The following is a 57,671-nucleotide window of genomic DNA, read 5'->3' on the forward strand; positions in this document are numbered from 1 at the left end:
ATGCCTTTGCGCAGTTGTTGATTTTGTCCGGATTGAGGAAGGCCAGACATCTGGTTGAGAAGGAGTACGAAAGAATGGGCCTCGTCATCAACGTCGAAGACAGCAAGATTCTTCGAGAACCCATCGACCGCGCGCATCGGGAGGGCTACGAGGCTGGCGAAGCGCACGGTGAATCGAAGGGCATGGCGTTCGTCTTGGCAACGCTCYTCAAGCGTCGGTTCAAGGGGGGCATGCCGGGCGGCCTTGTCGAGCATTTGTCGGACCTTCAACCCGCGGTCCTTGCCGAGATGGTTGATCGGCTGCCTGGAGCCAAGAGCGTCGAAGAAGTCCTTGGAAGCCACATGCCTTCTCGGACGCACGGCTACGGCAACTAAGAGTTAGACCGGAGCCTTCTCCCAGATCAAATCCGGCGGYCTGTTGCCCTGCCAGTAGCCGCAGAGGAACCGCGAGGTCGGCCGAGACAGCGCGGTGCGCAGGACGCTGAACGTCTGGATTCGGTTGCCRTGGCGCCGCGTGTCCTCGCGCCATGCGATCTCGGCGACGTACCAGTCGAAATATCGCAGCGAGAAGCGGTGGTGGATGCCGACATAGGCGCGCTGCACGCGAGAGAAGAACGATTCCACCTGGTTGGTGTTCGTGCCGTTCTCGGTCTGATAGCCCTTGGAGTGGTTCACTCGCTTCAGCTTGTTGAGGCCTGCCAGGTCGTTGTAGCTGCCATGCTCGTCGGCGATCACGGTAGCGTCGCGGGAGACGTGGTCTCGGACCGCTGCCCACGCCGCATCGCCGTCTTCGTCGCGGATGACGCGCGTGAAGGTCCGGCCTCCGAGGCCGCGTTCCCTGAGCGCCAAGGCGCACAGCCGCTTCATGTTCTGGAACTTCTTCAGGCGGCGGTCGACGCGGTCCTCAGCTCTGTTCTCTGGCCGGATATGGCCGCCGGCGTATTTGCCGTCGATCTCTACCTCGCCCTCGAGCACCATGTCGTCCCTGCGCGCGGCGATGGCCTCGCGCAGCTTCATGAGCATCACCCAGGCGGTCTTGTACTGCACGCCGATCTCGCGCGAGAGCTGGAGGGCGGCCTTGCCCTTGACCGAGTTCACCGAGAACCAGATTGCGACGACCATCTTCTTGAAGCTGAGTTTGCGGGCATGGAACACCGTGCCTGACGTAACGGTGAATACGGCCTTGCAGGCTTTGTCGGAACATTTGAAACGCCCGCGGTTCATCGTATGGCAGCGCAGCGTGCCGCACTTCGGACAGTACGGTTCTCCGTCGGTCTCGGGCCAGCGCATCTTCCTGAACCAGCCAAGGGCGGTCTCCTCGCGAACCTTCGCGAGGTCCATGACGGTGAGCGTCCGGCATTCCGGCGACAGCAGGAAATGCTGCCCTTTGGGTTGTTGTCTGGACTTCGCCACCGCTCAGTCCCTCCTTGGCTTGGACGGCGACTGAGCCGCGTATTTCCAAGCCTCCGGACGGGATCCGGACGCGCACGACCGCGGCAGCGGGCTGCGCGGATAAGAAAGCGATAGTGGGCGGATTGCTCATGTTCAGGCTCCAGATCGGCGGGCATGCAACGGTCGCGGCGGCCGATTGGCCACCGTCGTCACAGCCGTATGAGTGCCGTCCTKAACATGGGCGGGCTCGTACCTGGAATGCACGGCGGAGTCGATCGGAAGGAGGCCGGATGGTTAATCCGAAGTATGAGCCAATTTGTGCAAGGCTCCCTTGCACAAATTGGTCAGCGATAATTTGGCAGCGAAAACAGCGTTTAAGGTATCGTTGGTGGTCTTTGCTACCTAATRCCGGGTTTTCGTTTCCCTCAGCGAGGTTAGATCCACTTCGGGAATTCGTCRCAAACTGGAACGCGCCGGAGCGCGAGTTCAGTTCGTCGCAGATTGACGCAGTGCGGTTGGAATTATGGACTAAGGCCCGGGACTACTTGGTCGAGATCAATCGGAGCACATTTCCTGCCAACGGACCAGGTTGGATCGCGGTGCCGTCGGAGTGGGAGGACAAGTTCCCGGATAGGTTCAAGCGCGTTGTCAAAGAGCTGCACGGCATGGCCGGCGAAATCGTCGAGATTCATGGTCGTTTGGTCCGAACCGCAAAGGCAGTTCTTTTGACGACGAACTGATGTCTATGCCGTTCCGAGCGCTGGCGTGGCGGCCCTAAACTTGCCATTGGTTCGGTTCTGCCAACCGCGAGAGGCTGGGCAGGACGGATACGCGTTGTCAGCGGCTGCGCTTTATCTCATTACCGACCTGATCGCTCCAGTAATGTCCGGAGGGARCATCGTTTACAATACAACGCTTGAAGGTCACCCAGAAAGGCCCGTCAAGTAAGCGATATTAAGCGGGGGAAATAGATGCCATCGTTGAAGACAAATTTCGTCAAAAGGATTGATCGGCTTCCCAAGCCGACCAACGCAGCTGACGCTATGCAACCACTCTTYGAAGCGGTCAGCAACTCGATCCACAGCACCCAGGATCGATTCAAGGACAACGTCGCAACCCAAGGGAAAATCATTGTCACGCTCACCATGGCGAGCAGACAGGCTCCCTCAAAGATCGTGGTCGAAGACAATGGTGTGGGGCTCGACGGCAGGAACTATGACGCGTTCACCACCACCGACACCGACAACAAGATTGCGCGTCGTGCAATAGCGCGTATCGCGAGACCCGCCGCGATCCCGCGAGAGATCTCTTCGCGCTCCRCCAGCCCGAGCGCCGAGGCTGCTCTACGCCTTGCTGAGGGAGCAATGCCGCCGTGTAAGGATACGATCCGCTGAACGCCGGTCTTGTTCCGGCGGTCCAGTGCCCGCGAGATCGACGAAATGCTCTGACCTTGCTTCCATCGCTCCCGAAGCTCGGCCTTCTGCGCTGACGTAAACCAGATCCGTGACGTCACCATGCAACACCTCCTCATCCTCTCAGATTAAGAGTGTTGCAGTGACCGGTTGAACCCACCGGCGCAAAGCTGCCGCCGAGTCGGATCCGCGTGCGCCTCGATCCATTGTCTGGCGGGTTGTCCAGACTAGACATTGTGGCTGATCAAACGGGTCGACGATCGCAGCACGCTAGCATCCTCAGGGATGCTCACTCCGCTTCCGTAGCCCAAACGAGACGCAAAACACCTGTTGGCAGGCCATGGCGATCTTGAAGGCCTTCTCGATTCCTACGGGCTTCTCACTGTCAACGGAGGGCACACCCATGGCACATGAGTTCGAAATCTATAAGGACAAAGGTGGCGAGTTTCGCGTTCGCTTCAAGTACAACAGCGAGGTGATATTCTCGACCGAGGGCTACGCAAGCAAATCCAGCGCTCAGAACGCCATCGACTCGATCAAGAAAAATGGCCCCAGTGCGCCGGTCGAAGACAATAGCTGATCGCCTTCGAGGCCATACGACGCTGCGACAATTCCGAAGCTGAGCATATTGGCTTCGAAACGAGCTTCGGATCGGGACTAGCAGTTGTTGCGCTAGGGTAAGTGCGGCCTCAACTCCTAAGGGAATCCTCGGCAAAATAGACCTCACTAGACCTCTGCTACATTTAGGAGCATTCTCTCCGCTGGGGAGTGGGGTGTGGATAGGTCTCGTTACGACAATCGTTCTGATGGYTGGCGCAAGCGCACTGGCGCAAAACACTCCCGTGCACTGCGGTGGGCGAGTGTGCCCCGACGGTTGATCTTCGTGACCGCCGCTGCAGTAGGCGCCTTCGCCGCTGAGATGGTCATGGTGCATAGTGACCGGTTGCTCGACCTGACCCCTTCGAACTGGATCGAGCCAAGGCCCGCCCCCATGATCGGCGTGGCGTCCGTCATTGACGGTGACACAATCGAGATCCACGGCCAGCGCATTCGGTTCAACGGGATCGACGCGCCAGAGAGCAAGCAATATTGCGACGACGCCAAGGGCTTCGAGTACCCATGCGGTCAGCGATCCGCCGAAGCGCTGGATAGTTTCCTGGCCGCCTCGCGGCCGGTGCAGTGCACTTTCGTGACTTGGGATCGCTATCACCGCTTCGTCGGCGACTGCTGGCGCGCCGACGGCGCGAGCGTGGCTACGTGGATGGTAGAGCATGGCCAGGCGCTCGATTGGCCGCACTACAGCAACGGCGCCTACGCGCCGCAGCAGGCCAACGCCAAGGCGGCGAGGCTTGGTCTATGGGTTGGCAAGTTCGAAGCGCCTTGGGACTGGCGCGCATCGCATGGCGACGGGGCTGCGCCGTCGAGCCAGCCGTTCGGCATCATCAGTCGCAAGCTGGTCGCGCAAAGCGGCGGCCTTTCGTGCGAGCCCCGGCGGTACTGCTCGCAAATCAGTTCCTGCGCAGACGCCCAATGGTACCTGCACAACTGTGYGTGGGGCCGCAAGCTGGATAGGGATGGTGACGGGGTAGCGTGCGAGACGCTTTGCTAGGGAGGGGTTCATGGATGACAAGTTTTACAACCGCGTCGGCGGCGATCGTATTTCTTCGCGGCAGATCGATGAGTTGATTGGGTTAGCGCGCGGCCTCGCTGCAGACGGAAGTATCAACAAGGCGGAAGTCGAGTTCCTTCAAAAATGGCTGGCCGCGAACGTCGAGATTAGCGATCAGCCGATCGTCCGGACCTTGTACCGACGGGTCAATGAAATCCTTGCGGACGGCGTGCTCGATGCCGATGAGCACACCGAACTTCTCGATACGTTGAACAGCTTCTCGAACCGAGATTTCGAACTCGGGGAAGTGTTGAAGCCGACCACCCTGCCCCTTTGCTATCCGCCTCCGCATTTGACCTTTGAAGGTCGGTCGTACTGTTTCACCGGGACGTTCAATTATGGCCAGCGAAAATACTGCGAGCAGGCCATAGCGGATCGTGGCGGCCGCGCCGGCAGTTTGACGCAAAAGACCGACGTGCTCGTGATCGGTGCGTACGCCACGGAGTCTTGGAAGCACTCATCGTTTGGCGACAAGATTTTCAAAGCGACCGCCTGGCGCGACGAGGGGTTGCCAATCTCGATTGTCGCCGAGAGCCATTGGGTCGGTTTTCTCTGACTTCGTCCGTTCGTTTGGCAGCGTCTCATACCATCAGCACCCTGTTCGACCGAGGTGGAACGATGCGGCACAATGCGTTTAGCGATCAGATCCGCCTGTCTCGGCGATTTGCAGGTCGCTTCCTTACGAGCGTGATCGCGCTCGCAGTTGCAACGGCAGCAGGATGCAGCTCCATAGACTACCAGAAGCTTACCACCGGTGAGATATCCGGCAGCTTGTTCGTGATGTGGGTCGGTGAKGGCAACAATTCCGGTGACGGGAGTTTCCTGTTCGTGCCCGACCCTCATGATCCCTTGATCTTCCATCGGGCAGATCCGGCAGCACCAGGAAGCACGATCAAGCCAGGCCTCATGTACACGGACGGYGGCTCAATCCCGAAGATCGCGCAGGTCTTCAAAGGGCTGTCACCTTGGGGCTATGCCCCAGCCTACATGATCCACGACTGGATCTTCATTGCGCATCACTGCATCATTGACGGGAGCACGGAGAAGAGGTTCGATCAAGTTCGCGGGATTGGCTTCGACGACTCCGCTGCGATCCTCGGTGAGGCAATCAAGGCGTTGATCGCGACGCGTCAAGTCGCGCCGAACGATGTCGCACCCACTGCCATCACGGCGGCGGTGGGAAGCGCGGTTGCCAAGAATCTTTGGGACGAGAAGGGAGCCTGCAAGTCGCTGCAGGTGAGTGCAAAAGACATTGCTTCCGCAGAGGCAGCGATACCGGGCTCCACATCCAAAGCTCAGAACCTGAGGACCTTCCAAATACCAGAAGCCGTCACACCTTCGATCCGAGCAGTGAAGCCAGCGAAGATCATCGCTCGTCTGACCCTCTGACCTGAGCGTCGAGCCAACGCATGGCGGCCGGCGTGCGGCGACTGACCGCCAAAACAGCCGTCATGGGCGATCGTCGCGGACCTAGCGCGAATGGTGGCCCGTATCGGACGAATCCGATTTCAGCAGACGTCATAAACCAATTGAACGTCCCAAAGGAGGCGCGAAGCGGTTATTGGCGATGCCACTTGTTTCGAGCACACGCCGGCAACGACCCCGTTTGAATTACCCGAGCTCGTGGATGGCCACGTTGGGGACAACCGACTTCGCTATCTCGCAAAGGTGTTGATGATGCGTCAGGTAAATGACCTGACCCACCTTGGCCATCTCGCCGAACAATCGGAAAACTTCCTCCGACCGGAGATGGTCGAAGGTCTCCATGATGTCGTCGGCGATGAAGGGAACAGATGGCCTGAGCTTGGCAAACTCGAAATATCCGGCGAGCCGTAGAGCCAGGTAGAGCTGGAATCGCGCGCCTTTCGACAAAGCGTCAGCGACCTTTGACTGGCCATCATTCTGGGTCGCGATGAGGACCTCGCCGCCCTTTATCGGCTGGGTCGTTAAGCCTGTGTACCGGCCGCGCGTTATCAGTGCGAAAGCCTCGGAGGCCTCGCTCATCATTCCGGAGCGGTGACGTTCGCGGTAGACCCGGAGCGCGCTTGCCGCCGACATCACCCCAAGTTTCAATTCGATGTAACGAGCAGCCTTCTCCTCGATTTCGAGAAGAACTGTGYGGCGCTCCGCATCGATCCGGGCAACTTGGCTGTCGCCGCCAATCRCGTCGAGCTTGTCGGTCGCTCGAGTACGCYGGACGAGTTGCTGTTGTATGGCTTCATCGAGGTCAGCGAGGCGTCGCTCGATTTCGGCCTTTTCAATTGCCAGCCCATCGAGATCGACGCTCTCCAGCAATGAGCGCGCCTGGGCGAAGTCCTCGAGGGCGAGCTCGCTCGTCAGTCGTTCTTCAAGCTCGGCCACAGCGCTCTGCAGACCATCTCGCTCGCGAAGCCGTTCATCCCGCTCTGCGACTTCGGGAAGAGTTTCCACCCTGAAAGCGTCGAGCACTTGCTGCTTGGTCGTCTCGTGTGCCGCGATCTCGGCGTTCAACGCCTCCTGAGCGTCTTGTAACTTCTGAATATCAACCAGGAGATTCGCCCTCGCCTCACGGGCGCGCTCGGCTTGCTCCAGACGCTTGGTCAGCCTGACGCTCGCCTGTTCCGGCGCGTCCTCGCTTGAGGGATCCCCGGCCTGCGCACCAAGCCGGGCCACCTCTTCAGCAAATCCAGTCCTGTCCGCTTCCATCTTGCCTATGCGCATACGCATTCCCTCGCGATCCTGCAGGGCCTTTGAGAGCTCCGACAACTGATCGAGCACGCTTCCAAGCCCGGTTCCGGCRACGCCGTCTTCGAGCCAGGTGCCCTTCAGCGTTTCATTGACGTCAGCCTGCCATGCAGTGTCTCGCCGTTCGGCAATTTCAACAGCGAGTCGCCTGGCAGCCAGCTCCTCTTCCTTCGCGGCGACGCTCCTCAGTGCTTCCGCGCGTTCCGCGTCGACCTTCGCCTGCCTGTCGAGAAAGCGCTCGGCCGCGACCACCATGGTCTCCATGGCCTCACCGGCTTCCGGCTGAATTCCAACGCTTCGAAGAGCCGAGGCCAATCCGAGGTGGATCCGCTCTCCTTCGGCCGTCGCGCGTCCAATCCTTGCGCGCGCGAGCAGGATGTCGTCCAAAGCGCCAAGCGCGTCAGCGTGTGCGGACAGCCGCTCCTCCAGAAGTCCGATCAAGAGGTCGAGCGACTGCTCCTGGCAGTCCTCAAGCAAGGTGCCGGCCATTCGCTTGATTTCAATTGACGCAATTTCCGCGCGCTTGGCCACACCCGCGAGTTGGCAGCTTACGCGCTCTATTGTCGCTTCGGTCTCGGCCGCCTTCTGCCTGATTGCGCGCAAATCCGCGAGCTCGCCCGCATGGGCCAATCGAGCCGCTCCGACATGATCGTCCCTGGCCAGTGCTGCTGCAAACACGTCTGCGGTTTCGACCTTGAGGTCCGCCCGGTGATTTCGCCAGGCCTCGTCCCTCTCGCGTCGTATGGCTGCGGCTGTGTCATCGTCGGCGATCTCGGCCGAGGCGCGGACAGCAGCCAGCCGCAACGAAGTAGATGTTCGACTTTGTTCATGCTCAACCAGACGCTCGGAAAAGACTGCCTTGTCCCTTTGAAGATCCGCGGCCAGTGTTTTCCAGGCAGCCATCTGCATCGGCGGCGGAACTGGCATTTTCGAAAGTGCCTCCGCATCCCCCGACCAAGGCCGAAGGCGCCGCATTGCATCGGCCAGCCCTGTTTGCCGCTCGTCCTCGAACGCCACCGCCTCTGCGATTTCGCGTTTATGACCGCTGGCCTTGGCTTCCGACACGGCTGCCATCAGTCTGGCTCTTGCGGGCTCGGGCACCGCCCTCTCCTCGCCAACGCGGCCTCGGGCCGCATTGAGCCCGTCGAGCGCGGCAGCGGCCTCATCGCGGGCCATCCGCAGGCTCGTCGTGATGCCGGAGCGTTGTTCGGCCATGGTGYGAAGCGTGCCGACCACAACGGCCGGCAGGATGAGCCGGGACGGATCCTGTTCGGCTGACCTGCCAAGCGCGCCGAGACAGCTAGCCACGGTCTGGTCGAGCAGCTGGACCTCCATCTTACGGGTCGGCAAGTCCATGCCCGCGGATAGATAGCGCGCCTTGCGGTCGGYAAGTGCTCGCACCTGCTCCGAGATCGTCAGCACGGCCTCGTCGATAGCGATTGCTTCGATCTTTGCCTTTGTACGATCGATCTCATCGGCATTGGCGTGCAGACGGGTTCTTAAGCGTGCGTCCTGGCCGATCAAGTCCGGTACGCTACCACTCCAGGTCTTGGCAGGAGACAGCATGTCCGGCAGTTCAGCCAGCCTGCTTGCCTTGCGTTTTATTTCGGCCAGAAGTGGCGCGGCGCGTGCATATCGCTCGATCGTGGCGAGCCGCGCCGACAACGCCGCGCGTTCAGCCAGGCTGCGGTCATACTTTTCGTGGGCCTCCGCCCGTTCCGCCTCAAGCGCTTCGAATGTCGAGGCCAGCGTGTCGATCGCCTCCTTGCGTGACTTGAGTTCCGCAAACCGTTTCTTCAGCAGCGCGATTTCGGTCGTCTGGGCCTGTTTGCGGTGGAGCCCGTCGGCCTCCGCCTCAAGCGCCGCCAGGACATCGCTGGCGTGGCCGAGTCCGGCGCTGGCGGTGAAAAGGAGCTTGCCGAGATCGCCGCGCGATTCAAGGATCGCCTTGCCGCCCGCTTCCAGCGTCTCGTCATCGAGCGAGAACATGCTGCTGTAAGCTTCGCGCGAGAGTCCGGCGAGCTGCGCCGAAATGGCAATTTCGCTCAGCGGCCTGCCTTCGGCATCATGCAGCGAATTGCTGCGGCTTTTGGTGCGGGAAACGGCAAGCGCCTGCCCCTCGAATTCGAGCAGCCCGCCGATGCGCATCGAGCTATAGTCGTGCTGGAAATTATACCGACTACGCTCCTCGATGCCGAAGAGCAGATCAAGGTAGGCCGAAAGCGCCGTCGACTTGCCGGCCTCGTTCAGCCCGAAAACGATATGCAGATCGGGCCCTGAAACAGGCTTCTCCCCGAAATCGATCGCCTTATCGGTAAACTTGCCGTAGCGGGTCAGWTCGAGGCGCCGCAATCTCATCGCGTCGCACCTGACTTGAGCCTCGCCGTGACCAGGTCGACGCCTCCGGCAAGCACATCGTCGAGAAACCGTTCCAGCCCCGCTTCATCCTTGCCRGCGAAACCCCTCGCATCGGGGGGCAGGTCCGCGATCGTCTTTAACACGAATTCCCGCGCTTCGGATCGAAATGCTTCTGACCCCGCATTGGCGCGCATGGACTCTGCGAGCTCCAAGGTGGGATCGGCAACGTTGCCCGAATCTCTGAGAACGGGCGCCGAAAGATCAAGATCCAGCCTCTCCACCCAGGTGTCGCCCACCTGCTCAGCCGCCTGCTCGGCTTCCGCGACAGCCAGKTCTCGGTCGCGCATCAGCGACCATGAAAGGGCGGAGGTGCCRACCAAACCGAGGCGGGCAACAAGGTAGCGCGATCTGGCCTCCTTTCGGGCTTGTTCCAGGCCTGCCCGGATGCGGATGACAGCCTCGCTCCATTCGGCTGTCCCCGTCAGATCGACACCCACACGCTCGAATTGCGCGACACTGGTGAGCCTCTCCTCGATCTTGACGGAGCGATCGTTGCGAACGGTGACCAGCGTGACCGATTTCTCGCCCGCCTCATTGATGTCCCTCCCTTGAGGAATCCCTGGCATCACGAGCGTGCTCGCGCCGGAATAGACCTGACGAACGTGGATATGGCCAAGCGCCCAATAGTCAAAGCCGTGGCCGTGAAGGTCGGCGACGCTGCAAGGTGCATAAACGTCATGGCCCGGGGAACCAGCCAGGCTTGTATGCATGATGCCGATGTTGGCAGCTCCCTCCTGGGGGCGAGCATATTTGGGCAGCAGGCTTTCGGGCGCCTTGGGGCTGGCGAAGCTCAACCCATGGAAAGCAACATCTATCCCGGAGCCAGGCTGCACCACAGATTGGCAGCGGCCGCCAAAGATCGTCACCGTGTCTGGCAAGACGAGCTGCTTGGTAATGCGCGACATGGCGTCGTGATTGCCGCGGATCWTGTAGACCCTGACGCCGGCTTGATGAAGGCGCGTCATTTGGTAGGCCAAAAAGCGTGCCGTTTTCATCGAGGTTTGGTCGCCGTCATAAAGATCGCCGGCGATCACAAGCGCATCGACCTGCTCCGTTAGGCACAAATCCACGACGGCGATGAACGCCTGACGGCTGGCATCTCCGACCAGCTCGGCAAGCTCCGGATTGCRCAGCGCAAGGGAGCGCAGTGGCGAGTCGAGATGGATGTCGGCCGTATGAACAAATCGAAATGCCATTCGAAGGACTCTCCGGGCCTGAACGAAAAGCTCAGGCAAAATGCTGGCCCTAAGTCAATCTAGCTAGCCGGGCCGTGATGGCGCACGGTGAAGACAGCTTGGGTCTCGGTATCAAAGTCCGGCAGCGTTCCGCAACAGTCCTGGTGAGTGAGGTCGCGAAATTAGGGTCCGACCGCCCTTTCTGACGGTGCATTCGCTTCCCTCCCCTTTTTCTTGGCCGACCCAACTATCGCGTGGATAAACAACGCGATTGTATTCGCGTGACCGGCAAGACCCTTTTATATCCTGAAAAAATTGCTAGTCTGCATGTGGGGGCTGGGGTCAAATGCAATCTGTTGATAGTTCAGAGTTAGTAACAAATGGTGATGCGGTAGCCGAACCCTCGTCGGCCCCGAGCATAATCGCCGACGTCGCATCCAGCTTCACTTATGCATCCTATCAGAACGCAATTCCGGTAATCCGGTCTATCCGACTGGATAACGACACCGCCGGCAGCCTAGAGAGTTGCCGCCTGGAACTCACCTCATCGCCGTCGTTTCTGAGACCGAAGACCTGGGCAGTTGACCGTCTCGTTCCTGGCGATAGGCTTCAACTGAGCGACCGCAAGGTCGAGCTCGATTCCGCATATCTTGCTGGCTTGAACGAGGCCGAGCGCGGCGAAATCACCTTGCGCCTTTCTGCGGCTGGCGAGGTCCTGGACGAACGACGCGTGACGGTCCGGCTGCTCGCGCGCGACGAGTGGGGCGGCGTCGCCGACATGGCGCAATTGCTTCCGGCTTTCGTCATGCCCAATGACCCTGGCGTTGCGCCGATCCTGAGAGCGGCAGCCGATCGCCTTGCCGCRCATGGGCATCCCAGTGGCCTTGACGGGTATCAGTCGCAAAACCCGCAGCGAGCATACATGTTGGCTGCAGCCGTTTATTCTGCGATCACTGGCATGGGGTTGCACTATGCCGAACCTCCGGCGAGCTTCGAGAGCCGCGGGCAAAAGATCAGGCGTCCCACGACGACCGCCGAGGAACGCCTAGCGACCTGCTTGGATACTTCACTTTTGTTTGCCGCCACCCTTGAAGCTGCCGRCCTGCACCCGGCCGTGCTGATGTTTGACGGGCATGCAGCTGTCGGCGTCTGGCTGGCTAAGCGAACCTTCGCCAACGCGGTTGAACCAGACCAGATGGAGATCCGCAAGGCRCTTGCGTCCCGCGAATTCATCGCGTTTGAAACCACAGGCGTCACTCACCGGCCCGCGCTCACATTCGAGGCGGCRCAGAATGCGCTCGGTATCCGGCTCGCGGAAGAACAGGCGCATGCATTCGTTGCAGCCATTGACGTGAGGCGATCGCGCAGCGGCGGCATTACGCCCCTCGCCTCGCATGAGCCTATCCGGCGCAATGCCACCGATGAGGAGTCGTCTGCGGCCRTCGCGGCTTTGCCGCTTCCCGCAGCGCCAGCGATTGGCGCAATGCCAGCCGAGGCCGTCGAGATAAAGCCAACCACAGCCGCTGGTCGCATCGATCGCTGGCAGAAAAAGCTGCTCGACCTGACGCTTAGAAACCGCCTTCTCAATTTTCCCGATTCGAAAAAGACGATCCCTTTCTTGTGTACTGACGTCGCCTATCTCGAGGACAGGTTGGCGAATGGCGCCGCGGTACGTCTCATTTCCTTGCCCGAGCAGAACCCTTTGGGGGAGCGAGACGCGGAGCTCTATCGCGATGTCCATGGTCGCGATCTGCAACGCGGGTTCGCGGCTGAAGCGCTGCTYAGGGATGAGCTCGCCTCAACGCTGGACGTCCGTCAACTTGAGGCCAGATTGATCGATCTCTACCGCCAAGTGCGCAATGACTTCGCCGAGGGTGGCGCAAACACGCTGTTYCTAGCCGTGGGTTTCCTTCGCTGGAAGAAGAAGCCCGAAGATGAGCGCAGCTATCGAGCTCCACTGCTTTTGGTGCCGGTCCGGCTTGAGCGGCGCAGCGCGAGCTCGCGCTTCACGATCCGCTTCCATGAAGACGAGCCGCGGTTCAACGCCACCCTTCTCCAGTTCCTCGAGCGGGAGTTCGAACTTCGCCTTCMGCAGTTCGCCGGCGATTTGCCGCTCGACGACAGCGGAATCGATGTGCCGCGCATCCTATCCTCCATGCGACAGGCGGTCCGCGATGTTCCTGGAATGGAGGTCATCGACGAAACCGCCTTGTCGACATTCTCTTTCGCAAAGTTCTTGATGTGGAAGGACCTTGTCGAGCGAACCGATGCACTGCGACAGAACAGGGTCGTTCGCCATCTCATCGACACGCCCGAGCAGGCGTTCGAGAACTCGGGTGGTCAATCAGCCTTTYGTGATGAGGCCGAGYTGGACCGCGCTTACGAACCCTCCGCCATCATAAGCCTCCTTCCCCTCGATTCATCTCAGACCGCCGCCAGCCTAGCGGCAGCCGAGGGGCGCGACTTCGTGATCGTCGGGCCGCCCGGGACGGGAAAAAGCCAGACGATCRCTAACATGATTGCCAACTGTCTGGGCGTAGGCAAGACCGTMCTGTTCGTGGCGGAAARGACGGCCRCACTCGATGTCGTCTACCRCCGGCTGCGGGAGCACGGACTTGGCAACCACTGCATCGAACTGCACTCGAACAAGGCCGATCGGAGACGTTTTCTGGCGCAACTGAAGGCTTCGTGGGAGCACGGAGGTAACGCCGACGCGTTTCAATGGATCGCAGTCAACGAGCGGCTTCGCCTGCGTCGGGATGAATTGAATGCCTATGTCGAGGCGCTTCACAAACGCTATCCAAACGGATGGACGCCCTATCTGGCGTTGGGCATAGCGCTGAAGTCGAACGACCAAGCTGCGCCGGCATTCGCGTGRCAGTCGTCCGATGGGCACGATGCGCAAACTCTTCTTGACCTGGAGGAGTTGGCCGCGCAAATCGGCCTGGTGTTCGCGTCGGTCGAACGTCAGCCAGCGTTGGATCTGATCGATGCGGGAGAGTGGAGCAGCGATTGGCAACTAAGGTTGCTGGCCGCCGCGACGTCCCTGCACTCCGCCATCGGGCAATTGACGGCATCGATAYGGGACTACCAGTCCAGTCTTGGTCTTTCGCCTAGTGAGACGTTCTCGCATACGGAACTCCAGTCGCTAACAGGCTTGGCATTGGTTCTGTCTCAAACTCGCAACCGCGATATCTCGATTGCATACGACCGAGATTTCTCGACCTTCGGGGAAGCGCTTGCCGAGTTGGAACGCGCGATCGGGGGTTATCGCGAGAGCGAGCGCGGCCTCTCCGCCACCTACGACGTCGCGACCGTCCGGCACCTCGATTTGGATGTTCTGGACCGCCAATGGCGTGAGGCGACAGAATCGTTTTGGCCGAGATCGGCCCTCGGCAAGCGCAAGGTTCAGAAACTGCTTCAAAGCCGCATACAGCGTGGTACCGCGGACCCTGGCACGCACCTTCCTCTGCTCCGCCGGATGAGGGAGTTTGTAGCTCAGGTCGACCAAAGCCCGTTGGCGGGCAAGCCGCTACCGATCGAAGGTCTGACAACGGACGTGGCGGCTGTYGCGAGCATACTCGATTCCGCCCGGCGTCTCCGCGCGGCACTTCGCATTCCTGGACGGAGCCAAGACGAGTTTCGGGCCGTCGTTCGCTCCGTCGCACCAAGTCTGCGTGRCACCCTTGAAAACGACCGACTGCGCGAGGCGGGTGACCGGCTGCTGGCAGCCGCCAAGCAGTTCGACGCCGTGCGATCGGAATTCGGCGAGGTTTCGGCTCGGGAGATTTCAGACCCCACGGATGGTCCTAGCCTTGAAGCGCTCAGAGCCAAGCTGATTAAGCTAGCGGACGCTCGAAACCTGCTTCGCGATTGGTCGGAATGGTGCCGGGTGAAAAGGCAGGCGATCCAACGCGACCTGGCACCTCTGGTTGAGCAGATCGAGACGGGAGCGATAGCCGCCGACAAGGCGCGCCCGGCCTTCCGGGTGGGCTACGCAAGATGGTGGCTGCCGAAGGTTCTCGACGGGGACGCGGTATTACGAAATTTCCGCAGGTTCCAGCACGAGAACGCGATTACGGAATTTCGCGAGATCGACGATCTTGTGCGCACACAAGCCACTCAGCGCGTGGTCAGCGCGCTCGCGCATGGGCTTCCTTCTGTACAAAGCGTGTCGCGCAATTCCGAACTTGGGTTGTTGCGGCACCAGATGGAGCTCCAGCGGCCAAGTCAATCTATCCGGGACATGATCGGTAAGATGCCTGAGAGCTTTGCCAAGCTTGCGCCCTGCATGTTGATGTCGCCGCTATCGATTGCCCAGTACCTTCCTCCAAACCAGGCCTTGTTCGATGTGGTGATCTTTGACGAAGCTTCGCAGATCACCACCTGGGATGCAGTGGGCGCGATAGCCAGGGCGCGACAGACCATTATTGTCGGCGATCCCAAGCAGCTGCCGCCGACCAATTTCTTCGGYCGCAACGAGGACGACGAGGAGATTGCCGACTACGAGAAGGACCTGGAAAGCATTCTTGATGAGGCAAGGGCGTCCGGAATTCCGGTGCGCGATCTCAGATGGCACTACCGCAGCCGCAGCGAGTCGCTGATCGCRTTCTCGAACTATCATTACTACCGAAACCGCCTGGTGACGTTCCCCTCGCCGGCGGTCGATGATCGTGCGGTGCGGCTGCACCGGKTGCCTGACGGCATCTACGACCGCGGCAAGAGCCGCACCAACAAGATCGAGGCCATGGCGGTCGTCAGCGAGGCCGTCAGTCGCATGAAGGGCTGGCTGGCGCTGCCGGAGAATGGCCGGCCGACGCTCGGCGTAATCACATTCAACGCRCAACAGCAATCGCTGATCTTGGACCTTTTCGATGCCGCGCGCCGGGATCATCCGGAACTCGAATGGTTCTTTGCYGAAGATCGGGTCGAGCCCGCGATCGTAAAGAACCTCGAAAACGTCCAGGGTGATGAGAGGGATGTTATCCTGTTCTCGATCACGTTCTACAAGGACGGCTCCGGAAAGCCTCCGGCGATGGACTTCGGGGCTCTCAACCGAGATGGCGGCGAGCGGCGCCTCAACGTGGCGGTGACTCGTGCGCGACAGGAACTCATCATCTTCTCCGGCTTTACCGCGGACCAGATTGATCCGTCGCGAAGCAAGGCGATCGCAGTTCAACACCTGAAGACATTCCTCGACTATGCCGAACGCGGCCCGATCGCTTTGCCTGCCCAGGATCTTGGATCTGTCGGCGGTTTCGATTCGCCGTTCGAGGAGGCAGTCGCTGAGCACTTGGAACAGCGGGGATGGATCGTCGTCCCGCAAGTCGGGATTTCCGACTTCCGCATAGACCTGGGCATCCGCGACCCGGATCTTGTAGGAGCGTATCTGGCAGGGGTCGAATGCGATGGAGCGACCTACCACAGGTCAGCGACGGCACGGGACCGCGACAAGGTCCGCGAGCAGGTGCTTAGAGGGCTTGGCTGGACCATCTTTCGTGTGTGGTCGACGGACTGGTGGTTCGACGCGAAGGGCTGTGCTGAGCGCCTCCATACCAGCCTAGAGGGACTGCTTGAGGAGAGTCGGGCGCGTCGTTCGAGCGAACAGACGGAGGAGGTGACACGCTGGGAAATGGGTCAACAGGTCGAGCCGACAAGCGAGCCCATTGACYAGGCGCCGGTCTCAATCGAGGAACCTCTGCCWCTCCCGACTACGTCCGAGGTCGAACTGGTCTCGGYAAATGTTCCCTCAGCTATCGAGCCTTCGGGCTTTGGAACATTTTCAACGATGGGGGGTCAGCCGGTCCAAGGAGATGTCGAGAAGGGACGTTACCGGGTGACCGATCTCACTGCCTTCCGGGTGGACCCCGAGCAATTCTTCGAGTTCAGCTACAGGACCACGCTGCAGGACATGGTCGCGGCGATCGTCGAGACCGAAAGCCCGGTGCGAGCAGACGTTCTCGCCCAGCGCATAGCCCGGGCACATGGGTGGCTCCGCACGGGTGGACGCATCCGCGAGAGGATAGACCTGCATCTGAGGGACTTGGATCGCACGCTGGAGTCGAGCGGCGAATTCATTTGGAAGAAGGGCKGGATTTCGGACTTCTTGGCCTATCGTCAACCCGCCAATGACGAAGGCCGACGTTCGATTGGCGACATACCRCTGGCTGAATTGGCCTCAGTGATAGTCGACAATCCCGGACTCCTCGATATGGCCGATCCTGCACGCGATATGRCCCATCTCATGGGTGTTGAGCGCCTTGCGGCGGTCTCTCGTGCACGATTGGAGGAAGCGATCTTAAAGGCGAGGCGACATCTTACTGGATCCTCATAGACTCGAATCCTACAGAAACACGCTAAATTTTTTTTGGGGGGTAGCACCATGGCGGGCACGCCAATTGATGATGTTGTCGATTGGTCGACAAAGCTCTCAGCCTGGAAGCAGGACGCGCTGCGGCGGCTGGCGATCTCGAATGAGCTAACAGATGATGACATCGACGCTTTGCTGGCCATGGTCAAGCATGCGGCCGGCTTCGCGCTCACAGTGCCGCCGCCCTCCCCGGTACCGTTTACCAAAGCCCACTTCGGGAATGGAGAATATCAACCGATCGTCCTCAAGCGCATCGCCAATGTCGAGAACGTCAATCGGCTGGTGTCAAAGGCATCACTTACATTCTGTCCAAAGGCTCTGACGATCGTTTATGGCCGGAACGGGAGCGGCAAAAGCGGTTTTGTTCGCATCTTTCGTACCGCTTGCCGGACGCGCGTCGAAAACCAAGCCAAGCTCAAGGTTCTTGCCGACRTCTACGGAAGYACGCCCGGCCCTCAGTCAGCTGACATCGTGATCGATGCCGGCGAAGGTGAGCTGGTAATTCCTTGGTCGCCGGGCAATGCAGCCTCATCGCAGCTGATGCAGGTTGCGGTGTTCGACACGGCCTCGGCTCAGCTATATGTCGACGGCGGAAATCAGATACGCTTTCTTCCTTTCGGACTAGCTCTGCCGCATCGGCTGAACGCAGTCTGCATAACCTTGAAGGAAAAGCTTGAAACAGAACGGGCAAAGGAGGTCGGCAACAAAGTCGAACTGAGCGCGATCACGTTCCCCATCCAGCGCAATACCGCAGCCCAGATCTTCAACGGTCAGCTGAACAGATCCACCCCTGACGCACAGATTGAGGCGGCAACGACGTTTGCCGAGAACGATCAAAAGCGTCTTGATGAACTCACTGCTACCCTTTCCGCCGGTGCTGCCGCAGTCGCTGACGTAAACGCGCTTTCGAAGTGGATTGACGGCCTCATCCAGGAGGTCAAGGAGGTGGGATCGGCTTTCGCCGATCCCGCTCTGGAAGAGCTCCGAAAGCTCCGCGCCTCAGCAGTCGCAGCACGCCAAGCCGCGACTTTAGCGGCTGGCGAGTTGTTCACTGACGAGCCGCTGCCAGGCGTCGGGAGTGATGCATGGCGAGCGCTTTGGGCTGCGGCGCGCAATTACTCGGTGAAAGAGGCCTATAAGGACAAGGACTTCCCGGTTCTCGTGGCCGACGACGGGGTGGCAGAATGCGTGCTATGCCAGCAGCCGCTTTTGTCGGATGGTGTTGCTCGAATGCAGCGCTTTCAGAAATATATGGACGACACCCTCGATGCCGCAGCTCGAAAGGCGGAGCAAGTGGTCGAAGATGCCCTCAGGGGTCTCCAGGGCCTGGCTCTACTTGGCGCCCACGACTTTGCCGATCGTCTCGAACAGGTAGGAAAACGCGACGAGGGGTTGGCGAGCGTGCTCGCAATCCTCCAGGGATCAGCGGTCGCACGGCGAGCAGAGGCGCTCRCAAGATTGCAGGGTGAAGAAAGTGGCACCGTTGCTCCTCTCACCCTGCCAATGGAAGAGATGGAGGCTTTCGCGCTCAGACTGAAGGCGGAGAAAGACGGGCTTGCACAGGCCGCCAATACCGAAGAACGAACCAAACTCGAGGCCGAGAAGGCTGAGCTTGACGACCGAAAAATGCTTGCCATCAACAGAGCGAAGCTCACGGCGCGACGGGATTTGCACGTTGTTGACGATGCCTACTCGAAGGCTCTGGCTGATGTTCAAACTCGTGGGATTACGCAGCGCGCAAATGAGTTGGTCGACGCCCATCTGACAACAGCAGTCATCAAGCGTTTTGATTCCGAAAGGGCCCGCTTCGACATCATGCACCTCAACGTGGGCCTTGCACGCAAGAGCAATCAGACGAAGGCGGAATTCGAGGTCGATCCCAAGACAAGACTTACGAAGGTCACCTCGGAGATTCTCAGTGAAGGCGAGCAGCGTGCCTTGGCACTTGCCGGGTTCCTGACCGAAGTCGCGTTGACCGACGGCTCAGGACCGATCGTGATTGACGATCCTGTCTCGTCTCTCGATCGTGATCGAAGCGCCAAGGTTGCTCAGCGGATTGCGGAGGAGGCGTCCAAGCGACAGGTCATCGTGTTCACGCACGATATTGTCTTTTTCAACGAGCTTTGTAGCGCGGCAGATCAGGTTGGCATCGAACCCGTTACGGTCGCGTTGTTCAGCGACAAGGCTGCCGCGGGCAAGGTGGATACGGCGGGGATRCCCTGGAAGGGCCAGAATGTCGCCAAACGCATCGGCCGACTGAAAAATGACGCGGCACCATTGGCAAAGCTCCATGCAGTTAGCCCGGCGGACTACGAGTATCAGGTGAAGAACCTCTATGGCCGATTGCGCGACACCTACGAGCGCGTTGTCGAGGAAGTGGTCTTCCGGGACATAGTCCGGCGGGGAACGGACGTCATCCAGACCCAGTTGTTGCGCTATGTTCGACTCCCAGACGCGCTGGCAATTCGATTCCATGAGGGCATGACGCGCGCGAATACCCACAGTCATGACAATCCGGCGGCTGACACGGTGTCCGTTCCCCTTCCCCATGAGTTCGCCGAGCATATTTCTGAGCTCGAGACCCTGATCTCAGACCTCAAGGCTGAGAGCGAAGCCGCCGAGGCAGCTCGCCCACAGATGAGGCCTAAGAAATAATACTTGCCACTGCTGAAACTCAGGCCACAGGTCACACAGATGTTCTTGGCAAACCCTGCGGCTCATTTTGAGCCGATGCCCCTCACGGATTTAACCGTGTTCTGACTGCGACTGACGGGGCATTTGCGTCGATCATAAGGCGCGGCCGATGCATAGAGCGGGGTCACATTCTGGTCGACATGGAGGGCGATCCGCAGGCGAACTGTGCGGATGCGCCCCTTCAGCTCGGAACGTAATGAGGCTTAACCGTCTTGCCTGGGGCGGGAAGGGTTTCGGCCACCAGTTGAAATTCATAGGATGCGCGCGGGAAAGCATAGGAAGCAACGCTGCTCCCTCCGACGACATGCACGGCAGCGTAGGTCCGCGAATTCTTGCCTACGTCRCCGGTACGCTTGAGGAGATCTCCACTGACTGTCGAGATGTCCATCGCAAAGGTTCTTCGCGCCCCATCTTTACTCAACTTGTTCGTCACCCGCATCGGTAAGCTCGGGCACAATGTCGCCCGCCAGCAGCTTCTCCTTCGACAGCAACCCTGCATCCTCGAGCGCCTCGAAATCGGGCAGCAGGCGCAGCGTTTCGAGCTCGGACTGCGACAGGAAATTCCTCGTCGTCACATGGGTGTAGGGCGCGCCCGGTTGCGGGCTGCGCGGCCCGGAGGCGATGAGGTCCTGTGCGCGCAGCACGCCGATCAGATCGCGCGACACCTCCTTGCCGAAGAAGCTCGACAGCTCGCAGCGCGTGATCGGCTGGAAATAGGCAATGCACAGATGACGTCGCCAAAAGCCTTCTTGGTCCGGTGCTGCCAGCCGCCGGTGATCGCGACCAGCTCGTAGGGGCGACCGGCGACTTCGGCGCGAATGTCGTCGATGACCAGCTCGAGATTGCAGCTTTTGCCGACGGCGCGCGCCAGCACCTCGCGCGGCACCGGCTCGCTGGCGGCAAAATTACTGCATCGACCCGGCCCATCCACTCGCGCCAGCGCAGTTCTGGCGGCAGGTGCTCAAGCTCGGTGTCGACCAGCAGTCGCTGGACTTCATCCTTGCCCCCCGGGCGTTCGGATCGGGCGGCCTCGGCCATCGCTAGAGCCCAAACAGTCGAAAGCTGGTTCGGCCCGACAACTCGCGCACGACATCGAGCTGGTGCAGGCGCTCGAACAGGCGCCGCGCCGCAAAGCGCGACAGGTTTTTGGTCGTCAGCGATCCCGCGACGGCATCTTCATTCAGGAGCAAGAAAATCACGTCGCCGGCGCCTTTCGCGCRCAGTCTTGGCGCAACCGCCAGGAGTTTTTCGGCGCGGCGCGACAACTCGGCGGCCAACCGACAGGCCTCCGCCGCCGCTTGCACCAACGCGACGCAGACCGCGCGCTCGAAACCTTTTTCGCCCGGTCGGATCCGCTTGCCGCCGCCACCMTCGGTGCGGAAGGCCGGGCCAAAAGCCTGGGTCATCAACAGCGGCAGCGGCCGCGGCCAGCGCAGGCTTTGCGCCAGCACCAGATCGGCCAGCCACCATGCGAACATCTCGGCATCGGGCCGCATGGCGACGACGCGGGCGGCGATCGCCGCCGCGGCGAACGGCGCCGGCCGCCGCGCCGCCGCCACGTGCTCGATCTGCGTGCACAGGTCGGCTAGCGCCTCGTCGTCGCAGGCGAGCCCGAGCATCTCGGCCACTTTTGCCAGCCGATCGGCGCTGACCGCCGGCGGCTGCAGCGCCAGCTGGCGCCAGGCGCCAAAAATGGCGCCGGCGGGACCGGGAGCGGTGCCGGCAGGGCAAAGCTGCCAGGCATCGCGCAAGGCGGCTTCATCCTCGGCGCGGCCGGCGAGCCGCATGCTGGCGGCGGCGCAGTTGAACACCAGCCGCTGGCGCCAGGCGCCGGCCCAGCTGGGTTGCGCGCGGGCAAGCGTGTCAAGCACAGCCAACGCGGCGCCGGCCTGGAAGGCGGCGTCGCCGTCGCTCGGCGCGCTGCCGTTTGCGAGCGCCCAAGCCGGAACGGCCGGCGGCGTAGCGTGACTGGCGTTTGCGGATCGAGGCGAATCATGTGTTTGGAGGGTAAGGCGGCCGTGCGGTTTTGGCGATGATTTTCGCCRCAAAACGCACAGCTTGTCGGCGCGACAAAACGAATGATAATGTTGCCTTATCAGTCGTTTACCTAGGCGTAGATCCGGTCTAATTAGATCAGTCGGCTAACTTCTTCCCCTGACTGCACCCTGTTGACAACCGCAGCCGGCGTCTCGTGCAATTAGGTCACGAAACACTCGGCCCGCTTCTTTGCCGACCGATGGTCCATGAAATCCCCTCCCCGCCCATGATCCCGGAGATCTCCTTTCCGACATGTCGGTCAAGCACTGGCCGCCACGGCACGAGAGTGAACTCACGCGACTTTTCAATGACGGCGTATTTCCCGCTGGCGAGCTCGACCGACCGGAKCATCTTGCCTTCCAACCGATCTCCAGGCTTCACGTCGAAATACGAGAGCCCGAGCTCGCTCGAAAGCTGGCCGGCAATCCGGTTCAGCTCACGCTGACGCAATATCGAAATCATATCTGCGCGATAGACGATCCGGCCCTGCTCTTCGTGCGCGACTCCTTGAGCAACGAGCCACTGCTGCCGCCGGGTTTGCGCTTCCCGCACCTCGCGGCCAAAGCCGGAGTCGCGCAACGGCGCCGGTTCATTGGAAACCAATTCTCGGTCCAGCCAGGTGGYGCCGTCGAAACCGACCTGCTTCTCCAGCGGCATTGACGACAGCTTGTCGAGGACAACGGGCTCGGCCCTCGCCCGCTGACCCTCGTAGTGCGCAACGCGCTCCAGATGGTCTGGCCCAATGATCCAGGTGCCGTCCGGCTGGCGCTCGACGCCGCCCGTTACTCGCCGGATCGCCTCTAGCCTTCGGACATGCGTTTCGGCGAAGCGTTCGGTCACGGAAGGGTCCTGCCTCAGATGAATATCGATGTTGTAGTGCCCGCCATTCGCCGCGGCGATGTCGGCGATAGCCCGGTCGATCTGTCTGGGCTCGGTGTTCCGAGGCATGACACGGACGATACAGCCGTCGGGCATCGGTTCAGTGGCCTCGCCTTTGCCGATGTCAATGTAGTGGCTTTTGCCGTCAATGCCGTCGACGATAAGATAGTGCCGGTCATTGATTTCGTCTGCCAGCCCGCGCGCGACCACGCGGCCGACAACAGGCTCGGTATTCTGTCCTGCGTCGTGGACGAGCACGTCGGCGGCACTGCGCGCGAGTCCCTTGCTCGTCAATTCGCGATGCATCGTCTTGATGACATCGCCGCGCTCGGCCAAGCGACGCAGCGTTGCTTCGAGCTCATCGTCCAGGCGCCAGCGGCCGGAGCCGACCTCCGCTGCAAGACCCATTCGCTCAAGCTTGCGAAGGCGGCCCTGATGCAGTGTCTGGCGAAAAGCATCCCGTCCGTCCGGCGCAACAAGCCCTTCGCTATCGCGCATTCGCAGCAGTTGYCGGTCGACACTGGTTAAGCGTTCCTGCTMCATCTCCCGGCGCAGGCGCTGCTCGATCTCGCGATCGGTGCGCGGGCCAAGATCGAGGCTGACCAGCTCAGCCGCGCGCTCCCGTAAACCGGAGGAGATGTAGTCGCGCGCGATGACGAGATTCTCGCCGCGGTCGTCCTTGCCGCGAACGATGATGTGCGTGTGCGGATGGCCGGTGTTGAAATGGTCGACGGCGACCCAGTCGAGCCTGGTGCCGAGGTCCTCTTGCATCTGCGCCATCAGCCGCCGCGTGAGTCGTTTGAGATCGCTGTACTCGATGCCGTCTTCGGGTGCGACGATGAAGCGGAACTGGTGCCTGTCACCGGCGGCACGATCGATGAACGCCTTGCCATCGACGCGGTCACTGTCGGCACCGTAGAGCTCGCCGGGCTCMCCTTGCCGAGTGACGCCATCGCGCTGGAGATAGCGCAGGTGCGCACGCGCTCCGTCGATCCCCTTGCCGACCAGCTTGACGAGGCGCGCCTTAACGACGACACGGCGCTGCCGAAAAGCCGCATGGCGATCGCGCGATCTGAGGACCGCGGCAGCGGCGCCACCGCGCCCCATGYGGCTTCCGGTGAAGCGGCCACCACGCGTGGCCTTGCCGCCGGCGCGGTTGACCGCGGCGCGGAGCTGACCGGCATAGCGTTTGCCGGCCTTCGAACCGCGCGATCCGATCCTGCCGAGCCTCGGCCTGAATTCATCATCCTGCATCGGAGCCTCTTGCGGATTTGCAGCCAAATCAAAGACTTGCGTGAGATACCCTCCAGGCGCTGGATGGAGCCTCCGGGAGAAACGATGTGCAGACAAAGACTTAGCCGCCTCTCGGAGGCGGTGCCTTTATCTTGCCTTCCCTCAACCCAGCCCCTCGCCCCCACCCGCCCCGCCCCGGCACCTTGCCCTCATCTGCCGTCCGGCCGCGCTGACCCACCTGGCTGAGACCCGAGCGGCACCAGAATTCCGCCACTCGAACCRCCTGCCGAAACTCCATCCCTCAGGAAAAACAATTCGCGCCCCAAGGAGATTTTCGGCGCTTTTGGCGGCCGAGATTTGCTCTTGAACTGATCCATGGCGGCCGCCGAAACACCCGCCGCCTTAAGCTGTTTCAGATATAAGACTGTCTCTCTCGGCAGCGRCTTCCCGCGTTCCAGATGCGCCTTATATCGATCCGGCCCGGCGTTGTAGGCTGCGAACAGCCCGGGGAAGCCGAAGCGATCATACATAGCGCGCAGGTAGGCTGTACCGGCCAGAATATTGTCGCGCGGATCGTGCGGATCGGCTCCGAGATCATGCTCGACGTGCAGTTCCTCATAGGTGCCGGGCATCACCTGCATCAGCCCAATCGCACCGGCTCGTGAAGTGATCGGCCGACYGTTGAGCATGGTCTGCCCACGGCTTTCGGCATTCATGACGGCATAAATCCAGGACTGTGGAACACTGAAGCGCTGGCTTGCCTCGGCAACGAACTCTTGCCATCTTGTCAGCTGCGGACCTTGGGAGATGACGGCCGGCTCAGCGCCGGTCGCGGCGGAACAGGCGCATGGTGCAATCGACACCATGCCCAAAATCAGGAGGGTCACTCGGTCCATAGCGGCACGAGCCTCCCAACGATATTGGCGGCCGGCACCGGCCCGAAATACYGGCTGTCGAAGGAGCCGGGAGCCTCGCCATTGATCAGGAAAACCTCGTCACCGGTGAGTGCCCGGCATTCGTTCCACCAAGGCAAGGTTCGGCCTTGTGTGTCGACCGGAACGCGGCGTGTCACGATCTTGCCGCCGATGATGATGGCGTCATTGAAGGCGCAGACATGCTCGTGCGGCAGTGCGGCGATACGCTTCACCAGCGGCACGTTGCGAGGCAGATAGCCGCGCTGGTCGGCGAGGTGAGCGGCCATTTTGGGCAAGCGGACAAGCACGAAATCGCCGACGCGAGYGGCACCGAGGCCAAGGCCATAGAGCCCGATTGGCGCGCTGGCCGAGGCATTCCAGACCAGTACGGGCGTCGGCTTGACGAAAGCGGTGAAGCCGATCAGGCCAAGTCCGATGCTTGCCGCGGCAAGCGTCTTGCGCGCGGGAACTCGCCGCAAACGGCTGCCGATCAGATGAAGAGAAGGCCGCGCGTTCATGGCCGGCCTCCGCGATTGTCATCGGCGTCGGAGCCCTTCGGCTGGCCTTTCGACCAGGCGTCGAGCTCGTCGATGTGGTAGCGGACGAAGCGGCCGTGCTTGCGAAATTGCGGGCCGCCGCCMTTGAGCCGCATCTTTTCCAAGGTGCGTTGCGACAGCCCGATATAGAAGGCGGCCTGCGCTGTGTTGAGGAAGGGACTGCCCTTCTTGGCGCGGGCGGCGCGTTCGTTTTCGTCGTCCATGATGATCCTCGTTTGCCGATTGGAGACTGCGGCGAGGATCGGCGAGCGAGAGCGCTTGCGGGACGGGCGAAGAGTCAACGGCGAGTTTTCGCCGCTGCCGGCTGGCTCAGTTCGGCTGAAAGAGCCCCCGCGCCGGTGGCGCGGGGGCCCGWTGCGTCAGTCGGCCGGGTTCCAGATGATGGCGAAGGTGTCGTCGTCATCCTGGCCGGCGGCGCGGCCGAGATTGGCGTAGAGTTTTCTCGGGCCGAACTCCGGTGCTGCGATCGACAGGCTCACATAGTCCTTGCCGGATGCCTCGCCGATCCTGATCCAGCCGGCACCGACCTCGACGCCTTGCGTGAGCACCCTAAAGTCGGGATGGGTGTCGGAGGTCTTTGACTGGTTGGGCACGATGGCGATCTCGGCGCGGACGCTGAGCGTCTTGAGCTGGCCCTTGTAGCTGCCGTTGTCCTGCTTGGTAACGTATCCGATCGCGGTCATTTGAAAGTCTCCTTTTGCTTGTCGCCGGGGACCATTCCCCTGCGATGGCGGACCGTAATGGGCGCGTCTGGCCCGGCTGAACCCAAAGGGCCGCAGCGGCAGCGCAGGACCCGAGCGGGCAGCTTTTTTGAAGCGAAGCGGGCGCGAGGAGCCGCCGCAGGCGGCGGGGAAAAAAGCTGCTGGCCGAGGGTTTCGGGCGGGCCGGATCCGCCCATAGGTCATCAAGCCAGCGGCAGGGGAATGGTCCTGGGTGCCAAGCATTGGAGATGGTCGCGAAGACGCGCTCGCGGTAGCCAGGCAGGAGTTGGCCGAGGACAGGTTTGCGGAACGCTCCAGCGCCGTGCCAGCGTTATCGTGCCAGGGAGAAAAGCGCCAGATTGCCACCACCGGGCCGGGTGGTTTCGAAATTCCGTCGGCCGGTGCGCGCGGCTGAAACCTGACCGGCGCTGCGGTCTACAGGAGACTTTGCCGAGCGATAAATGCTGCCCGGTTGGCGCGAGCGGCGACGCCAGAAAACGTCGCCGCCCGCCATGCGAGGATCATTCCGACACGAACAGCGTCTGGACCTTCGCCCACTGATCGGCGGTGCGCAAACCGCCACGGTTCGTATAGCCCGATACCGGGAATGCCATCCAGCGCGGCAGCCAGCCGTCGACTTTTTGCCTGCCGTTTTCGCCGCAAAGGAAGTCGCGAATGATCTTCTTTTGCGTCTTCACCTTTTCCGAGGAATTGCTATCGGCGACGAGCCTGCCGCCGACATCGGCGAGGATTTCGGTGGCGACTTGCCTGTCGCGCAACAGCTCGAAGAAGGCATCGTCGGCCTGCCAATGGCCGCGCATGTCGAGGCCAAGATGATTGCCGAGCGCTTCGACAATCGCGCTGCCCGTGCAAAGCGTCTCGGCCATGACCAGCGCCAGAACGCGCAAGACATCGTCGTTAGGGAGTGCCAGCAGACKGGCGAAGACGCTGGCCAGCGCGAAGTCGTCGCCATTGCCACCGGTCACCGGACCATCCTCATCGACAGAACCGAGCAGGGTCAGAACCTCGCGTTGCTTCTCACCGAAGACGGCTTCGGCCTTGCAAGCGGCGATGCTGGCGGCCACCGTTTCGTTGGCCGCRCGCTGCGGATCGGGATGCACCTGCCACAGGCTGGAGCCGACAATCGCATGCGCCACCATTACCCGTAGCGCGACGCCCGGATGATCGAGCAAGGCGGTGCGCACGGCGGCGTGACGGTGCAGATCGACATAGTTCTGCATCGGCCCGCTCAACTCGGGACGCGACGGTTTGGCACGCGGTTCGGCTTCCTCACCAAACTCGCCTTCTGCGCGGACGCGGCGCGCTTGCTTGCGCGACAGATAGCCCTCATGACATTCCACCTCGCCGCGCTGCGAGACGGTGATGATCACCTTGCCGCCCTTCTTCTTGGGCGTCTTTTCGTAGTCCCACGAATGGAAATACTGGCCGGGTTCGAGCGCGACCACCTCGGACCAACCGGCTTCGATATAGGCGTCACGCTTGGCGGCAATCGCCTCGTTCTGTTTGTGCCAGAAGAGGTCGGCATCGGCGAAAAAACTGCCCTCGCCGAATAGGTCGGAGACGATCAGGCCGCCATAGTCATCGATTGGAAACAGCGCTACCTTGGTCGAGATCGACTGGCCGCCGAACAGCCATTGCTTCAATTGCCAGCCGCGCGGGGCACGTTGCTCGGGATCGCAAAAGAGCGCCAGCCAGTCCTTCTGCTGCGCCTTGGAAGCCATGGTGAGATGGCGCACCGTTTCGGTGTCGATGTCCTCGCGGCGGTAGGCTTCGCGTATCTTCGGCAACAGGTCGCCGAGCGYCAGAATGCGCTTCACCTGCGGCTCGGTGAGGCCGAAGGTGGCGGCAATGTCGGCGATGYCCCTCCCCTCCTTGATTAGGCGCGTAAAGGTCTCCCACTGCGAGACTTCATCGGGGTCGAGCCGCGCGATGTTCTCGATGAGCGAAGCCTCCAGCGCGTCGGCGTCGTCGCCATCCTCCATGATGGCGCAGGGCAGYGGTTCGGCCTCGCCGCGCTCGTCGGYGACCGTCTTGGCTGCGAAATAGCGCCGGCGCCCGGCGACGATTTCGAAGCTGTCGGGCGTGCCATTGGGCCGGATCAGAAGCGGCACGAGCACGCCGCGCGCCCTGACCGACGGCAGGATGTCGGATATGTCTGGCGCGCGCTTTGAATGACGCATGTTGATGGCGGACACGCTCAACTGGTCGATGGAAACATGGGCAAGCTGCATTGTGTCTTTCTCCTTTGTCTGGGCTTTTAAAAGCCCCACCGCGAGGCCGCAGGCCGAGCGGCGGGGTGTTTGCGCCTGGYGGCGCGGTCATTCCGCCCGGTCTGGCGGAAGCTCGGGAGTGGGGATTTCGAGAGCGGCGGCGGCCTGCCGCAAAAGCCGCTCGGCCTCGGTAATGTGGCCGGCAATCCGGGCGGCTTCCGCGTAGACCGAGAGCGGAAACCGCGCACGAAAATAGAGATCGCGCTCGATGCCGAGGCCAAGCGGTCCTTTGACGGCTTGCAGTTCGGCGAGACTGACGCTGCCGAGTTCCGGGAAGCCGAAGCCGAGATCGCAAAGCCCGAACAGCGTGTCGCCGTCGGCGTCGAGTTCGCTCAGAAGCCAAGTCGCGGCGCCGACCGGATTGAACAATTTGACGACCGGAACATGGTCGGTTTCGATTTCGGCGGCGCCATTGGCGAGCAGGCGGGCGCGCAATTCGTCAGGGATCAGGATCATGGCAAAGTTTCCTTGTCGGAACAGGTCGAAGTGGTTCGGAACAGGCGAGCTGGTTTCGTTTGGCTTCATCCAAGAGCCGAAATCGAGCATCTGCTCGCCTTCCGGCGCCGGCTCGCTCTGCAGCGCAACGGGATCGGGAGCGCTCATGCCGCGATCCCTTCCCGCACCTTGGTTTCGGCATCCGTCTGGAAGGCCAGCAGGAAATCGGCGGCTTTCGAGGCAAGGCTGGCAGCGCGGAAAATGGCGCGGTTGTCCTCGCGCAGCACCTCGAGCCATGAGGCGATGTAGTCGGCGTGACGCACGGTCGGCTCGATGCCGAGGCTCGAGCAGGTAAAGGCAGCCGTGATCTCTGCGACCAGTTCCTCGCGGGCATAGGCCTTGGTGCCGAACGAGCCGGAGAGGTCACGCGCAAGCCGCGTTGGGTGCCCGGTCCARTGGCCAAGCTCGTGGAAGCAGGTTCGGTAATAGTTGATCTGCTCGAAGAACGCCGGCTGCGGCGGCAGTTGAACAAAATCGGCAGACGGCATGTAAAAGGCGCGRTCGCCGCCGATGCGGATATCGGCACCGGTTTTGCGAACAAGCGCCTCGGCATGCGGGATGATGTGGCGTTCGGGCAGCGGCTCGGGCTGGCTGTAAAGCTCTTCGGGCAGGCCCTCGCACTGCGCGACATTGAAGACGGTGAAGCGCTTGAGAAACGGCACCGCCTGCGGCTCGGTATCTTCCGTCTTGGCGCGTTCCTTCTCGTTTTTCGGGATGAAGCGATCGGCATGCACGATGGTCGTGCCGTGCTCGCCTTTGCGGACATTGYCGCCAAGGGAAAGCGCCTGCCGGAAGGTGAGCCAGTTCTGGCCGGCATAGCCGTGTTCGATGACAGCGCCCCACAGGATCAGGATGTTTATGCCGGAGTAGCCGCGCCCCGTGGCGGCATTCTTCGGCAGGCCAAGGCTGGCCTTGGCGCTGCCCCAAGGCTTCACCCATGGCACGCAACCCCGCTCCAGATCGGCGATGATGCGGTCTGTGATCTCGGAATAAAGGCTGCGCTTCAGCGGCTCGCTCCTCTTGCCGCCAACTTCTCCGCTAACGCTGTGTTTGCCGGTTTTGCGCATGACTTGACCTCCGCTCGCCAATCTCGCCGCGCCCTTCCCCGCAAAGCGGGGTGGGCGGCGAAAACGACCGGAAAGGCCCGCCGTCAGAGGCGGCCTGCATCCGAAGGACCGGAACGCAAGTGGAGGACCCGGAGCGCGAGCGAAGGGTTGCGGGCCGCCGCGGCGGGCCTAGAAGGGAGAGCCGCCCACACCGCGCCGCCGGGAAGGCCAAATCAAAAAACAACGCCGCCCCTGGGCGGCGACCGGCACAGCCCGCAAGGGCTGCCCGCGCCAGGGGGCGAAGCCGAATGGCCGAGACCGCCCGAGCGACGCGAAGACAAGCGGGCTCGGTTCACGAGCACCCGATGCGCGCCTTCAGGCGCGCAGGTGCCCGGCAATTTGCGCGCTAGATCGATTATTTGTCGGGACGAACCAGATCCATGTGGCTGACGCCAAGCGCCAATGCCAGTTCATAGATGGTGACGATCGTCGGATTGCGGCGGCCCTTCTCCAGACCGCTGATATACTGCTGGCTGAAACCGGAAACTTCGGCGAGCTGTTCCTGCGTCAGACCTTTCTTCAGCCTGATGCTTATCACATTCCGACCGACCAACTGACGCATGTCCATGCGTGAGTAGTCATCGGATCAGGCTGCTTGAGTTTATCAACTATAATATGTATTCCACACCAAGCGTCCCAATCCGCTCGCGGACGGGTTTTGCGCGCCACTCTTGGAGATGGAATCAGCGATGTTGCAGCCTCACTCAAGCGCGCCGGTAGCGGATGAAGCGCCGTGGTCCGACAGCCTCACGGCTTACGACAAGGAGCACTTCACCATCTATATGCGCTTGCTGGATGCCGCCGCCGATGACGCCAGCTACGAGGAGATGGCTGATCTGATCCTCGGCATCGATCCGGAGCGCGAACCAGAACGCGCCCGCAATGCGGCGCGCAGCCATCTCGACCGGGCGAACTGGATGGTAACGACGGGCTACAGGGAGCTGTTCGCCAGCTGACGCATTTATACGGCGCGAGACACGTCAGGCAAGAAAGCCGAGATAGCCGCCATTCATGAGCATGCGGGCCCGTGCCACGGCACGTCGGATGCGATCGCGCAGATGGTCGCGCGGATCCGTCCAGTCGGCCCGCACGCGCGTCTGACCAATCAACGCTTCGGCGATGTCTCGGTAAGAGGCGCCTGCCACTGAGCCGTCAAGCGCCCGCAGAACAAAGCGCAGGCGACGACCGCGCGCTTCCGGCGCAAACAGTCTTTTCGGCAAGCGYCCCCCTGCAACGAGGCTATTGAAGCAGTTGAGCGCCCAGAGGCGTTGCCGCCACTCACCGGCCGGCCAGACCGCATCGGTGCGCAACACAACGGGGCCGAGGATACTTGGCCCCGAGACGGCGAGCTGAAGCTGCCGGCCGGCGCTGTGCAGCAGGAGATGTTGACTGCCGTCAACCAGCCTGAGCACACTGGCACGGCATGGCAGGTTCGCCGGTTCGAACGCCGGTATCACCGGCGAGGAGGACACCCGTTCGGCGACGACCGGCAACACCTGAGCGCATCGGCTCGGACACCAGAACGTGGCTGCGTCACGGTGAATCGAGGACGCGAAACAAGAGCCCCCAGCGCGACAGGTCGACGGAGGATACGATGACGTCGAGCGACGGCCGCTGATCGACGGAGCTCGCCCGTTCCAATGCGTGGGACAGATCATGYCGGAAGGGCGGATTGCGCCGCRGGAATTCCCAGGCCCAGCCGCGTCGCGTCAGCTCGAGGGTGTAGTCATAGGACCGCTCATCGCGCCAGTCCGGCCGGTCGGCTTCAGGTTCTGGCAGRCTCATCAGGTATTTCCGCCCGAAGCATGAAGCGAAGCCATCATGTGGCCTCGTGGATTGACCGGCGCCCACAGCACCGGACCGGCAAGGCCGCCATTGCGGCGAACGGCATCGAGGCGCTCGCTTGAGACCTCGAGGTAACCGGCCAGGGYTTTGGTGGGGCCGATCGCGCGCGGCTCGCCAAGCCGCTCGAGCGGCCAATCGGCACGGCGCAGGATGCGCTCCATGCGCAGGTCGGTGACGGTGACGATGCGGCTCAGTCCTCGCCACAGGCCGAACTCGATCATGCCTGCGAAGAGCGCGTAGGTGCCGACAGCGATGCCACCTGATCCCTTGGCGGCCGACGGCGGCAGGTCGAGCGCGAAACGACTGCTTTCCCAGATCCTTGAATCCTGCGGCGTCGGCTGTCCGTCGAGCAGGGCCGGAAAGATATCGCCAAGCATGGTCGGCCYGGTCGAGGCAAGCAGGCGCACGCAGCCGCAGACTTCACCGCCTGCACCGCGCAGCACCAGATAGTGCGGTTTCAGCGCGTCGAAGCGATCGATCTCATAGCCGCCGCTGGTGTCGACGTCCCAGTCAAGCCGCTGCTTGAAGACACGGTGGCGCAGACGGTRCATTTCGTGGAGCTCGTCGGCGAAATCGCCGTACCATTCGGGAGCAATGAGCTGCAGCATGATTATCGGCCTCCTGGCAGGATTGACCCTGCCATTGGAGGCCARGCGTCAGGCCGAAGCAGCCTGTACAGCGGTACAGGTGGCTGGTTAGCCGAGGCCCGTTCTGGCGGCTGAGAATTGCGCCACAGCCTGCATGCGGGTGCGCACCCCAAGCTTCCTTCTGGCGTTCTCCAGGTGAAAAGAGGCGGTGCGGCGCCTGATGCCAACAATCGAGGCGATGTCGGGTGCGGATTTGCCCTGCGCGGCCCATTCCAGGCATTCATATTCGCGCGGCGTCAGCTGCACGCCGTTGACCACCCGATCGGCCGAGAGCTTGCGGCGGACGCAGATATGAAAGCATGTCGCCATGAAGCGAAACGCCTCTTGGTAGCGCTCGGCCACCCGCAGAAGCGCCGGATCGAGCCCGTCGGCGGCAAAGCTCATGGCGGCGACGTTGCCCCGCTTGTCGAGGATCGGGATTGTCAAACCGCAGCGGATGCCGAACGCGRCCGCCTCGTCGAAGAGCTTCTGCTCGAAATCCGACATGCCGGCGGTTCGGCTGTAGTGAAGCCCCCACAGAAACGGGCATTGGCCGGCCTGCGCCCGCGCGATCACCGGATCGATGGCGTGATAATGGTTGCTCAGGTAATGAGCGGTCCAGCGTGGCGGATAGTTCGAGATCAGCCTTGGCTTTCCCGGCGCCTGTGGCGGCAGGCACAGATAAGCGAATTTGACGAGATCGAATGCCGCGGCAGCACGCGCCATCGCGTCGCGGAAATCCGTCTCATCGACGCTTTCCGAAAGCTGCTCCAGGAAGGTCTCGAAGACATATTGCATGCCTAGTCGTCCCCAGACCCTTCCGCCGCGCGGCATTCGCAGTCGCGCAAGCCTGCGGGCAGCTTGCCAAGGTGRCATGGCGAAGTTCGCCGGCACGGCGCGTTACGCGATCGCCAATCCGTCACCTTCCGGCTGGCATTCCAACGAGAGCAGCGATTCGAGTCTCTTCAGCATCCAATTCGAACCGACAGGCGATGAGCACCGGATCCGCGGCACGCGCCATTCAACGTGCAGCCGCGACGGATATTCAGCCGTTTCGCCATCCGGCTGATAGCGCTTGCGCCACGCGACAGGCTTGCTTGGCCGATGTTCACACCGAGGCTTCGCCAAGCATCTTGAGCATTGCCAGCCGGACCTTGACGAGCTTGCGCACCGGCGGGTGATAATTTTGAGGAGCGGCGTCCACCACAAACACCAGGGTCATCAGATCCAGCAAGAATTGGTGGATCGCGTCGGCAGTCACGACCGACTCGAACTGACGCAGCATTGAGCGTGCCTCATTGACCGTTTCCGCGCCCGGCGCATCGATCAACGCTTCAAGATTTTCGAAAATTTCCAATTCGGCGAAACCTCCATTTCCTCATTTGCCACAAAGCGCCTTGCGACGCATACGGCGCGCGAAAAGTAGCAGGCCAAGCGGCGCCTGCTCGCACGAAGCGGCGGAACCATGCAGCAGCCTGAGCTCCATGGATCGAAAGACAACAATCTCGGCCGCACGCCATCCAATTGAAAAATCGTGCCACGAGAGACGCGCGGGCGCCTAAGGCTCAGCGCCCGCATTGCGAACCGAAAACCGAAATGAGCTCGGCACCTCGAACCCGACACCGAAGATGCAGAAACGGACGAACTTGGCTGCATCAGGAGGTCATCCTCAGACCTGTTTTCGATGGTCCGCATTTTGAAAGTAGCCCTGGTGAGGTCACCACAGAAACCGATTCTCGTTCGCTTTGACGGCGTCCATTTTCTGCAGTCGGAAGATTTCCTCAACGGACACGATTTCGGGGTCGATGCGGTGAATACCGCCGTCGGCGCGGATGCGGGCAAAGACGTCCTTCATGGCGGTGACCGCTGCCCGAATGGCATGATTGCCATAGATCACCATCGCAATCTTGCCGAGGGCGCGGATGCGCGACTCGTTCATTTCCGGATAGGCCGTCGGCACGATGACTATCGGAGCTTCGCCGCGCCATGCTCGTACAAAACTTTCCACCTCGTCGGGCATCTTGCGCTTGGAGTGGATCAAGATCATGTCGGCGCCAGCTTCTTCATACGCCCTGGCCCGCTTCAAGGCCTCGGCTTCGCCCAGTCCGGCGATCAGCGCTTCGGTGCGCGCAATGACGAGGAAGTCCGCGTCTGYGCGCGTGGCGACGGCCGCCCGAATTTTTCCCACGAATTCCTCGGTCCGGATGAGTTCCTGGCGACCATCTGCCAGGAGGCTCGTCACCTTTGGAAAGGCTTTGTCTTCAATGACGACCGCGGCGGCGCCCGCACGCTCATATTGCTGGATGGCGTAGATCACGTTGATGGCGTTGCCGAAGCCCGTGTCGATATCAGCTATGATCGGCAGCGATGACTGCTCGGCCATCGAACGGACCATGTCGAGGTGCCGCGTCATGGAGACAAGGCTTGCATCGGGCAGTCCATAAAGAGCGGAAAGTTCGAAACCGGAGGCCCAGATGCCATGGAAGCCTGCTTCCTCGGCCAGGATTGCCGACAAGGGACTGTGCGCCGCCATGACGTGGGCCAGACGGCCGGCGCAGACATGGGCTCGCAGAGATGCCCTGCTCGTCAGCATGGAGGCTCGGGAGATGTGCTTGGGGCTTTGACCAGTTTGCAGCATCTTGSGCGCCTCTGGAATCGACGAATGATCGAATGACTGCCTCCTGTATTGGGCGACGTCGTTGGCAATCAAACGCATTGATCGATTTTTGAGACCTTTCCATAGCCGAATGCGATGTTAACGAGCCTCCGAAATCGCCGCCTTTTTACACAGTCGAGCCAACCACCGGCAAAAGGCGCGAGCGAGTTCGGGATTGTCGGAGCGGTCGACCGCATAGGCGCGGTATTGCATTCCGCTTGGCGTAAGCGAACCCGGCACCACATTCAAAGCGCCAGTGCGCACCAGGTCACTGACGATGATCTCGGGCGCTACCAGAAGGCTTTTTCCTGTCATGACGGCAGGCAGCGCAAGGTAATTGTGATCGTATCGCGCGCCCGACTTGATATCCCTTGACGTCAGATTCATCCCTCGCAGCCAGGTGGGGAGTATGTCGGGACGAGATGTGACGTTGATCATCGGCATGGTGCGAACGACCGAAAGACTTTTGCCTGCTATGTGATTTGGAGGGCCCACACACACGAGTTGCTCGTTATAGATCTCCCAATGATCGGCAGGTTCGACGACCGAAAGGTCGCGTGTAATCAAGATGTCGAAATCGTCGGTGGATGTCGGYAGCGAAAGCGAACTGATCACGTCAACCATCACGCCGCCCATTTCGGTGGAGAATGCCTGAAGATTTGGGATCAAGAATGAATAGRCAAAGGTCGAAAGTGACGTGCGCACGACAATCCGGTTGGCGTTCGGCCGCGTCCGCCGCCGCATTCTTTGAGCGGTGAAGCACACTGTATCGAGCGGCTCGGAGACAGTGTTGGCGAATAATCTTCCAAACTCGGTCAGTTCGCTTCGCCTGCCCCGCCGTTCCATCAAGTCTGTCCCGAGATATCCTTCCAGAACGGCTAGGTAGCGGCTGACGGAGCTCTGCGTCGTGCCTAATGCGTTGGCTGCCCGCGTCAGGCTTCCTTCGCGCACGATCGTTACGAAAGCGCGGATTGCGTTCAAAGGCACTGCTTCGTCTTCGCTCGTCATCGGTAGCTCCGGAAAGAGYTGGAGGGCTGATCCCTTACGGCAATTCATCTCCAAACTGAGACCATCCATCACATTATTCGATATTTGTCACCGGACTGTCGTGTCCCGGCGGTACCGCGTAGCCATGAGTTCTGGCCCCAGGATGGGTGCATGACATTTCCGCTCAATAGACATGGCTTTCTTACTTATTGCTTTGTGCAATGTGAGCCAACAGCTCGCATTGCGTGTCGCCGTCAATTCTGGCGCAGGCTACCCAATCGTCTTGCGTTGGGCACGTTTGACAGCTGGTCTATCAGACCGCTTGAGCGCTGCGTCCTTTGCCATCCGAGGTGCGCGGCGACGAGGTCAGTTGGCCGAGTCGTCGCTTGCGTGAGGAATGAGGAGGCCGCTGCGTGAGTGGGATTATCATAAGAAATATTCGCAAGTCGTTCGGGGCCACAAGGGTGCTGCATGACGTTTCGCTCTCGATTGCGGATGGCGAGTTCCTGACCCTGCTCGGCCCGTCGGGATGCGGAAAATCGACATTGTTGCGCATACTGGCCGGGCTCGAGGTCCAGGACACGGGCAGCATCGAGATTGGCGGTCGTGTGGTGGATGGAGTACGCCCGAAGCGTCGCGACGTGGCGATGGTGTTCCAATCCTATGCGCTTTACCCGCATATGAGTGTCGCCGCGAACATCGCCCTGCCGTTGCGAATGCGACGGCTGAGCCGCGCGCAGCGCCTGCCGCTCATCGGCCGATGGCTACCAGGCTCCGGGCCGGTGATAAGCGGGATCGAGATGGAGGTTTTTCGTACCGCCGAAGCGCTCGGAATTGCGCATCTGCTCAATCGCAAACCGGGACAACTGTCCGGCGGACAACGTCAGCGGGTCGCGGTCGGTCGCGCCATGGTGCGCCATCCTGCCGTGTTTTTGATGGACGAGCCGCTCAGCAATCTCGACGCCAAGCTGAGGGTCCAAATGCGTGCCGAGATCAAGGACCTGCACAGGCGCCTTGGGGTGACATTTGTCTATGTGACGCACGACCAGGCGGAAGCGATGACGATGTCTGATCGTGTCGTTGTGATGCGCGACGGTGAGATGTTGCAAGTTGCCCCGCCGCAGGAGATCTATGCCGACCCGAACGACATACGCGTGGCCGAGTTCCTCGGATCGCCAAAGATCAACATGGTGGACGCAACAATGCGCGAACCTGGCTTGGTCGATCTTGYGGGCTCCGCCCTTTCGGTTGCTTGCGAGATAGCACCGGGGTCCAAATTCACTGTCGGCATCCGCCCAGAGGCTTTCCAGTTTGCTGAACATTCCGGTCCGGGGGTGATCACCGGCACGGTACGCATGGTCGAGCATATGGGCTCCGATTTGTTCGTCTATTTCGACCCGTCCGRCCTCGAGCAACCGTTGATAGCCAGGCTTTCCGCTGATCGCGCACCCCATATTGTGGCCGGACAGACGCTGYATGTCTCAGTCAGATCGGACCAGCTGCTCGTCTTCAACCGCGACGGTCGTCGGGTTCGCGCGCGAGACGTCTCGAGCGCTCACTCGTCCACGCCAGCCAGGGAATGGGCCTGATGAGCGCAAGCCTACCTGCTGTCAGTCGGCTTGCGCAGCCCGCGGAAGCGGTCGTGGGGACGCTATCGTCGCGCGTCTCGCTGCCACGAAGACACTCGTTGCACGAGGCAATGTGGGGTTGGGCACTTATTGCGCCTGCTCTCATCTTTCTGGTCGTTCTGTTCTTCCTGCCCGTTATCGGCGTTTTTGTCATAGCCTTCAGCGACTGGCAGTTCGGCGCCAGCTCGCTTTCCTTCGTCGGTCTCGCAAACTTCCGCGAAGTCATCTTTGACGAGGGTTTTCGAGCGTCGCTGATCAACACTGTCGTTTATGCAGTGATGGTTGTTCCGGGAACCGTCCTTGCAGGACTTTTGATCGCGCTGCTCATAGAGAGCAGCCATTCGTGCCGCGCTCTTTATCGAGCGGTTCATTTCTTGCCCTTCATGGCCACGGCAACTGCAATGGCGATCTCGTGGGAGGCCTTGCTGCATCCMACCATCGGCCTGATCAACCACAGCCTCGCGGCCCTTGGTTTACCTGTCGCCAACTGGCTGCGCGATGAAACGACGGCCCTGCCTGTTCTCGCCGTTATCGGCATCTGGCAGAATCTCGGTTACGCCATGGTGCTCTTCATGGCGGGGCTGAAGTCGATCCCGCTTGATTTATACGACGCCGCTGAGGTTGACGGGGCCGATCACTGGCTCGATCGCCTGCGGACCGTCACCATTCCAATGCTTGGACCGGTGTCCATGTTCGTCGTCATCGTTGTGGCGCTTAGAGCTTTCGAAACCTTCGACACGGTCCAGATCCTGACCCAAGGCGGCCCGGGCCACTCCTCGGAAATGCTGCTCTACACGATCTACCGGGAAAGTTTTGAATATTTGCGCGCCGGCTATGGCGCCGCGGTCGCCATCGTCTTTCTCGCAATCGTCGTGGCGCTGACCCTGCTCCAGGTAGGTCGCATGGACAAACGGGTACACTATCAATGAGCGCGATCCGCCTTTCTCCTGCGGCCGCCATCCTGCGCCACGGCGTGCTGGTCCTCACGTCCGCATTCATTCTCGTACCCTTCATTTGGATGGTCAGCCTGTCGCTCAAATCGCCTGGTGAGATTTTTCGTGCGACCTTCTCGGTCCTTCCGGCGCAATTTTATGGTGTCGACAATTACGCCAAGGCGATCACTTCGGTGCCTCTGCCGCGCTACATGGGCAACGGCCTGCTTGTCTGCGCTCTGATCCTGGCAGCACAAATTCTCGTGTGCGCGCCGGCGGCTTACGCTCTGGCCAAGCTCAAGTTCTGGGGTCGCGATTTCATTTTCGCCATGGTTCTCGTCGGGCTGTTTCTGCCCCACCAGGTGCTGTCCCTTCCCTTGTTCATCCTCTGCTACAAGCTCGACATCCTGAACACGTACCTGGCCCTGGTTATTCCATACGTCGTCTCACCGTTCGGTATTTTTCTCTTCCGCCAATTCTTCAAGAAGATCCCGAACGACATTGTCCACGCGGCTCGGCTCGATGGCCTGTGCGAACTTGCCATCGTCTGGAAAATCATGGTGCCGATGGCGCTGCCTGCCGTCATCGCGTTTTYCATCTTCTCGGTTGTARCCCACTGGAACGATCTTTTCTGGCCGCTGATTGYGGTGCGCGACGGCAACCTGATGCCTGCGCCGCTCGGGATCATGGCTTTCAAGAACGAAGAGGCCGGGAATGACTACGGCCCATTGATGGCCGCATCGACACTGGTCGTCGCCCCATTGCTCATCGCATTCCTGGCCGCGCAGAAGTGGTTCGTGGAGGGAATGACTGGTGGGTCTGTGAAATGAACGCAGCTCACAAATAAAATGAGGATCGACCAATGTTCGAAATCACGCGGCGCCATTTTCTCGCCGGTTCATCGTCCATCTTCCTTACCACGGGGTCTCTCGCGCGCGCGGCGCCCTCGGATGCGCTGCGCGTAGTCGCGCTCCCCTCCATATTCGCCGACATGTATTCGGCGCTGGGAGCTGCTTATCAGGCGGGACATGACGTTGYGTTGAACATAGACACCTCGATTCGAGAGGATGAGAYCGCCATCACAACCGTGCTGCGCTCGGCAATGATTGGGGAACTGCCAGACATCCTGTTCATCAGTCCGAACTGTCTTCGTGTATTCGCCGACAGAAAGCTTGCGCAAAGCCTGGATGATTATCAGCGCAACGAAGCCGGCTGGGGACAAAGTTTCTCACCGGCCGTGACACGAATCGGCCGCTTTGGAGCAAGCATGCATGGCCTTGGCTTTGCGGTCTCGATGCCGGTGATCCTCTATAATCTCGACCTCTTGAAGCGAATTGGCGTCAGCGAGCCGCCGGACTCCTGGGAAGCAATCACGGCGCTGGGCCGCAAACTCGATGCCATGGGCAAAGGCCAGGTCGTGGGCGCGTTTATGGAGTACGACAACGGCGGCAACTGGACGTTCCATTGTCTCTTGAATGGGTTTGGCGGCCGCATCTTGGCCGATGACGGACAGAACGTCGGATTTGTCGGGCCCGAAGGGCTCGCCGCCCTTGGAATTTTGCGGGATTTCGGCGCATGCGGACAAGCGCGAGCGGACATGTCACGCGACCAGGCACGACAGGCATTTTCCGCGGGTCAGATTGGCATCCTGTGTACGTCAAGCAGCAGTTACGCGGCTATCGCCAAACGCGCCGAAGGACAGTTTCAAATTGCGATGCGGCCGTTCCCGGTTGCGAATGAAGCCGGTCACCTGCCCRCCGCCGGCCCCATCAGCATCATGTTCTCCAAGGATCCGGAGCAGCGACAAAAGGCATGGGAGTTCATGAAGTTTGCTTCAGGTGTCGCGGGGCAGACGATCGTGGCGACGCGCACGGCTTATCTCCCAGCCAACGATCTCGCGCTCAGCACCGAAGCGCTGCGGCAATATTATGCATCGCGTCCCAACCTCCAGGCGCTGATCCCGGCGTTGTCGGTGATGGGACCATGGGAAGYGTTCCCGGGCGAGAACTCAGTCAAGATCACCACCGTGATAAAGAACCACTTGGCGTCGGTGGTTTTGCTGAAAGTCGCACCCAAGCAGGCACTGGAGCAGATGGGACGTGACGTCTCCGATCTCTTGCCATTGCATTGACCGATCCTGACCCCAGCCACTTCTCAATCAAAGGTGTTATCAATGGCATCATTCCTAAAGCGTGACTTGTCGGCCTCTCGCGCGCTAAAAGAAAAACTCCGCTCCGGGGGCATCGGCACCCTGGTACACTCCAGTCATCCGTCGCCCAGCCTGGTGGAAAAATTGGTTGAATGCGGGTTCGATGCCGTCCTCATCGACTGTGAACACGGTTCGGCCGGTCCGGAACGGGTGGAAGAGATGGCGCGCGCCGCGAGTCTGTCCGGAGCCGTTTCGATCCTGCGGCCGGAAGATCCCTCGCCATGGATGGTGACCAAGTATCTCGAATGCGGCGTCGACGGTCTGATGATCCCGCTGGTGTCGGACGCGAAAGTAGCCCAGAGCATCGTGGACCGGTTCAGGTTCTCCGCGCCATTCGATCACCAGGACCGGTTGCTTATCCTGATGATTGAGACCATCGAGGCAGTCAACAACTTGCCGCAAATCATGGCCGTCGAAGGCGTCGACGCCTATTTGGTTGCTCCTGGGGACCTAGCCCTCACGATCGGCGCTCAGCCCATCACCTACGAATGGCAGCAAGGCAACAAGCCGCAAGCCGTTGCAGAAGTCGTCGATCGTGCGATCAAAACGATAGTGGACGCAGGCAAGGTCTGCGGCACGCTCGTCAACCATAGCGACGTGGGGTCCTTCGTCGATAAGGGCGTTCGGCTCGTTTATGATCATGCGAACCATATGTTGAGCTATGGCGCTCGTGAGTTCCATGGTCGTTTGAAGCAGTTGCCATACAAACTGGAAGCGGTTTCTGCATAATGTCAGCCGTTCAGCATGTCCCGCCAAGCCTCGGCGCGACAGGCTGAACGAGGTTGAGATGATCCGTGCCATATACGGGCGAGACACTGCTCGTTATGGCCGCGCTGCCAAGAGCAAAGAAGCGACGCCGYGCTCGATGAAGGTCCCGGTAGGCGACATCGCCGAGAGCCGGGACCGCAAGCCATCCTCGAATACCGGCCGTCGGTCGCCGAGTACCCCGGGGCAAGCCTTGGATGTAGACAAGATATAGCCGACGAGCGAATCCAGATCCCAATGATGTTCGTAGGGAAAGCTTTTGTCCTGAATGTCGCTGAAGGCGGAACGGGCAAGGATGACATCATTCGATTCATTCAGGGCAGGTCGGATACCTTCCCTCCCCGCCGGAAAGAAACCGCCCCAGAAAGCCTCGGTGTAGGCGAGTTGTTCCAACCACCAATCATCGGGTGAACAGTTCGAACGCTGCCTCGAAATGACAGCGATAGCACAGTCGTGCCCCGCCACCTTCTCAAGGTACTTCACGACCCGCTCCCGATCCATCCAATGGAACGCGCCCGCTATCGTGACCAGTGAAGCCGGGCCGATGTCCAAGCCAAGCTCCTCGGATTTTCCGGTCACGAAGGAGACGTTGCGAGCGCCGGATCTGGCGGCGTATTGGCGCGCCTCATCGATCATGCCTTGATCGGGGTCGACGGCGATGACTTCATCGGCAAATCGAGCAAGCKGAACACTGATCTGGCCCGTTCCACAGCCAAGATCGAGCAAGACGGCCGGCTCTCGGCCGGAAAGGTAATTTTGTGTCAAGAAATCGAACATCGCGGCTGGATAGTCTGCTTGGTAGCGCGCAAAATAGTAAGCGGCTCCCGCAAACAGATCCGCAGGCGCGGTGGTCATTATTTGACGGTCTGTTGTGCTCATTTCCGGTATTCCTTGTCTTGATGGATCGACTGTTTCCGTTTTCATGGTGGGTCGTGTGAGAGATGGGCGGAAAGGATTTCCGCGACGATCGACAAACCGGCATGAAGCTGCGCGTGATCCTGGGGACCTGTAATCGCCACGCGGATCGCATTGGGAGGTGGCTGATCGTCCACCGAAAAAACCCTGGCGGATCTAATCTGGACGCCAGCAGCCAGAGCGGCYTCGACGACTGCGTCACAGCTCGCCTTGGCAGGAAGTTCTATCCACAAGTGCAAAGCCCCCGGCACGGTTTTGGCCCCGGATCGGCCAAGATGCTGCAGGGCCAATTGTTGCCTTGCCGTGACTTCGACACGCGCGGTGTCGACGATTTGCCGAGCGTTGTCCCCTTCGATCCAGTGCGCAACGAGCTCGCAGGACAAAGAGTTGGCAAACATCGACGACGACCTTAGATGCGGCCTCAATACATTGGCCGCCGCGAGGCCCTCGGGCAGCGCCAGATAGGCCAATCTGAGGCCCATGGCGAAACACTTGGAAACGCTCATAATATACCAGGTGGTATCCGGGGCGTGGGCGTACAGAGATGGTGGTGCTTCCGGATGGAGACGGCCGAGCACATCGTCTTCGATGATCGCAATGTTGTGCGTTCGCGCCACGCGGACAATTTCGGCTCGCCGACTTTGTGACATGACTGCCGTGGTGGGATTCTGGACTGTCGGGGTGCAGTAGAGAAGTTTGGGACTGGCTCGCCGGCATACAGCCTCGAGCGCGGCCGGGTCGACCCCTTCCGCGTCCATTTCGACACCAATCACGATAAGGCCGAGCGACAAGGCTATCGGGCGTATCAGAAGATAAGCCAGCTTTTCGGCCACAATGACGTCACCCGGTTTGCACAAGTGCCGCAGTATGACGACGAGCGCGTTTTGGGTGCCGTTGGTCACCAGGATGCGATCGGCGGGGAGGATCTCACCGACGCGCGGGCTTATCCATATGGAGCCGATCTGGCGATCGCGTTCCTCTCCACCGGGCCGATTCTTGCGGATCCGCCAGTGGAGCTGCGATTGCGAGGCCAGTTCGATGAGGGATCGAGACAAAGCCTCTCCCAGAAAAGATGGGCACGGCGGYAGCGCGGTAGAAAGATCGATTGCGCTGGTTTGGGGACGGCTCATGAGGCGCTCCCTGGTTTTCGTGGGTGCCGACAAGGGGCCAAGAAAATTGAGGTCGTGGCTGTCGTTGTTGCGAACGGCGCGCGACCTCGGGAGCGACAGAGCCAAACGCGAAGCTGCATCATGCAACTGGGCGATGGACGAATGAGGAAACAAAGCGCGATTTGACATGGCTTATCGATTGTTCAGCCCTACCTCGCCCTGCCGCAATGGCTGAGCACGGTCGCCCGGACACAGAGGGCACGTCGGTGCTCGCGACACTTCGCGCCGGCCTCAAGACGCGCCCCGAAATGCGAGCGCCGCGGATGCAACGACGCAAAACGCCGTCACGACCAAATACATGAAGCCCGCGGTTTTAGGCACACGGACCGGCGAGACGTGGAGAATGGCGAGCAGGATGAGGAGGAACGCGAACAGCTTGGCGAAAATACTTTCGGGGAGAGTGGGACGAAGCAAGAAGACAATTGCCGTCACCGGCATGACCCAGCTTGTCGGCACTCCGACGAACCRCCCTGACGGAGACCCGACCACGTTGAAGAAACTCAGCCGCAAGGCGCTGGCGACGACGAGAACGGCTCCAGAAACAACGCACAGTGGCGATCCGTGCCCGACGACGATCAAGGTCACGGCTGGAAATATTCCAGCGCTGACGAAATCGGCGAGCGAGTCCAAATTCTTGCCGACTTCTCCCGTTTCCGCCGGACGGCTGCCTCGCATTCGCCGCGCGACGACACCGTCGAAATGATYAGCCAAGAGCGCCCATAAAACGATTGYCACGCCGATCTCCGGAAACCCGGCGATCGAGAAATCGATGCCGATCGAGGAGAGTGCGAGGCCCATGGCGGTCATTGCATTTGCCGGATCGACAAGTAGGCGGATCATCGAGACCTCCCTCGCTGATTATGGCAGGCGCTATGCCCGGTCGTGGTGGAGCGGCTGCGCGGCATCAGCAAAGATGCTGTGCGCGCTGCGCAGATCCTCGGCACTGTCGATCTCGCACCACTTCACGCCATCGCAACAGGCCGCGGCTAGTTGGAGCCCGCGCCTTTCCACGAGATAGGCAAGAAGTTCCTCTATGTGCGCCTGCGTAGCACCTGAGCCGATGACCTCGTCAAGCGCGGGAACGATGAGGTCCCTGAGGGTAGACGCGGCCAAACGCAGTAGATTCATTGTCTTGAAGAGCTTGGGCCCGCTTTCGGCAAGATCTGCCGCGGTCTGCTTTGTGYGGAACGTCGAGATCAATCCGCTCGCCGAAAGCAGCGCCGCAGACCCTTGCATCGTAGCGTCGAACGTTACAACGGCGGCAACGTCGGTGGCATCGACAATATTAAGGCGGTGGAGTGCATCCTCTTCGAAGAAGACGTCGCCTTCGAGAAGATAGCAGTCCCCCGAAAGCAGCATATTACGGGCTAGCCAAAGCGAATAGGCGCTGCCGGTGCGGTCGAAAACCGTTGACTCCACATACGTGATCTCGACGCCGTGGAAGCGGTTGCCACATGCGTATTGAATAGCGTCTTTGCGGTAGCCGACGACGACTATGACCTCTTCCACGCCGATTGCTGCGAGGTTTCGCAGCGCGTTGTGCAGTATCGATGTGCCGTTGACTTCGATCAGGGGCTTCGGCCGCAGATCGGTCAGCGGGCGCAGACGTGAGCCCAGTCCGGCGGCGAGAATGACGGCCTTCTTGGGCGCGGCGACAGGCATGTCGATCCCCCTTTCTTCGATCATTTCCAGCCGTTGAGGACATCAACCAGCCGGGTTAGTCCGGTTTCGAGTTCTTCGGGAGGAATTCCATAGGACAGACGCAGACCGAGGGGGTCGCCGAAGGCGGTGCCCGATACAGCTGCGACGCCGGCGTCGGCAAGGAGCGAGGTCACAACGTCATCTGCTGTCGCCGGACCATTCTTGAGTGYGGGTCGCAAGTTGGAAAGATCAAGATAGAAATAAATGCCGCCCTGCGCCCGAGGCGCGGGGATCCGCCTCAATGAGGAGAGGATGCTGAGACCGATCTGTCGGGAACTTGCCAGCTGCAAGGCAAGCTTGCTCTCATGGCGGCCGTCTCCCCGCTCAAGGTGAGCCAGCACCGCATGTTGGGCGATCACATTGGGATTTGAGGTGGTATGGGACTGCAAGGCCCTGACGGCATCGACCACTTCCTTTGGAGCCGCCAGATAGCCAATCCGCCAGCCCGTCAGGGCCAGCGACTTGYTGAATCCGTTGACAACAATTGTTCGAGACCTGACTTCGGGCACAACCGAGACAATCGGGTAATGGGCATGATGGYCGTAGACGAAGTTGGCATAGCATTCATCGAAAATGACCCAGAGGTCGCGGTTGATTGCCAGTCGGGCGATCGCCGTCAGCGTATCGAAATCGTAGACCGCACCCGACGGGTTGGCGGGCGTATTGACGACGATGGCACGGGTCTTTTCGGTCAATGCCGCAGCGATGTCCTGGATCCGCGGGACGTAGGCGTTGGAACGCGTGTCGACGAAAACCGGYTYGYCACCTRCAATCACGACCTGGGCCGAGAACGTCGTCCAGTAGGGACAAGGGATAATCACCTCGTCACCTGGATTCAGCAGCACCATCGTCGTATTGAAGAGCGCTTGCTTGGCGCCTGTCGTTACCGCGATCTCGTCGGATTTCCRGGTTTGACCCRTATCGAAGGWGACCTTCCGCGCCAGCGCCTCGCGCAATTCCATCATGCCGATCGTATCGGTGTAACGATTGACGCCGTTGTCGACGGCATTGATCGCGCCTTCGCGAATGGTCGGAGCGAGCTCGCTCCAGATCTCGCCAGCGGTCAGGTCGATCAYCTCTTGGCGGCTGTGGGCTGCCTGTTTTGCGGYGGCCCGCGCCGCGGCGGTTCCRGATGAACCGAACGAGCTTGTGCGTCGAGCAAGCATCGGCGCCTCCTTGCCTTGATTTGGGAAGTCAGGCCCGTTTTATTGGGCACCGCTCGCAATTTGCGGCAGATATTTTTGTTCGGCCGCGGAGAGCTCTTGATATTTCAGCAGATCAAAGAGGTCTTCGAGCGTCGCAACGTCGCGCTCGATGCCGGCGGTGCTCTCGTCGCGGATGATGCGGTCGCAAACCTGGCGCATGGCCGAGATCGCAGCGCGCATATTATGGTTCGCCCAAATCACGGTTGAGATTTGTGCCGCTCTGTATTGCGCGACCGGCGCGTTGTAATATTTCGTCGGGACGATCACTACCGGAAGACGGTTCCTCCAGGCGCGGCTGAAGGCGAGAATTTCGGCTGCGTCTGGTTTGCGCGAATGGATCAAGATCGCGTCGGCGCCGGCGTCAGCATATGCATGCGCCCGCGTCAGCGCCTCATCTTGACCATGCCCTGCGATGAGTGCCTCGATACGTGCGACCACAACAAATTCCGGATCCGGCACGTGGTCCCGAATAGCCTGCAGACGTCCGCAGAACTCACCGATCTCAGCGAGTGAGTGCCGATCTGCGACAAACGAGTTCTTTTTTGGGAAGCTCTTATCCTCGACGCAGACACCGGCCGCCCCGCGTTGGTGCAGCTTGCGCGCGAACAGGCGCGCGTTGTTGAAATTCCCGAATCCGCTGTCGCCGTCGACAAGAACAGGTATTTGCGTGGCCTCGACGATTCTGTGAACARCATCGACGATCTCAGTCCAGGACGCTTCGTTCGCATCGCGATAGCCCAGGCAGGACGAGATCGACAATCCTGAGGCCCACAGACCTCGAAAGCCGGCGGCCTCCGCGACCGACGCCGACAGCGCGTCATGGGCCTCCATAAGGAAAGCGATTTCATTCGAACATACCAGAGTCCGCAAAGYCGATGCGGTGGATGCTTGGCGAGTTCCATTGTTAGAGTTCGCGGTTACGGTCACATCTCTTATCATAATTATGAATCCGGTTGCCGACCTTAAATCAATAACGAAGACGACCCAATATTTTCTACAATCTTCCTCCAGACCACCAAAGCATCATGGCACATTACACGATATGACTAACAATAAAAGCCAGTTTTGTGAAACTTACGTTACATCATTGTTCAACGACTGCTGAACCCCGAAGCACTAGCAGACAATCGACCACAACCGCTTCTGGCGGTCGAACCCCTCAACGATATTGCTGTTTTGCTGTCACGGCGGAAATCGGCTGACGCGGCCACTCGAGCCGACCGCATCGCCGAGCAGGCTCGATTTCGCGAGCGTCCGATGAGCGYCGTCTGCGCGCAGCCGCTCAGTTGAAGGGTTGAACGCCGCCATCCAACGAGTCATGCCGACGGAGAATATGGATTGTTTGATCAGCGGGGCGGCTTGATCAGTTCGCAAGGATCAACATTAAGAGCTTTTGCGAGCCGACCGAGGACACTTACGCTCGCGGAGACGCGGCCGCGCTCGATTGAGCCCACATAACGCATGCTAAGCTGCGCGAGAGCCGCCAATTCCTCCTGCGTCAGGTCCTGATGATAGCGCACGCGACGCATGTTGATCGCCATCACCTCTTTGAGGTCCATGGCGATATACCGACCAGAACTGGAACTATCGTTCTAGGAACGATCGTTCCTATTCGTTATAGTGAGCCGTTCAAAACACAAATGGGATCGTTGGGAGACGCGCCCGGAAGCCGAAACTCGCTCAAAGCCACTCGGACACCGAAATGCAAGACGAAGTTCCCTGGTCAGATAGCCTCACGGCTTACGACAAAGAGCATTTTACGACCTATATGCGGTTCCTGGATGCCGCCGCCGACAGTGCYAGCTACGAGGAAATGGCGCAGCTGATCCTCGGCATCGATCCCGAACGCGAACCGGAACGAGCCCGCAATGCGGCCCGCAGCCATCTTGATCGGGCGAACTGGATGGTGACGACAGGCTACCGAGAATTGTTCGCCGGCTGACTGGCGTTCCGGCAAAGAAAAAAGACGGCAGCCCGACAACGGGGCGGTGCCGGTGGCGAGACATGGACCGGGGCGCTTCGCCTATCCTGCGGACGGGAGCATTTGTGCCAGCATACGCGATGCAGGCTGGGGCAAGATCCGGCAGAGGCCCCGTTTCCTTCAGCCAACGCGACCCCGTGGATCGACGAAAATGTCACCCAGAAACTCGGGAACGAAGGACTCCAGCCGGAAATCCCTGCTGAATTGCGAGCCAGGGACGGCAACTTGCTCGGCGGAACGGCGCAGCGCACCTGGCAATCCATCCGCCGCAACAGCCCGAAATCTACCGGAAGCTTTTTCATCGCCCAAGCATGTTCGCAATGCCGTGTCGGACGAACGGAAGATATTGCCCCAAGCGAAGCCCCACATGTCTTGCGAATCGGGCCGCCGGGTRCTCGTTCGAGTAGATCCCGACCAGTAGATTGGTAGCGTGATAAAGAGGTGCGGCCCTCAAGCGCAGGCGGCTCTCATAGCTGCTCAACATGTCGGGGTCGGCAATGTCGTGACCGTTGCGAATAGCCGTCAGTATTCCGTGGGCGAGTCGCTTTTGACCGTCGAGGCCGATGTTGAAGCCATGGGCGGTCACCGGGTGCATGCCGACGGYAGCGTCGCCAACGAGTGCGGCGCTTGGAGCCCAGAAGCTGTGCGCCCAGGTCGTGACCAACGGATAGATATGGCGTTTGCTTGCAAGGGTCATTTTTCCGAGGCGCCCTCGACACCGGTCCGTCAATTCGATCAGGAACAGATCGTCGTCTAAGGCAAGAAGTCTATTGGCGTCATTTGCGCGCAATGTGACAAGCAATGACGACTCGCCTTCCATCAGCGGCAAGATCGCTATGGTCTGATGGTGATCGAACCATTCGATTGCGAGCTGATGGTGGGCGCGTTCGTGCCTGACCCGGCAAATCACCATCGAGCTRCCAAGCCGATTGATGTCGGCGGCGATGCCGAGCAGGTCGCGCGTTCGCGACAGACGCGAATCTGCTGCGACGAAAAGCCGAGCGGTCAACCGCCTGCCGTCGGAAAGATTTACGACCGCTCCTTTGGGGCTGTTGGTTACAGCGACGACCGAGTGGCCGCATAGCAGCTGGACACGGTGGTGCGAGCGGATGATCTTGAACAGGGCATCGCGGATCCGACAATTTGGGATCAGAAATCCGAGTGGTTCTGCAGATCCTCTTGGAGGATCGAAACACAGAGCGAAAGGGCTCGATCCGTTGAGCACGCGCGCGCCTTGCACTGGTGACTTGTGATTAACGGAGATGGCATCCCAGGCGCCGAGCTCGCGAAGGATGTTGATGGAGGCGAAGGTCAGCGCGATCTCGCGACCGTCGGAAGGCGGCTTTGCCAGGCTTTCGAAGGGCTGCTGCTCAACCACCGCCACTTTGAGATCGCTCTTTGCAAGCGATGCGGCGAAGGAAAGTCCAACCGGTCCGGCTCCGGCGACGATGATGTCGAAACTGTCGTCGCAACTGGCCATCAGCGCGCTGCCATCGCGTCGGCTATCGCGTCGGCTATCTGGGTGAGCTGCTGGTTCTGTTGAGCCGCAACCCGTGGACCGGTTGGCCTGGCTGCCGTTGTGCGCCGCATCGCCTTAAGCCACGGGCCGAGCCAGGYAGATTGCCAGCCAGAAAGGGGGATTCTCACCACCGCTATTCGTTGAAGGTAACGACCATACTGTCCGTTAGACATACATTGTCCCTCTCCCTTGATTGGTCGACGTAACCACGCCGGTCAGAAGATAACCTTGATCTGGATCAGCCAGACGCGGCAAAGCCGACGGCGGCGGGTTTTATGCTCGACTGGTCAACGGCCCAAGAAAATGCCATGTGGTCACGTCATCCTGGACTGACGGGCGCCCCTGCGGCGCACGTTCGGCAAACTTAATCTTGGCTGATCCGTTTTTCGCGCCAGTCGGCTCGGCAGCATTTCTAAGCAAACATCGGACGCTCCTATCCGCCGTGCGAGGTACTTTGTCACGTGAGCCGCCCGCACGAAGGAACGGGCGACAAGTCCTTCGAGCGGTAGGGCTGATTGAACGTCGCTTGGCGAGATCGCTGTGGGAGCCTTGGCGGTCTGGCCCCGACCAAGTCGACCCGGCTGACCACCGATATCCGTACGATTGCCGGCACAGTGATCAGGTCAGCGTTCCAGCTTGTCGTCCCAGTCGATGAGGATGCGCTCAGYGGCCCCGTGGAGATCCTCGTATTGACCACTGCTCAATGCCCATAGAAAGCCGGATAGCCCAAGCGCGCCAAGGAACAGCGCTGCTGGTACCAGGTAGACGAGCGTCGTCATGAGGGCTGCCCCCATGGGCGAATGCCCGCGCGCGTTGCCGAAGGAGCCGTCGTGGTGGGTGCAAAGCCTTGCAGGCGCAGCGCGTTTCCAATGACAAGCAGCGAGGAAGCGGACATGGCGATCGCCGCGATGAGCGGCGTCACGTGTCCGAGAATGGCGATCGGCACGGCAAAGGCATTATAGACGATCGCGATGGCGATGTTCTGGCGGATGAGCCGGCCGGCCTTGCGCGAAACCTCCATGGCGAGTGGGACCGCGAGGAGGCTTTCGCGCAGGAAGACGAAGTCCGCGGCCTTGCGGCCGATGTCGGCCGCGGTCGCCGGGGCGATCGAGACATGAGCCGCGCGCAGTGCCGGCGTGTCGTTGAGGCCGTCGCCCACCATCAGCACCTTATGATCGGCACGGGTCAGCGCTTCGATCCACTCGACCTTGCCCGAGGGCAGCAGCGCCGGCACGAAATTCTCGATTCCCAACTTGTCGGCAACCTCGCTGCAGGCCCTCTCGGTATCGCCGGACAGCATATCGACCGACACGCCCGCCCCCTTCAACTGCTGGATTGCCGCCTTGGCATCCGATCGAGGCGCGTCCTCGAAGGCGAAACAAGCGACGATGCTCCCATTCCTCGAAAGCACCGTGYCGCCATAGCCGCCAAATTTGCCTTCGCCACCGGTGCGAGCCTTCCAGCCTGCCCATCCGCGCCGTCCAAGGCGCCAAATGTCGCCCCCCGCGACCGCTTCTATGCCGAAACCCGGTTCTTCGCGCACGGAGAGAAGCTTGTGCTGACCGGAAGAAGCTCCATGGGCCGCAATGGCTTTTGAGAACGGGTGGCGGGAATGTGATGCCATGTCGGCCGCGATCGCAAGYATGGTCGGATCGATCGCAGATGCGTTGATGAGCCTTGGCTGCCCCAAAGTCAGTGTTCCGGTCTTGTCGAACACGGCCGTATCGATTGCGGCGAGACGCTCCATGGCCGAGCCGTCCTTGACCATGACGCCGGCCTCGAACAGGCGCCGGGCCGCCACGACCTGGACGATCGGCACAGCAAGGCCAAGCGCGCACGGGCAGGTGATGATGAGCACGGCGATGGCGATGGTGACGGCGCGGTGCCAATCGCCGGACACGGCCATCCAGCCGAGGAATGTCGCAAAGGCCGCCAGGTGGACGACGGGCGCATAGAGCGACGACACCCGGTCGGCAATCCGCCGGTAGCGCGAGCGGCCGCCTTCGGCGGCTTCCATCAGCCGAACCATCTCCGCCAGGAAGGAGTCCTTCGCGGCTGCGGTGGCCTGCATCGTCAGCGGACCAGTGAGGTTGRGCGTGCCTGCCTGGACACGCGCTCCCGTGCCTACGGCCTTGGGCGCGCTCTCGCCGGAGACGATCGAGCAGTCGAGGTCGGAATTTCCGCTGATTATGTCGCCGTCGACCGGTATCCGCTCTCCGGCCGCAATAAGCAGGCGCATTCCCGGCATGAGTTCGGCGACGGGCACGTATTCGCGCGTRCCGTCGTGCCGCAGCACCACCGAGCCGCGTGCCGCGAGCCTCGAAAGGCCGTTGACGGCCGTTCGCGCGCGCTCGCGCATTACGTGGTCCAACGTGCGGCCGATCAGCAGGAAGAAAAGCAGCGATACCGAGGCGTCGAAATAGGCGTGATCGCCGTGGTTGATGGTCTCGTAAAGGCTCATGGCATAAGCGAGCGAGATTCCAACCGCGATCGGCACGTCCATGTTCATGCGGCTGTGGCGCAACGCATTCCAGGCCGAGCGGAAGTAGATCCCGCCGGCGAAGGCGAGGGCGGGAATTGCGATCAGCGCGGACAGCCAATGGAACAGGTCGCGCGTTGCGCCCCCGGCGCCGGACCAGATTGAGACCGACAGCAGCATGATGTTGCCCGCGRCAAAGCCGGATACGGCAACAGSCCGGATCAGCTCCGACAAGGTCCTGTCCTTCGCGCCGCTGTCTGGGTCGAAGAGGTGTGCCTGATAGCCGAGGCGCGCCAACGTTGCGAAGAAAGGCGGAACCTGGGCGCCGCGCCAGCGGACCGACACGCGTCTGGTGGACAGATTGACCCGAGCGCCTTCGACTTGCTCCAGCTTTGCCAGGGCGGTCTCGATCGTCTGTATGCAGAGGGCGCAATGGACCGCTGGCACCGAAAGATCGGTCTGGCAAAGGTCGCCGCCCAGCGGGCGGCTTGCCAGCCTGATCTCGGCGCTGGACGGCAGCATAGAGGCTGCCTCGCCGAAATCGAGAGCCATTTCGGCACCCGGCGCACAGCAGCTCATTTTAGGGCTCCCTTAGAAACCATAATCCGGCGGACGTCGCGATAGGGCTCGGCAAGCCCGGCATCGGCGTCGATCTCGACGATCCAGACGCCGTCCTTTGGCGTGTGCCGGGCGGCAAATTCCCCTGTCGTCGAAGGAGCGCCGCCGGAAGCTGCGGCGAGAGTGACGGCTTTGTCCTCGGCCTCATAGGCCGGATGCCGGAACAGCACCCGCACGCTGTGCAGCGGCACCGGCTTTCCCTGGGCGTCGACGAGGCTATAGCGGACTTCACCTGCGGCTATCGTCAAGCTGCCTCTCCAGCCAAGCGCTGYCTGAGCTCGTCCTTCCTTGGCTTTGTCGTTGAACTGCTGGCTGGCAACATAGGTGTTCTCGACGACCAGGCCGGTCCAACTCCTGCGGGCGAGCGTTGYCATGGTCAGGTTCACTCCGATCACCACCGCRAAGAAAGTGAGAATGGAGGTCAGCATGTGTCTGCCGGTGAACTCGCGCGGATTTTGYGTATCGGTGCTCATTTGGCCTTCTCCGGCGCGTTGAAACTGGCGGTGTATTCGGCAGATTCGGAGCCTGCCTTGTCGTCGATGCGGAACTCGAAGCTTTGCACCGGCTTCTTGATCTGGCCCGCCGGCTGCCGAATGAAGACCTTGAGCGTCTTCAGCCGGTCGGGTTCGACGGCAAWGGAGAACGAACGGCTCGGGGGCTGGTCGATGCCGACGATGCTCATCTCGCCGCCGTCGAGGCCCTGCAGCGCAATCTCGATCGTTCTCGGCTCGGGTATCATGTTGAGCAGCTTGACGGTGTAGCCGTTCCGGATCGAGCCGTCGGAGAGCGWCACGAACTGCGGATTTCTGTCGTGCAGGACATTCAGCTCCAGCCGTTCGCGCGTCAGCAGCGAATAGACGAGCACCAGGCCGATCGCCGACCATGCACCGAGATAGATGTAGGTGCGCAGCCGGAAGATCTTGCCCAGATGGAAATGTGCCAGGCCGTCGACAAAGCCGCCGCTCACCGTTCGCACCAGCGCCGGTTCGACCGGGCCGGTGCCGCCGGCGGTCGCCAGCGCCATGTTCGCGTTGTAGTCCGCCAGCGTTGCGTAGGAGATCAGGCCGCGCTCGCGGCCGAGCTTGTCCATGACGCCGTCGCAAGCGTCGATGCACAGCGCGCAGGTGATGCACTCCAGCTGCTGGCCGTCGCGGATGTCGATCCCCATCGGGCAGACCGCGACACAGGCGTTGCAGTCGACRCAGTCGCCGACCGCCTGTCCAGCCGCCAACGCCTTCTTGGCATGACGCGAACGTGGTTCGCYGCGCCAGTCATTGTAGGTCACCGTCAACGAATTTTCGTCGAGCATGGCGGCCTGGATGCGCGGCCACGGGCACATGTAGGTGCAGACCTGCTCGCGCATCAGCCCGCCCAACACATAGGTGGTGCCGGTAAGCACGGCGATCGTACCATAGGCGACGGGGGCGGCCGTGCCGCTCAAGACTTCGCCAAGCAGCTTCGGCGCGTCGGCAAAGTAAAAGATCCAAGCGCCGCCTGTGGCGACTGCGATGACCATCCAGATAGCATGCTTGGATCCGCGCAGGAAAAGCTTGCGCGCGCTCCAGGGGGCGGCGTCCAGCTTCATGCGGGCATTGCGGTCGCCTTCGATCGCGCGTTCCACGACCAGGAACAGGTCAACCCAGACAGTCTGCGGGCAGGTATAGCCGCACCAGGCCCGCCCGACCGTCGACGTGATTAGGAAAAGGCCGACGCCTGCCATCATGAGAAGTCCGGCGACGTAGTAGAACTCCTGCGGCCAGATCTCKATGAAGAAGAAGTAGAAACGGCGGTTTGYCAGATCGATGAGAACGGCCTGATCGGGTGCGAAAGGTCCCCGATCCCAGCGCAGCCAGGGGGTCAGGTAATAGATGCCGAGCGTGATCGCCATCACCAGCCATTTGAACTGGCGGAAACGGCCGGAGGCGCGTTTCGGAAAGATCTTCCTGCGCGCCGCGTAGAGCGGCTGTCGCGTCTTGGCGGAGTTGACCGCTTCGGCCTCGAGCCGTTTTATCTGCTTGTTATCAAGCACGAGAAGCTCCGGTGACCAGCGACGATGTTCGCGGCCGACACTCGACCACGGGTTCTGGCCGATGGTCGGGTGACCCTTGCCGCATGGCGAGCAGCGTCGCGTTGAGGAAGTTCAATCGCGGACTGCCGCAACGCGGTCGAGGCCCGGCTCGCGCCGGGCCTCGTCGCTTGGCGGGGGGAGGGCCGAGAACAGGCCGCCGCCTATTCTCCGCCGCCAAGCGAATGGACATAGACTGCAAGTTCCTTGACCTTGATCTCGCCGAGGCGCTCGATCCAGGCGGGCATCACCCCGCTCTTCGGGGCTCGTACCTGCGAAGCAATGGCAGCTTCGCCGGACCCGTAGAGCCAGATCGCATCGGTCAGATCGGGTGCGCCGAATTCTCTGTTGCCCTTTGCGTTCTCGCCATGGCAGACAGCGCAGTTTTCCGCGAAGACCTTGGCGCCGGGCTCACTCAGGCTCTTGTCCTTGACGGCCCCCGAAAGGCTGGCAACGAAAGCGCTGACCTGAGCGATCTGCTCGGGCTGGAGCACATCGGCAAAGGCAGGCATCTCCGACTGGCGGGTGTCACCATCCGCGGTGAAACGAATGCCATGCGTGATCGTCTGCTGGATCTGCTCCATCTTGCCTCCCCACAGCCAATCGTCATCGTTGAGGTTCGGAAATCCMTTCGACCCTTGCGCGCCGGATCCGTGGCATTGCACGCAGTTGACCCTGAATGCCGCGCCGCCGGCCGAGACGGCAAACTCGCGCAGCGCATCGTCGCCCGCGATTTCGGAGACGCTCTTGGACTTGATCGCCGCGACATATTTGGCCTTGGCGGCCTCGGCCGCCGCCATCTCGTTCTTGACGTCGTTACGGCTGGAGAAGCCCAGAACRCCCCTGGTGGCGGAGCTCAGCATCGGCCAGGCAGGGTAGGCGATGGTGTAGGCGAGCGCCCAGGCGATGGTGACGTAGAAGGTGATCACCCACCAGCGCGGAAGGGGGTTGTTGAGTTCCCTGATGCCGTCCCACTCATGACCGGTGGTTGAGACGCCCGACATTTCATCGATATACTGCGTGCTCATGATCAGTCGTCTTTGAAGGGGATGTGTGCGGCTTCATGAGCCTGACTGTGACCGCCCGGTCGGAGCGCGAAGGCAACGCATCCAGCAAAGAAGAGCACCATGCCAAGCAGGCCACAGCTGTCGGCAAACTCGCRCATCAGGTTGTAGTCCATCGGTTTGTTCTCCTCAGCGGTAGCCAACGGCTTCGTCGTAGTTCTTGAAGTCGACAAGAGTGCCGAGCATCTGCAGATAGGCGACCAGGGCATCCATCTCGGTCACCTGCTGCGGATTGYCGTCGAAGTCGCCGACCTTGGCTTTCGGATAGCGACTTTCCAGGCCGGAGGTGTCGGCGTTGGGATCGRCCTGAGCCATCAGATCGGCATCGGCGTGYTTGATCATGTCGTCGGTGTAGGGGACGCCGACGCGCCGGTTGGCGACGAGATGCGTGGAGAAGTCCTTCACCTCGATCGGCTTGTCTTTCAGGAACGCGTAGCTCGGCATGATGGATTCCGGCACGACGGAACGCGGGTCGGTCAGATGCTGGACGTGCCAGCTGTTGGAATAGCGGTCGCCGACGCGGGCGAGATCCGGCCCGGTGCGCTTGGATCYCCACTGGAACGGGTGGTCGTACATCGACTCGGCCGCCAGGCTGTAGTGGCCGTAGCGTTCCACCTCGTCGCGGAAAGGCCTGATCATCTGGCTGTGGCAGAGGTAGCATCCCTCGYGCACATAGATGTTGCGCCCGGCGAGCTCCAGCGGCGAGTAGGGCCGCACGCCCTCGACCTTCTCGATCGTGTTGTCGAGATAAAAGAGCGGCGCGATCTCGACGATGCCGCCGACGGTCACGACCAGCAGGGACCCGACGAGAAGGAGCGTGGCGTTCTTCTCGATCAGAGCGTGYTTGTCTATCAAGCCCATTTTCTGACCCCTGATCGCGCAGGCTGGAGGGCGGCGATAGAGCCGGGCATCGGATCCTCTTCACGTCGGTAGCCACGAATGGTCATGGTGATGTTCCAGGCCATGATCAGCATGCCGGCGAGGTACATGGCGCCGCCCGCGGCGCGCATGACGTAGTAAGGGTGTATGGCGGCGACCGTTTCGGCGAAGGAGTAGACGAGGAACCCCTGCTCGTCGTACTCGCGCCACATCAGCCCCTGCATGATGYCGGAAACCCACATCACGGCCGCGTAGACCACGATCCCGAGCGTCGCCAGCCAGAAGTGCCAGGCGACAAGCCGCAGCGAATAGAGCCGCTCGCGGTTCCAGAGTTTCGGGACCATGTAATAGATCGCGCCGAA

At 61.0% G+C, this 57,671-nt stretch carries 51 protein-coding genes and 1 pseudogene (1 of these 52 running past the window's edge); 15 read left to right on the top strand and 37 right to left on the bottom strand.

The annotated features are described in order from the left end of the window. A partial coding sequence (locus LCM4576_RS24730) for a hypothetical protein (RefSeq protein ID WP_206744877.1) occupies positions 1-374 on the top strand: 374 nt, incomplete at its 5' end. Between the two features lie 3 nt (positions 375-377). Here LCM4576_RS24730 and LCM4576_RS24735 read toward each other — a convergent pair. After that, the gene (locus tag LCM4576_RS24735; protein WP_131803300.1) at positions 378-1,412 is read right to left on the bottom strand and encodes an IS1595 family transposase; all 1,035 of its coding nucleotides are present in this window, start codon (positions 1,410-1,412) and stop codon (positions 378-380) included. Positions 1,413-2,362: 950 nt separating this feature from the next. On the opposite strand from LCM4576_RS24735, the gene LCM4576_RS24745 reads away from it, so the two are divergent. The 5 genes from LCM4576_RS24745 (at position 2,363) to LCM4576_RS24765 (ending at position 5,861) form a co-directional block, all read left to right on the top strand. Beyond that, on the top strand, positions 2,363-2,785 hold the full coding sequence (locus LCM4576_RS24745) for an ATP-binding protein (RefSeq protein WP_071035127.1): 423 nt from the start codon (positions 2,363-2,365) through the stop codon (positions 2,783-2,785). Positions 2,786-3,206: 421 nt separating this feature from the next. Beyond that, positions 3,207-3,383, top strand: a complete 177-nt coding sequence (locus LCM4576_RS24750) for a YegP family protein (RefSeq protein ID WP_071035130.1) — start codon at positions 3,207-3,209, stop codon at positions 3,381-3,383. A gap of 303 nt (positions 3,384-3,686) precedes the next feature. Next, positions 3,687-4,412 carry a thermonuclease family protein gene (locus tag LCM4576_RS24755; protein ID WP_244510906.1) on the top strand — a complete coding sequence of 242 codons (726 nt, stop codon included), beginning with the start codon at positions 3,687-3,689 and terminating at the stop codon, positions 4,410-4,412. A 10-nt stretch (positions 4,413-4,422) separates the two neighbouring features. Next, the gene (locus tag LCM4576_RS24760; protein WP_042643610.1) at positions 4,423-5,028 is read left to right on the top strand and encodes a BRCT domain-containing protein; all 606 of its coding nucleotides are present in this window, start codon (positions 4,423-4,425) and stop codon (positions 5,026-5,028) included. A gap of 62 nt (positions 5,029-5,090) precedes the next feature. After that, entirely contained in the window at positions 5,091-5,861 is a 771-nt protein-coding gene (locus tag LCM4576_RS24765; RefSeq protein WP_071035132.1) for a hypothetical protein, read from the top strand. 222 nt (positions 5,862-6,083) lie between these two features. Here LCM4576_RS24765 and LCM4576_RS24770 read toward each other — a convergent pair whose 3' ends face one another. Both LCM4576_RS24770 and LCM4576_RS24775 read right to left on the bottom strand, forming a co-directional pair. Beyond that, positions 6,084-9,554: an AAA family ATPase gene (locus LCM4576_RS24770; protein WP_071035135.1), complete on the bottom strand. Its 3,471-nt coding sequence runs from the start codon at positions 9,552-9,554 to the stop codon at positions 6,084-6,086. Further along, positions 9,551-10,810 (bottom strand): DNA repair exonuclease, encoded by a 1,260-nt coding sequence (locus LCM4576_RS24775; protein ID WP_071035137.1) that lies wholly within the window; start codon positions 10,808-10,810, stop codon positions 9,551-9,553. The genes LCM4576_RS24770 and LCM4576_RS24775 overlap by 4 nt, the downstream gene beginning before the upstream one ends. Positions 10,811-11,135: 325 nt before the next feature. Between LCM4576_RS24775 and LCM4576_RS24780 the strand changes: the two genes are divergently transcribed. Both LCM4576_RS24780 and LCM4576_RS24785 read left to right on the top strand, forming a co-directional pair. Next, positions 11,136-17,123: a DUF3320 domain-containing protein gene (locus LCM4576_RS24780; protein ID WP_071035138.1), complete on the top strand. Its 5,988-nt coding sequence runs from the start codon at positions 11,136-11,138 to the stop codon at positions 17,121-17,123. Between the two features lie 48 nt (positions 17,124-17,171). After that, complete coding sequence (locus LCM4576_RS24785) at positions 17,172-19,814, top strand: AAA family ATPase (protein ID WP_071035140.1); 2,643 nt, start codon at positions 17,172-17,174, stop codon at positions 19,812-19,814. 452 nt (positions 19,815-20,266) lie between these two features. Here the strand turns inward: LCM4576_RS24785 and LCM4576_RS24790 are convergent. The 11 genes and pseudogenes from LCM4576_RS24790 to LCM4576_RS24840 all read right to left on the bottom strand — a co-directional run bounded on the left by LCM4576_RS24790 (position 20,267) and on the right by LCM4576_RS24840 (position 30,634). Then, positions 20,267-20,891: pseudogene (locus LCM4576_RS24790) on the bottom strand (SMC-Scp complex subunit ScpB). 2 nt (positions 20,892-20,893) lie between these two features. Beyond that, entirely contained in the window at positions 20,894-21,901 is a 1,008-nt protein-coding gene (locus LCM4576_RS24795) for a DUF1403 family protein (RefSeq protein ID WP_244510907.1), read from the bottom strand. 154 nt (positions 21,902-22,055) lie between these two features. Next, complete coding sequence (rlxS, locus tag LCM4576_RS24800; RefSeq protein WP_071035142.1) at positions 22,056-24,023, bottom strand: relaxase/mobilization nuclease RlxS; 1,968 nt, start codon at positions 24,021-24,023, stop codon at positions 22,056-22,058. 188 nt (positions 24,024-24,211) lie between these two features. Further along, positions 24,212-24,898 (bottom strand): lytic transglycosylase domain-containing protein, encoded by a 687-nt coding sequence (locus tag LCM4576_RS24805; protein WP_071035144.1) that lies wholly within the window; start codon positions 24,896-24,898, stop codon positions 24,212-24,214. Continuing rightward, complete coding sequence (locus LCM4576_RS24810; RefSeq protein WP_071035146.1) at positions 24,886-25,434, bottom strand: S26 family signal peptidase; 549 nt, start codon at positions 25,432-25,434, stop codon at positions 24,886-24,888. Before LCM4576_RS24810 ends, LCM4576_RS24805 begins: the two co-directional genes overlap by 13 nt. Next, a complete protein-coding gene (locus LCM4576_RS24815; RefSeq protein ID WP_071035148.1) occupies positions 25,431-25,676 on the bottom strand; it encodes an AlpA family transcriptional regulator in 246 nt (81 codons plus the stop codon). Before LCM4576_RS24815 ends, LCM4576_RS24810 begins: the two co-directional genes overlap by 4 nt. Positions 25,677-25,832: 156 nt before the next feature. Continuing rightward, entirely contained in the window at positions 25,833-26,156 is a 324-nt protein-coding gene (locus tag LCM4576_RS24820) for a DUF736 domain-containing protein (RefSeq protein ID WP_041006985.1), read from the bottom strand. A gap of 539 nt (positions 26,157-26,695) precedes the next feature. After that, positions 26,696-28,426, bottom strand: a complete 1,731-nt coding sequence (locus tag LCM4576_RS24825) for a ParB/RepB/Spo0J family partition protein (protein ID WP_071035149.1) — start codon at positions 28,424-28,426, stop codon at positions 26,696-26,698. Between the two features lie 87 nt (positions 28,427-28,513). Next, entirely contained in the window at positions 28,514-28,921 is a 408-nt protein-coding gene (locus LCM4576_RS24830; RefSeq protein WP_042643741.1) for a DUF2958 domain-containing protein, read from the bottom strand. Positions 28,922-29,064: 143 nt separating this feature from the next. Continuing rightward, on the bottom strand, positions 29,065-30,027 hold the full coding sequence (locus LCM4576_RS24835) for an ArdC family protein (protein WP_071035150.1): 963 nt from the start codon (positions 30,025-30,027) through the stop codon (positions 29,065-29,067). 394 nt (positions 30,028-30,421) lie between these two features. Then, the gene (locus LCM4576_RS24840) at positions 30,422-30,634 is read right to left on the bottom strand and encodes a helix-turn-helix transcriptional regulator (RefSeq protein WP_040972971.1); all 213 of its coding nucleotides are present in this window, start codon (positions 30,632-30,634) and stop codon (positions 30,422-30,424) included. Positions 30,635-30,755: 121 nt separating this feature from the next. On the opposite strand from LCM4576_RS24840, the gene LCM4576_RS24845 reads away from it, so the two are divergent. Further along, positions 30,756-31,022 (top strand): DNA -binding domain-containing protein, encoded by a 267-nt coding sequence (locus LCM4576_RS24845; protein ID WP_041005752.1) that lies wholly within the window; start codon positions 30,756-30,758, stop codon positions 31,020-31,022. A 24-nt stretch (positions 31,023-31,046) separates the two neighbouring features. Here LCM4576_RS24845 and LCM4576_RS24850 read toward each other — a convergent pair whose 3' ends face one another. The 7 genes from LCM4576_RS24850 to LCM4576_RS24880 form a co-directional block, all read right to left on the bottom strand. Then, positions 31,047-31,562, bottom strand: coding sequence for a DNA -binding domain-containing protein (locus tag LCM4576_RS24850; RefSeq protein ID WP_244510908.1), 516 nt, complete (start codon positions 31,560-31,562; stop codon positions 31,047-31,049). Between the two features lie 37 nt (positions 31,563-31,599). Then, positions 31,600-31,851 (bottom strand): transcriptional regulator domain-containing protein, encoded by a 252-nt coding sequence (locus LCM4576_RS37325; protein WP_244510909.1) that lies wholly within the window; start codon positions 31,849-31,851, stop codon positions 31,600-31,602. Continuing rightward, positions 31,851-32,519: an acyl-homoserine-lactone synthase gene (locus tag LCM4576_RS24855; RefSeq protein ID WP_071035152.1), complete on the bottom strand. Its 669-nt coding sequence runs from the start codon at positions 32,517-32,519 to the stop codon at positions 31,851-31,853. Before LCM4576_RS24855 ends, LCM4576_RS37325 begins: the two co-directional genes overlap by 1 nt. Positions 32,520-32,606: 87 nt before the next feature. Beyond that, the gene (locus LCM4576_RS24860) at positions 32,607-33,335 is read right to left on the bottom strand and encodes a LuxR family transcriptional regulator (protein ID WP_071035154.1); all 729 of its coding nucleotides are present in this window, start codon (positions 33,333-33,335) and stop codon (positions 32,607-32,609) included. A 310-nt stretch (positions 33,336-33,645) separates the two neighbouring features. Beyond that, the gene (locus LCM4576_RS24870; protein WP_071035157.1) at positions 33,646-33,894 is read right to left on the bottom strand and encodes a hypothetical protein; all 249 of its coding nucleotides are present in this window, start codon (positions 33,892-33,894) and stop codon (positions 33,646-33,648) included. Positions 33,895-34,254: 360 nt separating this feature from the next. After that, the gene (locus LCM4576_RS24875) at positions 34,255-35,253 is read right to left on the bottom strand and encodes a phosphonopyruvate hydrolase (protein WP_244510910.1); all 999 of its coding nucleotides are present in this window, start codon (positions 35,251-35,253) and stop codon (positions 34,255-34,257) included. A 39-nt stretch (positions 35,254-35,292) separates the two neighbouring features. Beyond that, a complete protein-coding gene (locus LCM4576_RS24880; protein WP_071035192.1) occupies positions 35,293-36,201 on the bottom strand; it encodes a LysR family transcriptional regulator in 909 nt (302 codons plus the stop codon). Between the two features lie 392 nt (positions 36,202-36,593). Between LCM4576_RS24880 and LCM4576_RS24885 the strand changes: the two genes are divergently transcribed. From LCM4576_RS24885 to LCM4576_RS24905, 5 genes are all read left to right on the top strand, one after another. After that, complete coding sequence (locus LCM4576_RS24885; protein ID WP_071035158.1) at positions 36,594-37,769, top strand: ABC transporter ATP-binding protein; 1,176 nt, start codon at positions 36,594-36,596, stop codon at positions 37,767-37,769. 110 nt (positions 37,770-37,879) lie between these two features. Next, entirely contained in the window at positions 37,880-38,737 is an 858-nt protein-coding gene (locus LCM4576_RS24890; protein WP_244510913.1) for a carbohydrate ABC transporter permease, read from the top strand. Next, complete coding sequence (locus LCM4576_RS24895) at positions 38,734-39,570, top strand: carbohydrate ABC transporter permease (protein WP_071035160.1); 837 nt, start codon at positions 38,734-38,736, stop codon at positions 39,568-39,570. Before LCM4576_RS24890 ends, LCM4576_RS24895 begins: the two co-directional genes overlap by 4 nt. A gap of 32 nt (positions 39,571-39,602) precedes the next feature. Then, positions 39,603-40,871 carry an extracellular solute-binding protein gene (locus LCM4576_RS24900; protein ID WP_071035161.1) on the top strand — a complete coding sequence of 423 codons (1,269 nt, stop codon included), beginning with the start codon at positions 39,603-39,605 and terminating at the stop codon, positions 40,869-40,871. 42 nt (positions 40,872-40,913) lie between these two features. Next, positions 40,914-41,678 carry an HpcH/HpaI aldolase/citrate lyase family protein gene (locus LCM4576_RS24905; RefSeq protein ID WP_071035162.1) on the top strand — a complete coding sequence of 255 codons (765 nt, stop codon included), beginning with the start codon at positions 40,914-40,916 and terminating at the stop codon, positions 41,676-41,678. Positions 41,679-41,771: 93 nt separating this feature from the next. Here LCM4576_RS24905 and LCM4576_RS24910 read toward each other — a convergent pair whose 3' ends face one another. The 7 genes from LCM4576_RS24910 to LCM4576_RS24940 all read right to left on the bottom strand — a co-directional run bounded on the left by LCM4576_RS24910 (position 41,772) and on the right by LCM4576_RS24940 (position 48,263). Continuing rightward, a complete protein-coding gene (locus tag LCM4576_RS24910; protein WP_157901233.1) occupies positions 41,772-42,593 on the bottom strand; it encodes a class I SAM-dependent methyltransferase in 822 nt (273 codons plus the stop codon). Positions 42,594-42,634: 41 nt separating this feature from the next. Beyond that, a complete protein-coding gene (locus LCM4576_RS24915) occupies positions 42,635-43,759 on the bottom strand; it encodes a PLP-dependent aminotransferase family protein (protein WP_157901234.1) in 1,125 nt (374 codons plus the stop codon). Positions 43,760-44,029: 270 nt separating this feature from the next. Continuing rightward, positions 44,030-44,638, bottom strand: a complete 609-nt coding sequence (locus LCM4576_RS24920; RefSeq protein WP_071035168.1) for a phosphatidylcholine/phosphatidylserine synthase — start codon at positions 44,636-44,638, stop codon at positions 44,030-44,032. A gap of 30 nt (positions 44,639-44,668) precedes the next feature. Further along, positions 44,669-45,460 (bottom strand): phosphocholine cytidylyltransferase family protein, encoded by a 792-nt coding sequence (locus LCM4576_RS24925; protein WP_071035196.1) that lies wholly within the window; start codon positions 45,458-45,460, stop codon positions 44,669-44,671. A gap of 20 nt (positions 45,461-45,480) precedes the next feature. Further along, positions 45,481-46,665 carry an aminotransferase class I/II-fold pyridoxal phosphate-dependent enzyme gene (locus tag LCM4576_RS24930; protein ID WP_071035170.1) on the bottom strand — a complete coding sequence of 395 codons (1,185 nt, stop codon included), beginning with the start codon at positions 46,663-46,665 and terminating at the stop codon, positions 45,481-45,483. Positions 46,666-46,704: 39 nt separating this feature from the next. After that, positions 46,705-47,646, bottom strand: coding sequence for a phosphoenolpyruvate mutase (gene aepX / locus LCM4576_RS24935; RefSeq protein WP_407067400.1), 942 nt, complete (start codon positions 47,644-47,646; stop codon positions 46,705-46,707). Between the two features lie 404 nt (positions 47,647-48,050). Beyond that, positions 48,051-48,263 carry a helix-turn-helix domain-containing protein gene (locus LCM4576_RS24940; RefSeq protein WP_041005590.1) on the bottom strand — a complete coding sequence of 71 codons (213 nt, stop codon included), beginning with the start codon at positions 48,261-48,263 and terminating at the stop codon, positions 48,051-48,053. A 143-nt stretch (positions 48,264-48,406) separates the two neighbouring features. Between LCM4576_RS24940 and LCM4576_RS24945 the strand changes: the two genes are divergently transcribed. Further along, positions 48,407-48,646 (top strand): DNA -binding domain-containing protein, encoded by a 240-nt coding sequence (locus tag LCM4576_RS24945; RefSeq protein ID WP_040972983.1) that lies wholly within the window; start codon positions 48,407-48,409, stop codon positions 48,644-48,646. A 337-nt stretch (positions 48,647-48,983) separates the two neighbouring features. Here LCM4576_RS24945 and ubiM read toward each other — a convergent pair whose 3' ends face one another. The 9 genes from ubiM to ccoN form a co-directional block, all read right to left on the bottom strand. Beyond that, complete coding sequence (gene ubiM, locus LCM4576_RS24950; protein ID WP_071035173.1) at positions 48,984-50,165, bottom strand: 5-demethoxyubiquinol-8 5-hydroxylase UbiM; 1,182 nt, start codon at positions 50,163-50,165, stop codon at positions 48,984-48,986. Between the two features lie 662 nt (positions 50,166-50,827). Then, complete coding sequence (ccoS, locus tag LCM4576_RS24955; protein ID WP_071035199.1) at positions 50,828-50,983, bottom strand: cbb3-type cytochrome oxidase assembly protein CcoS; 156 nt, start codon at positions 50,981-50,983, stop codon at positions 50,828-50,830. Next, the gene (locus tag LCM4576_RS24960) at positions 50,980-53,262 is read right to left on the bottom strand and encodes a cation-translocating P-type ATPase (RefSeq protein ID WP_071035175.1); all 2,283 of its coding nucleotides are present in this window, start codon (positions 53,260-53,262) and stop codon (positions 50,980-50,982) included. Before LCM4576_RS24960 ends, ccoS begins: the two co-directional genes overlap by 4 nt. Continuing rightward, a complete protein-coding gene (locus LCM4576_RS24965) occupies positions 53,259-53,774 on the bottom strand; it encodes a FixH family protein (RefSeq protein WP_071035177.1) in 516 nt (171 codons plus the stop codon). The genes LCM4576_RS24960 and LCM4576_RS24965 overlap by 4 nt, the downstream gene beginning before the upstream one ends. After that, a complete protein-coding gene (gene ccoG / locus LCM4576_RS24970) occupies positions 53,771-55,330 on the bottom strand; it encodes a cytochrome c oxidase accessory protein CcoG (protein WP_071035179.1) in 1,560 nt (519 codons plus the stop codon). The genes LCM4576_RS24965 and ccoG overlap by 4 nt, the downstream gene beginning before the upstream one ends. Positions 55,331-55,530: 200 nt before the next feature. Then, complete coding sequence (gene ccoP, locus LCM4576_RS24975; RefSeq protein ID WP_071035181.1) at positions 55,531-56,394, bottom strand: cytochrome-c oxidase, cbb3-type subunit III; 864 nt, start codon at positions 56,392-56,394, stop codon at positions 55,531-55,533. 2 nt (positions 56,395-56,396) lie between these two features. Then, positions 56,397-56,546 carry a CcoQ/FixQ family Cbb3-type cytochrome c oxidase assembly chaperone gene (locus tag LCM4576_RS24980; RefSeq protein ID WP_071035201.1) on the bottom strand — a complete coding sequence of 50 codons (150 nt, stop codon included), beginning with the start codon at positions 56,544-56,546 and terminating at the stop codon, positions 56,397-56,399. A 13-nt stretch (positions 56,547-56,559) separates the two neighbouring features. Further along, entirely contained in the window at positions 56,560-57,291 is a 732-nt protein-coding gene (gene ccoO / locus LCM4576_RS24985; protein ID WP_071035183.1) for a cytochrome-c oxidase, cbb3-type subunit II, read from the bottom strand. Next, positions 57,282-57,671, bottom strand: partial view of a cytochrome-c oxidase, cbb3-type subunit I gene (gene ccoN, locus LCM4576_RS24990; RefSeq protein ID WP_071035185.1) — the 3' end only. 1,242 nt of this gene lie beyond the right edge of the window; only the last 390 of its 1,632 coding nucleotides appear in the window; its start codon lies beyond the right edge, outside the window — the gene reads right to left on this strand; it ends in the stop codon at positions 57,282-57,284. Before ccoN ends, ccoO begins: the two co-directional genes overlap by 10 nt.

Source organism: Mesorhizobium sp. LCM 4576 (genome assembly GCF_001854815.1).
GTDB lineage: Bacteria > Pseudomonadota > Alphaproteobacteria > Rhizobiales > Rhizobiaceae > Mesorhizobium > Mesorhizobium plurifarium.

Excerpts from the sequence above, each read along its gene's own strand:
- LCM4576_RS24750 (WP_071035130.1), top strand. The coding sequence starts at position 3,207 with ATGGCACATGAGTTCGAAATCTATAAGGACAAAGGTGGCGAGTTTCGC.
- LCM4576_RS24760 (WP_042643610.1), top strand. The coding sequence starts at position 4,423 with ATGGATGACAAGTTTTACAACCGCGTCGGCGGCGATCGTATTTCTTCG.
- LCM4576_RS24820 (WP_041006985.1), bottom strand. The coding sequence starts at position 26,156 with ATGACCGCGATCGGATACGTTACCAAGCAGGACAACGGCAGCTACAAG.
- LCM4576_RS24830 (WP_042643741.1), bottom strand. The coding sequence starts at position 28,921 with ATGATCCTGATCCCTGACGAATTGCGCGCCCGCCTGCTCGCCAATGGC.
- LCM4576_RS24840 (WP_040972971.1), bottom strand. The coding sequence starts at position 30,634 with ATGGACATGCGTCAGTTGGTCGGTCGGAATGTGATAAGCATCAGGCTG.
- LCM4576_RS24845 (WP_041005752.1), top strand. The coding sequence starts at position 30,756 with ATGTTGCAGCCTCACTCAAGCGCGCCGGTAGCGGATGAAGCGCCGTGG.
- LCM4576_RS24905 (WP_071035162.1), top strand. The coding sequence starts at position 40,914 with ATGGCATCATTCCTAAAGCGTGACTTGTCGGCCTCTCGCGCGCTAAAA.
- LCM4576_RS24940 (WP_041005590.1), bottom strand. The coding sequence starts at position 48,263 with ATGGACCTCAAAGAGGTGATGGCGATCAACATGCGTCGCGTGCGCTAT.